Annotated in this window: 53 protein-coding genes, 1 tRNA gene and 1 pseudogene (2 of these 55 running past the window's edge); 24 read left to right on the forward strand and 31 right to left on the reverse strand. The window is 35.5% G+C overall.

Translation table 11 applies throughout. The features are described from left to right. The 7 genes from M2373_RS02410 to M2373_RS02440 all read left to right on the forward strand — a co-directional run. A protein-coding gene (locus tag M2373_RS02410; protein ID WP_259107058.1) for a 3-hydroxyacyl-CoA dehydrogenase/enoyl-CoA hydratase family protein crosses the window boundary here: on the forward strand, positions 1-270 show its 3' end. The gene continues 2,124 nt to the left of window position 1, outside the view; 270 of the gene's 2,394 nt are visible here — the last part of the coding sequence; its start codon lies beyond the left edge, outside the window; its stop codon occupies positions 268-270. 83 nt (positions 271-353) lie between these two features. Beyond that, on the forward strand, positions 354-818 hold the full coding sequence (gene tnpA / locus M2373_RS02415) for an IS200/IS605 family transposase (protein ID WP_259107060.1): 465 nt from the start codon (positions 354-356) through the stop codon (positions 816-818). Between the two features lie 107 nt (positions 819-925). Then, positions 926-2,104 carry an acetyl-CoA C-acyltransferase gene (locus tag M2373_RS02420; RefSeq protein WP_259107063.1) on the forward strand — a complete coding sequence of 393 codons (1,179 nt, stop codon included), beginning with the start codon at positions 926-928 and terminating at the stop codon, positions 2,102-2,104. Positions 2,105-2,159: 55 nt separating this feature from the next. After that, the gene (locus M2373_RS02425) at positions 2,160-2,504 is read left to right on the forward strand and encodes a four helix bundle protein (RefSeq protein ID WP_310467906.1); all 345 of its coding nucleotides are present in this window, start codon (positions 2,160-2,162) and stop codon (positions 2,502-2,504) included. A gap of 58 nt (positions 2,505-2,562) precedes the next feature. Then, complete coding sequence (locus M2373_RS02430; protein ID WP_259107064.1) at positions 2,563-4,353, forward strand: acyl-CoA dehydrogenase family protein; 1,791 nt, start codon at positions 2,563-2,565, stop codon at positions 4,351-4,353. A gap of 112 nt (positions 4,354-4,465) precedes the next feature. Then, positions 4,466-4,801, forward strand: coding sequence for a YegP family protein (locus M2373_RS02435; RefSeq protein WP_259107066.1), 336 nt, complete (start codon positions 4,466-4,468; stop codon positions 4,799-4,801). Between the two features lie 77 nt (positions 4,802-4,878). Next, on the forward strand, positions 4,879-5,325 hold the full coding sequence (locus M2373_RS02440) for a phosphohydrolase (protein ID WP_259107596.1): 447 nt from the start codon (positions 4,879-4,881) through the stop codon (positions 5,323-5,325). 76 nt (positions 5,326-5,401) lie between these two features. On the opposite strand, the gene M2373_RS02445 is transcribed toward M2373_RS02440, so the two are convergent. From M2373_RS02445 to M2373_RS02480, 7 genes and pseudogenes are all read right to left on the reverse strand, one after another. Then, on the reverse strand, positions 5,402-6,433 hold the full coding sequence (locus tag M2373_RS02445) for a terpene synthase family protein (RefSeq protein WP_259107070.1): 1,032 nt from the start codon (positions 6,431-6,433) through the stop codon (positions 5,402-5,404). Positions 6,434-6,529: 96 nt separating this feature from the next. Continuing rightward, positions 6,530-7,529 (reverse strand): annotated as a pseudogene (locus M2373_RS22570) (terpene synthase family protein). A gap of 224 nt (positions 7,530-7,753) precedes the next feature. Then, entirely contained in the window at positions 7,754-8,635 is an 882-nt protein-coding gene (locus M2373_RS02460) for a polyprenyl synthetase family protein (RefSeq protein ID WP_409013174.1), read from the reverse strand. 841 nt (positions 8,636-9,476) lie between these two features. Then, positions 9,477-10,196, reverse strand: a complete 720-nt coding sequence (locus tag M2373_RS02465; protein ID WP_259107078.1) for a DUF2490 domain-containing protein — start codon at positions 10,194-10,196, stop codon at positions 9,477-9,479. 73 nt (positions 10,197-10,269) lie between these two features. Further along, a complete protein-coding gene (locus M2373_RS02470) occupies positions 10,270-12,081 on the reverse strand; it encodes a TonB-dependent siderophore receptor (protein WP_259107079.1) in 1,812 nt (603 codons plus the stop codon). Between the two features lie 430 nt (positions 12,082-12,511). Further along, entirely contained in the window at positions 12,512-12,733 is a 222-nt protein-coding gene (locus M2373_RS02475) for a hypothetical protein (protein ID WP_259107081.1), read from the reverse strand. A 225-nt stretch (positions 12,734-12,958) separates the two neighbouring features. Next, entirely contained in the window at positions 12,959-13,930 is a 972-nt protein-coding gene (locus M2373_RS02480) for an IS1595 family transposase (protein ID WP_259107082.1), read from the reverse strand. A gap of 253 nt (positions 13,931-14,183) precedes the next feature. Between M2373_RS02480 and M2373_RS02485 the strand changes: the two genes are divergently transcribed. Further along, positions 14,184-15,266 carry a hypothetical protein gene (locus tag M2373_RS02485; RefSeq protein WP_259107084.1) on the forward strand — a complete coding sequence of 361 codons (1,083 nt, stop codon included), beginning with the start codon at positions 14,184-14,186 and terminating at the stop codon, positions 15,264-15,266. A gap of 7 nt (positions 15,267-15,273) precedes the next feature. Beyond that, positions 15,274-18,066, forward strand: a complete 2,793-nt coding sequence (uvrA, locus tag M2373_RS02490) for an excinuclease ABC subunit UvrA (protein ID WP_259107086.1) — start codon at positions 15,274-15,276, stop codon at positions 18,064-18,066. 76 nt (positions 18,067-18,142) lie between these two features. Here the strand turns inward: uvrA and M2373_RS02495 are convergent, their stop codons facing one another. Continuing rightward, positions 18,143-18,778: an NAD(P)-dependent oxidoreductase gene (locus tag M2373_RS02495; protein WP_259107087.1), complete on the reverse strand. Its 636-nt coding sequence runs from the start codon at positions 18,776-18,778 to the stop codon at positions 18,143-18,145. A 309-nt stretch (positions 18,779-19,087) separates the two neighbouring features. Here M2373_RS02495 and M2373_RS02500 point away from each other — a divergent pair, with 309 nt between their 5' ends. After that, complete coding sequence (locus M2373_RS02500; protein ID WP_259107089.1) at positions 19,088-19,855, forward strand: alpha/beta fold hydrolase; 768 nt, start codon at positions 19,088-19,090, stop codon at positions 19,853-19,855. A gap of 275 nt (positions 19,856-20,130) precedes the next feature. Here the strand turns inward: M2373_RS02500 and M2373_RS02505 are convergent, their stop codons facing one another. Next, positions 20,131-21,045 carry an AraC family transcriptional regulator gene (locus tag M2373_RS02505; protein ID WP_259107091.1) on the reverse strand — a complete coding sequence of 305 codons (915 nt, stop codon included), beginning with the start codon at positions 21,043-21,045 and terminating at the stop codon, positions 20,131-20,133. A gap of 85 nt (positions 21,046-21,130) precedes the next feature. After that, positions 21,131-21,928: an SDR family oxidoreductase gene (locus M2373_RS02510; protein WP_259107092.1), complete on the reverse strand. Its 798-nt coding sequence runs from the start codon at positions 21,926-21,928 to the stop codon at positions 21,131-21,133. Between the two features lie 138 nt (positions 21,929-22,066). On the opposite strand from M2373_RS02510, the gene M2373_RS02515 reads away from it, so the two are divergent. The 5 genes from M2373_RS02515 to M2373_RS02535 all read left to right on the forward strand — a co-directional run bounded on the left by M2373_RS02515 (position 22,067) and on the right by M2373_RS02535 (position 25,785). Continuing rightward, a tRNA-Arg gene (locus M2373_RS02515) sits at positions 22,067-22,138 on the forward strand. 261 nt (positions 22,139-22,399) lie between these two features. Further along, positions 22,400-23,746, forward strand: coding sequence for a hypothetical protein (locus M2373_RS02520; protein ID WP_259107094.1), 1,347 nt, complete (start codon positions 22,400-22,402; stop codon positions 23,744-23,746). A 17-nt stretch (positions 23,747-23,763) separates the two neighbouring features. Next, positions 23,764-24,333 (forward strand): DUF6705 family protein, encoded by a 570-nt coding sequence (locus M2373_RS02525; protein ID WP_259107096.1) that lies wholly within the window; start codon positions 23,764-23,766, stop codon positions 24,331-24,333. Positions 24,334-24,369: 36 nt separating this feature from the next. Further along, a complete protein-coding gene (locus M2373_RS02530; RefSeq protein WP_259107098.1) occupies positions 24,370-25,290 on the forward strand; it encodes a hypothetical protein in 921 nt (306 codons plus the stop codon). A 96-nt stretch (positions 25,291-25,386) separates the two neighbouring features. Next, the gene (locus M2373_RS02535) at positions 25,387-25,785 is read left to right on the forward strand and encodes a VOC family protein (RefSeq protein ID WP_259107099.1); all 399 of its coding nucleotides are present in this window, start codon (positions 25,387-25,389) and stop codon (positions 25,783-25,785) included. 199 nt (positions 25,786-25,984) lie between these two features. Here M2373_RS02535 and M2373_RS02540 read toward each other — a convergent pair whose 3' ends face one another. The 10 genes from M2373_RS02540 to M2373_RS02585 form a co-directional block, all read right to left on the reverse strand. Beyond that, positions 25,985-26,776 (reverse strand): T9SS type A sorting domain-containing protein, encoded by a 792-nt coding sequence (locus tag M2373_RS02540; RefSeq protein ID WP_259107100.1) that lies wholly within the window; start codon positions 26,774-26,776, stop codon positions 25,985-25,987. Between the two features lie 172 nt (positions 26,777-26,948). Further along, positions 26,949-28,217, reverse strand: coding sequence for a threonine ammonia-lyase IlvA (ilvA, locus tag M2373_RS02545; protein WP_259107101.1), 1,269 nt, complete (start codon positions 28,215-28,217; stop codon positions 26,949-26,951). Continuing rightward, on the reverse strand, positions 28,201-29,262 hold the full coding sequence (gene ilvC, locus M2373_RS02550) for a ketol-acid reductoisomerase (protein WP_259107102.1): 1,062 nt from the start codon (positions 29,260-29,262) through the stop codon (positions 28,201-28,203). Before ilvC ends, ilvA begins: the two co-directional genes overlap by 17 nt. 73 nt (positions 29,263-29,335) lie before the next feature. Then, positions 29,336-29,875, reverse strand: coding sequence for an acetolactate synthase small subunit (gene ilvN, locus M2373_RS02555; RefSeq protein WP_259107104.1), 540 nt, complete (start codon positions 29,873-29,875; stop codon positions 29,336-29,338). 12 nt (positions 29,876-29,887) lie between these two features. Beyond that, positions 29,888-31,627 carry a biosynthetic-type acetolactate synthase large subunit gene (gene ilvB / locus M2373_RS02560; protein ID WP_259107105.1) on the reverse strand — a complete coding sequence of 580 codons (1,740 nt, stop codon included), beginning with the start codon at positions 31,625-31,627 and terminating at the stop codon, positions 29,888-29,890. Positions 31,628-31,638: 11 nt separating this feature from the next. Next, a complete protein-coding gene (ilvD, locus tag M2373_RS02565; RefSeq protein ID WP_259107106.1) occupies positions 31,639-33,318 on the reverse strand; it encodes a dihydroxy-acid dehydratase in 1,680 nt (559 codons plus the stop codon). Beyond that, positions 33,306-34,211 (reverse strand): branched-chain-amino-acid transaminase, encoded by a 906-nt coding sequence (gene ilvE / locus M2373_RS02570; RefSeq protein WP_259107110.1) that lies wholly within the window; start codon positions 34,209-34,211, stop codon positions 33,306-33,308. The genes ilvD and ilvE overlap by 13 nt, the downstream gene beginning before the upstream one ends. A 372-nt stretch (positions 34,212-34,583) precedes the next feature. After that, the gene (locus M2373_RS02575; RefSeq protein WP_259107112.1) at positions 34,584-34,949 is read right to left on the reverse strand and encodes a glyoxalase; all 366 of its coding nucleotides are present in this window, start codon (positions 34,947-34,949) and stop codon (positions 34,584-34,586) included. Next, positions 34,946-35,398 (reverse strand): GNAT family N-acetyltransferase, encoded by a 453-nt coding sequence (locus M2373_RS02580; protein WP_259107114.1) that lies wholly within the window; start codon positions 35,396-35,398, stop codon positions 34,946-34,948. The genes M2373_RS02575 and M2373_RS02580 overlap by 4 nt, the downstream gene beginning before the upstream one ends. A 51-nt stretch (positions 35,399-35,449) precedes the next feature. Further along, positions 35,450-36,502: a M28 family metallopeptidase gene (locus M2373_RS02585; protein ID WP_259107116.1), complete on the reverse strand. Its 1,053-nt coding sequence runs from the start codon at positions 36,500-36,502 to the stop codon at positions 35,450-35,452. An 87-nt stretch (positions 36,503-36,589) separates the two neighbouring features. Here M2373_RS02585 and M2373_RS02590 point away from each other — a divergent pair, with 87 nt between their 5' ends. Together M2373_RS02590 and M2373_RS02595 are read left to right on the forward strand one after the other, a co-directional pair. Continuing rightward, entirely contained in the window at positions 36,590-37,729 is a 1,140-nt protein-coding gene (locus M2373_RS02590; protein WP_259107117.1) for an aminotransferase class I/II-fold pyridoxal phosphate-dependent enzyme, read from the forward strand. Between the two features lie 104 nt (positions 37,730-37,833). Then, the gene (locus tag M2373_RS02595; RefSeq protein ID WP_259107121.1) at positions 37,834-38,625 is read left to right on the forward strand and encodes a GH25 family lysozyme; all 792 of its coding nucleotides are present in this window, start codon (positions 37,834-37,836) and stop codon (positions 38,623-38,625) included. A gap of 43 nt (positions 38,626-38,668) precedes the next feature. Here M2373_RS02595 and M2373_RS02600 read toward each other — a convergent pair whose 3' ends face one another. The 3 genes from M2373_RS02600 to M2373_RS02610 all read right to left on the reverse strand — a co-directional run bounded on the left by M2373_RS02600 (position 38,669) and on the right by M2373_RS02610 (position 42,734). Then, the gene (locus M2373_RS02600; RefSeq protein WP_259107123.1) at positions 38,669-41,395 is read right to left on the reverse strand and encodes a sodium-translocating pyrophosphatase; all 2,727 of its coding nucleotides are present in this window, start codon (positions 41,393-41,395) and stop codon (positions 38,669-38,671) included. Between the two features lie 191 nt (positions 41,396-41,586). After that, positions 41,587-42,198: an inorganic pyrophosphatase gene (locus M2373_RS02605; protein WP_259107126.1), complete on the reverse strand. Its 612-nt coding sequence runs from the start codon at positions 42,196-42,198 to the stop codon at positions 41,587-41,589. 23 nt (positions 42,199-42,221) lie between these two features. Then, the gene (locus tag M2373_RS02610) at positions 42,222-42,734 is read right to left on the reverse strand and encodes a hypothetical protein (RefSeq protein ID WP_259107129.1); all 513 of its coding nucleotides are present in this window, start codon (positions 42,732-42,734) and stop codon (positions 42,222-42,224) included. A 185-nt stretch (positions 42,735-42,919) separates the two neighbouring features. On the opposite strand from M2373_RS02610, the gene M2373_RS02615 reads away from it, so the two are divergent. Further along, positions 42,920-43,702 carry an FkbM family methyltransferase gene (locus M2373_RS02615; RefSeq protein ID WP_259107131.1) on the forward strand — a complete coding sequence of 261 codons (783 nt, stop codon included), beginning with the start codon at positions 42,920-42,922 and terminating at the stop codon, positions 43,700-43,702. A gap of 1 nt (position 43,703) precedes the next feature. Here the strand turns inward: M2373_RS02615 and M2373_RS02620 are convergent, their stop codons facing one another. The 6 genes from M2373_RS02620 to pdhA all read right to left on the reverse strand — a co-directional run bounded on the left by M2373_RS02620 (position 43,704) and on the right by pdhA (position 49,570). After that, a complete protein-coding gene (locus tag M2373_RS02620) occupies positions 43,704-44,597 on the reverse strand; it encodes a hypothetical protein (protein WP_259107134.1) in 894 nt (297 codons plus the stop codon). Further along, positions 44,594-45,271, reverse strand: coding sequence for a RadC family protein (gene radC, locus M2373_RS02625; RefSeq protein WP_259107135.1), 678 nt, complete (start codon positions 45,269-45,271; stop codon positions 44,594-44,596). Before radC ends, M2373_RS02620 begins: the two co-directional genes overlap by 4 nt. Before the next feature lie 36 nt (positions 45,272-45,307). Beyond that, complete coding sequence (locus M2373_RS02630; protein ID WP_259107137.1) at positions 45,308-45,889, reverse strand: murein L,D-transpeptidase catalytic domain family protein; 582 nt, start codon at positions 45,887-45,889, stop codon at positions 45,308-45,310. 11 nt (positions 45,890-45,900) lie between these two features. Further along, positions 45,901-46,569 (reverse strand): ABC transporter ATP-binding protein, encoded by a 669-nt coding sequence (locus M2373_RS02635; protein ID WP_259107139.1) that lies wholly within the window; start codon positions 46,567-46,569, stop codon positions 45,901-45,903. Between the two features lie 287 nt (positions 46,570-46,856). After that, complete coding sequence (locus M2373_RS02640; protein ID WP_259107140.1) at positions 46,857-48,473, reverse strand: pyruvate dehydrogenase complex dihydrolipoamide acetyltransferase; 1,617 nt, start codon at positions 48,471-48,473, stop codon at positions 46,857-46,859. 95 nt (positions 48,474-48,568) lie between these two features. Then, on the reverse strand, positions 48,569-49,570 hold the full coding sequence (gene pdhA / locus M2373_RS02645) for a pyruvate dehydrogenase (acetyl-transferring) E1 component subunit alpha (RefSeq protein WP_259107141.1): 1,002 nt from the start codon (positions 49,568-49,570) through the stop codon (positions 48,569-48,571). Between the two features lie 126 nt (positions 49,571-49,696). On the opposite strand from pdhA, the gene M2373_RS02650 reads away from it, so the two are divergent. Both M2373_RS02650 and M2373_RS02655 read left to right on the forward strand, forming a co-directional pair. Next, positions 49,697-50,299: a phosphatase PAP2 family protein gene (locus tag M2373_RS02650; protein ID WP_259107142.1), complete on the forward strand. Its 603-nt coding sequence runs from the start codon at positions 49,697-49,699 to the stop codon at positions 50,297-50,299. Between the two features lie 9 nt (positions 50,300-50,308). Next, positions 50,309-50,782, forward strand: a complete 474-nt coding sequence (locus M2373_RS02655) for a BlaI/MecI/CopY family transcriptional regulator (protein WP_259107143.1) — start codon at positions 50,309-50,311, stop codon at positions 50,780-50,782. A 54-nt stretch (positions 50,783-50,836) separates the two neighbouring features. On the opposite strand, the gene M2373_RS02660 is transcribed toward M2373_RS02655, so the two are convergent. Then, positions 50,837-52,393: a T9SS-dependent choice-of-anchor J family protein gene (locus M2373_RS02660; protein WP_259107144.1), complete on the reverse strand. Its 1,557-nt coding sequence runs from the start codon at positions 52,391-52,393 to the stop codon at positions 50,837-50,839. 172 nt (positions 52,394-52,565) lie between these two features. Then, entirely contained in the window at positions 52,566-52,958 is a 393-nt protein-coding gene (locus tag M2373_RS02665) for an RNA-binding protein (protein ID WP_259107145.1), read from the reverse strand. Between the two features lie 307 nt (positions 52,959-53,265). Between M2373_RS02665 and M2373_RS02670 the strand changes: the two genes are divergently transcribed. From M2373_RS02670 to M2373_RS02685, 4 genes are all read left to right on the forward strand, one after another. Then, on the forward strand, positions 53,266-53,661 hold the full coding sequence (locus tag M2373_RS02670; protein WP_259107147.1) for an acyl-CoA thioesterase: 396 nt from the start codon (positions 53,266-53,268) through the stop codon (positions 53,659-53,661). Beyond that, positions 53,658-54,218 carry an AraC family transcriptional regulator gene (locus M2373_RS02675; RefSeq protein WP_259107149.1) on the forward strand — a complete coding sequence of 187 codons (561 nt, stop codon included), beginning with the start codon at positions 53,658-53,660 and terminating at the stop codon, positions 54,216-54,218. Before M2373_RS02670 ends, M2373_RS02675 begins: the two co-directional genes overlap by 4 nt. 213 nt (positions 54,219-54,431) lie before the next feature. After that, positions 54,432-57,272: a heavy metal translocating P-type ATPase gene (locus M2373_RS02680; protein ID WP_259107151.1), complete on the forward strand. Its 2,841-nt coding sequence runs from the start codon at positions 54,432-54,434 to the stop codon at positions 57,270-57,272. 88 nt (positions 57,273-57,360) lie between these two features. Then, positions 57,361-57,671, forward strand: the 5' portion of a protein-coding gene (locus M2373_RS02685; RefSeq protein ID WP_259107153.1) for a GLPGLI family protein. Its footprint extends 568 nt past the window's final position; 311 of the gene's 879 nt are visible here — the first part of the coding sequence; the start codon lies at positions 57,361-57,363; the stop codon falls past the right edge of the window.

Raw genomic sequence — 57,671 nt, forward strand, 5'->3', positions numbered from 1 at the left:
GTTAAAGTTTTAGGTAAAGATGCTTTGGGAATGTTCTATGTTGGAACTGACCAAATGTTAACCGGAAACTTTATCTCTGCACACGACAAGAAAATTGCAGATAAATTAGCCAACGTAATGGTCGGAGGAAATCTTTCTGAACCAACAGTCGTAACTGAACAATATTTATTGAATCTTGAAAGAGAAACCTTCTTACAGCTTTGTGGTGAGAGAAAAACGTTGGAGAGAATTCAATATATGTTACAAAACGGAAAACCTTTGAGAAATTAATGGGGAGCTCCGTAGGAGCGAACTGTTAATAGCAGAATAATTTTAGAAGATATTGAGCCTCGTAGAGGCGACCTATTAGTTTTATGGCAAACACATACACACAAATTTATATCCAAATTGTTTTCGCCGTCAAAGGAAGGCAAAGCCTGATTTCAAAAGAAAACAGAGAGGAATTACATAAATTTATAACAGGTATTGTTTCCCATAGAAATCAAAAATTATTCGCAGTTTTTGCAATGCCTGATCATGTTCATATTCTTTTGAGTATAAGCCCAACCATATCGATTTCAGATTTAGTAAGAGATATTAAAGCGGGTTCGTCAAAATTTATTAATGAAAAAGGATGGATCAATGGAAAATTCAATTGGCAGGAAGGATACGGAGCTTTCTCTTATTCTAGAAGCAGTGTAGATTCTGTTGTTAAATACATTTCAAACCAAGAAGAACATCATAAAAAGAAAACATTTAAAGAAGAATATTTAGATTTTATGTCAAAATTTGAAATTGAATATGATCCGAAATATTTATTTGAATGGATTGAGGATTAACAGGTCGCTCCTACGGAGCTCTGTGATTGACAAAAAACAAAAGCTATTAACATTTTACCTCTACGAGGCAAAAATTCTCAAAAAATTAATATTAGTCAATAAAAAATATGAAAACAGCATATATAGTAAAGGGTTTCAGAACTGCCGTTGGAAAAGCTCCAAAAGGAAGTTTAAGATTCACGAGACCCGATGTAATGGCGGCAACCGTAATTGAAAAATTAATGGCTGAACTTCCGCAATTAGACAAAAACAGAATAGATGACCTTATCGTAGGAAATGCAATGCCGGAAGCTGAACAAGGCTTGAACGTGGCTCGTTTGATCTCCTTGATGGGTTTAAATACAGATAAAGTTCCCGGAGTTACGGTAAACAGATATTGCGCATCAGGAAGTGAGGCTATTGCTATTGCTTCTGCAAAAATTCAGGCAGGAATGGCGGATTGCATCATTGCAGGAGGTACAGAATCAATGTCTTACATTCCAATGGGAGGCTATAAACCGGTTCCTGAAACGGATATTGCCAAAACAAACCCTGATTATTATTGGGGAATGGGTTATACAGCGGAAGAAGTTGCAAAGCAATACAATATTACAAGAGAAGAACAGGATCAGTTTGCTTTTGAATCTCATATGAAGGCTTTAAAAGCGAATCAGGAAGGTAAATTTATCAATCAGATTGTATCAATTCCTGTTGAATATAATTTCCTGGATGAAAACCAGAAAATGCAGACTAAAAAGTTTGATTTTTCAGTGGATGAAGGTCCGAGAGCAGATACTTCTTTGGCTGGTTTGTCTAAATTAAGACCTGTTTTCGCGAACGGAGGAAGTGTAACTGCCGGAAACTCTTCTCAAATGAGTGACGGAGCAGCTTTCGTAATGGTGATGAGCGAAGAAATGGTCAAAGAATTAGGATTACAGCCTGAAGCAAGATTAGTGGCCTATGCGGCGGCAGGTCTTGAGCCGAGAATTATGGGCATGGGACCGATTTATGCCATTCCAAAAGCTTTGAAACAAGCAGGTTTAGAATTAAAAGATATCGAGCTAATCGAATTAAACGAAGCATTCGCATCTCAATCTGTTGCCATCAAAAAAGAATTAGGTTTAAATCCTGATATCCTGAATGTAAACGGAGGAGCCATTGCATTGGGTCACCCACTTGGATGCACAGGAACAAAATTAACCGTTCAGCTTCTTGACGAGATGAGAAAACGCGGAAACAAATACGGGATGGTTTCTATGTGCGTGGGAACAGGACAGGGAGCAGCGAGTATATTTGAGCTTCTATAAAATAATTTTGAATTATGAATTTTAAATTTTGGATTGAATACAAAAGGAAAATTTAATTAAAGAAAAGACATTCAATTTTGCATTATCAATTATTGAGTTATATAAAATATGTAAATCTCAAAATGAATTTATTCTTTCAAAACAATTATTAAGAAGTGGGACTTCTATTGGTGCAAATGTTCAGGAAGCTTTAGCTGGATTTTCAGAAAAAGACTTTCTTCATAAAATGTCCATAGCTAGTAAAGAAGCAAGAGAAACACAATATTGGATTGATTTATTATCACAGTCTCAATTAGTAAAATTTGATGAATCAAAATATAAAACAGATATACAAAGTATTGTAAATATTTTAACATCAATTGTTAAAACACTTCAAATAAAATTAAGACCGAACGAATAATTCAAAATCCATAATTTAAAATTCAAAATTAAATAACTAAATTTTAAAATAACAAATCATGAGTGATACACTTAATAAAACATTAAAAGGTGGCGAGTTCCTTATCAGAGAAATTCCTGCAAACGAAATTTTCAGTCTTGAAGAACTGAGTGAAGAACAAAAAATGCTTCGTGATTCTGCGAAAGAATTTATAGATAGAGAAGTGATCCCTGAGCATGATCGTTTCGAGAAAAAAGATTACGCATTGACGGAAGAAACAATGCGTAAACTAGGAGAAATGGGATTGCTGGGAATAACTGTTCCTGAAGAATACGGAGGTCTTGGAATGGGATTCGTGAGTACAATGTTGGCTTGCGATTACGTTTCAGGAGGAAACGGATCACTGGCAACAGCTTACGGAGCTCACACCGGAATCGGTACTTTGCCTACTCTACTTTACGGAAGTGAAGAATTGAAAAAGAAATATCTTCCGGATTTAGCAACAGGAACAAAATTCGGAGCGTATTGTTTGACAGAGCCGGATGCAGGTTCTGATGCCAATTCTGGTAAAACAAGAGCAAGATTATCTGAAGATGGGAAGCATTACATTATCAACGGACAAAAAATGTGGATTTCCAATGCAGGTTTTGCAGATACTTTCACTTTGTTTGCTAAGATTGATGATGATAAAAACATCACCGGTTTCGTAATCAACCGTTCTGAATTGGAGAACCCAGAAAGCTTGACTTTCGGTGAAGAAGAGCATAAATTAGGTATTCGTTCGTCTTCTACGCGCCAGGTTTTCTTCAATGATATGAAGGTTCCTGTTGAGAACATGCTAGGTGAAAGAAACAACGGTTTTAAAATCGCTTTGAATGCATTAAATGTGGGTAGAATTAAGTTAGCTGCTGCCAATCTTGACGGACAGAGAAGAATTTTGAACCACTCTATTCAGTATTCAAACGAAAGAAAACAGTTTGGGGTTTCAATTTCAACTTTTGGAGCGATCAGAAAGAAAATTGCTGAAATGTCAACAGGAGTTTTCGTAAGTGAAGCAGGTTCTTACCGTTTAGCAAAAAATGTTGAAGATAAAATTGCTGAACTGGTTGCAGGAGGCATGGATCATCAGCAAGCTGAATTAAAAGGTGTTGAGGAATTTGCTGTTGAAGCTTCTATCCTTAAAGTTTTTGTATCAGATCTTACTCAAAATACAGCTGATGAAGGAATCCAGATTTATGGTGGAATGGGATTCTCAGAAGATACGCCAATGGAATCTGCATGGAGAGATGCAAGAATTGGTAGAATTTATGAAGGAACGAACGAAATCAACAGACTTCTTGCCGTTGGAATGTTGATTAAGAGAGCGATGAAAGGAGAATTAGACTTGTTATCTCCTGCAATGGCAATCAGCAAAGAATTGATGGGAATTCCATCATTCGAAGTTCCTGATTATTCTGAATTCATGAGTGAAGAAAAAGCAATTATTGCAAATCTTAAGAAAGTTTTCTTAATGGTTTCAGGTGCTGCGCTTCAAAAATATATGATGGATATTGAGAAACAGCAACATTTACTATTAAATGCGTCAGAAATTCTTAACCAGATCTACATGGCAGAATCTGCAGTTTTAAGAGCTGAAAAACACTTCTCCGCTGACTCTGTAGAAGCTGCAATGGCTCAGTTAAACCTTTATAAAGCAGTTGAAAAAATCATTACTTCAGCAAAAGAAGGAATTGTTTCTTTCGCAGAAGGGGACGAACAGAGAATGATGCTTTCAGGTTTAAGAAGATTTACAAAATATACCAACCATCCGAATGTAGTGGCATTAACTGAAAAAGTGGCTGCTCATTACATCGAAAAAGGAGCTTATTAGTCTTTTATATATAAAATTGATTTCCGGCGTCTCATTTTTTGAGACGCTTTTTTATTCTGAAAAAAATCATTAATTTTAATAAAAACTAAACCAAAACTCAAAATTTTAAGCCATGGGAAAATTTATTATCTCTAAACGGATCAATGATGACTATCAATTCAATTTAAAGGCTGCCAACGGACAGGTTATTTTAACAAGTCAGGGCTACAGCTCAAAATCATCCTGTGAAAAAGGGATAGACTCAGTAAGGGTTCATAGCAAGGACCGTTCAAAATTTGAAATCAACACGGCAAAAGACGGGCGGTTTTATTTTAATTTAAAAGCCGGAAACGGACAGGTGATAGGAACAAGCCAAATGTATGAATCTGAAAACGGGCTGGAAAACGGAATCGAATCTGTTAAAACCAATGCTCCGATTGCTTTGGTGGCAGATGAATCCAACCATTAATATTATGTAAAATAAATTAATAGAAAATGTCTCAAAATCATGGGGCATTTTTTATTTTTGTAATCTATTTCTTAGAAATGACAAAAGACGAACTACTGCACAGAGCAATAAAGATAGCTGATAAAGCACATAAAGGTCAAACAGACAAATACCACGCACCCTACATTGCTCACGTTATGCGGGTCATGGAGTATGGAAAAACAATGGATGAAAAAATCGTTGGGGTTTTACATGATGTTGTGGAAGATCATCCGGTCGAATTCAGTCTGGATTATCTGAGAGATCAGGGCTTTCCCGAGTACATCATTTTTGCGATCAGCTGCCTTACAAAATTTGATCCTGATGAAGAATACGATGACTTTGTAAAAAGAACAGAACGTTCTCCCCTGGCTGTTGCCGTAAAACTGAATGATCTTCGTGATAATATGGATCTGAGAAGGGTCAACCGTGAGCTTACGCCAAAGGATCTTAAACGGTTTAATAAATATTTAAAAGCCTATCATTATCTGATAGAAAAATATTAAATATAAAATATTTCGGAATAAATAAAAGGCAAGATCATATGACCTTGCCTCTGCTTCCAGCAATTTAAAAACTTGTCTATTGATACCTGTCTGAATTTTCGTGCCATTCTTTCTGACCCTGCAAAAGCAATTTAGCATGTTCGATATATCTTAAGACATCTTCCTGGTATTCACCAAAATCCGGAACATTTTCCGTCAGTCTTACGAAATCATCAATGCCGTCATTGTGCATTTTAGCAGCTTCTTCATAAGCTTTGTCTAATTTGTAGCTTTCACTTTCACCTTCATACTTATTTTCTTTTTCATTTTCGCTTTTGAGAACTAAAACCAAGTTCATCACTTCATTTTTTTCAAGCTCTCTCGCCGCACCGTAAATATCATTACTCCACATGATGGAATAAGTAATATGATGACGGAGTTTCTGAATATAATCTGATTTATATATTTCTTCAGGCATCTTAAATCCTGCTGCAATTTCTACAAAATCTGATAAGATTGTGCATCCCGAAATCTTAAATCTAATAGAAAGATAATTTTCATAAGTTGGATAAATGACAGGTTTCTTATCATAAGAAGTGGTCTCTTCTTTTAAGCTCTTAATCCACTCTTGATGATGTTTCTCATAATAAGCGGCCTCCTCTTCCATGCCTTGAATCCATATCTCTTGATGTTTAACAAACCTTTTAACCCAAAAATCACTTGCAACTTCTTTGAACATATCTCTTACATTGGCAAATTCGTTTACAAATACTTCATCATCCGGACTTTTAGGATCCGGAGCAACCGGCAGTCCGTTTAATGAGTCAATTGTTTTTTTACGTATTTTACTAAATACATCTTCTGGTTTATCATCATAATAATCATCGAAAGCAAAACCCAACAATAGCCAACGGGCTATGGCAAGCATCCCTTTCTCCCCTGCACCGGGATAGATAATTCCGGCTAAAGTTACAATTTTTGATGTTTTATAGGCCACCTTCATTTTCTCCGGCATCCAGAGATAATATTCAATCCACTCTTTTTGTTGCTCCTCAATTAATTTTAATTTTGAGGGAGCGGGTTGTTTTGAAATAAAGGGATACTTTAAATTAAAATCTAGTGTTTTCATAGTAGTTATTAGATAAAGTTTATTAATAAATTTAAATGGTTATCATACATTTTATTTTTATTATAAAATGTGTTTTTCAATAGTTACTTTGTGTTTTTACCCCTTCCTAACAAAAGCAAATTCGGCTAAACCATGATTACTGTCATAGCGAAGCGTATCTTTCAGATACCAGGTATTCAGGCCTGAAATCATTAATGTCATATATTCTGTCCATTTTTCAACCTTTTCATTCCATTCTTTTCCAAGTCCAAAATCCGGAAGATTGTTTTGTAATGCTTCCAACTCAGCAACTTCAAGATCATGAAATGCTAAAGCCTTTGCAATGGCATCTTCCAAAGGAATTTTCTGTGTATGCATTATGTTAAGAACAAGGTTCATTACTTCGCCCTTTTTCTTGATTTCTTTTTTGATGGAGTATAAGTCATTTTGCCATCCGATTATTCTCGCGGTTAAAGCCCGGATACGAAGTATCACAGGATGCTCTTCAATAACTTTGGGTAATACATATCCCAGCCCATGGCTCGTATGCATACATGCCTATACAATATTCGCGAATGAGTTTGTAATGTTCCAGATTAGGGAATGTTTGGGTCGTCCTGAAAGGTGATTCTGCTTTTAATCCGTATTCAATATACCTGTTGAATAAGTACGTAAATAATTCAACCAGACCTTCTGGACCAGCAGCGTGATATTCGTCTCTTAATTTTGCCAATACATGATCCAGATCATGTGCATCTTGTGCAGGGTCATTACCTTCCAGGACACTGACAAAATTCTTACGTAGCTCTTCCACTTCGTCTGCTGTACACATACCTACATAATCATCAACAATAGAAACCCAGATCATAAACCGACTGCAAGCGCTTATTTGTGCATATTCAAGAGCATAAGGAACCATACGGGCAGTAGCAATATGGTAATTTCCCTGTTTATATTTCTCCCTAATTTCAGGAGACAGGAATGGATATTCTGTATCTATCCATCCGTCCAGTTCCGGACCTAATGCTTCTACATGAGGATTTATCAAATCTCCCGGCCATGGATAAGTTAAGGTCAGAAGATAAAACTCGTCAAAGTATTCAACTGAATCATTCATAATAAATATTTTTAAAAGTTATCAAGTTTTTTAAGATTTGGAATTAATTAAAATTCCTGTATAGTGTAGTATTGTATTGAATGTTTGTCGTAATATCTGATACTAATGCCTGTTTTTAATTTTACATTGAGTCAACTTAACTAGAGATTCACACATAATAGTATTAATCCCTAGTTAATAATTCAAAAGGCAGAATTCTCATTTATTCCTCCTTTATAACAAAATCAACTTTCCCTTTTTAAAAGGTATTTTGCAAGCTCTATAAATGGTATTTTTTTATCTTCCGGAATTTCTGTTTTCTGAAGAAAACTTTGTGCAATGTCAGTATGCTCTTTAATCAGGCGTAATGCTTTTTCATCCACTTTATTTTTTTTGAAAATTTTCTCTACCTCATACACCTTATCAATATTATCTGTTTTTTTCTGATACCAGTGTTCGAGTTCTTTTACTTCATTTTCTGAAGCGTGCTCTTTGGCGAGAAAATAAAGCAGTGTTTTTTTATTTTCATAAATATCCCCTGCATGCTTTTTACCCAGCTGAGCCTGATCTCCAAAAACATCCAGATAATCATCCATCATCTGAAAAGCAATTCCGAGATGCTTTCCAAAATTTGAAATAGCCTCAGAATTTTTCATTGAAGTTTTGGATATTAGAGCGCCTATTTCCAATGCAGAAGAAATTAAAGCAGCAGTTTTAGCATCGATCATTTTTATGTAATCATCGAAGGTTACATTTTGTTGAGTCTCAAAATTGATATCGTATTGCTGTCCTTCACAAACCAAAATTGTAGATTTGGTAAATACTTTCAGACATTTTTTAAAAACCTGATCTTCAAGATCTTCAAAGAATTTATAGGATTTAAATATTAGGCCGTCTCCTGAAAGAATTCCTGCATTAATTCCGTATACAATATGAACGGTGGGTTTATTTCGTCTCAAGGGAGCTCTATCCATAATATCATCATGCATCAGTGAATAGTTGTGAAAAAATTCAAGACCCAATGCAGGTTTTATGGCATCATTTAACTCTCCTCCGAACATATCACATGCCATCAGTACCATAACAGGACGGATGCGTTTCCCGCCAAGCGACATAATATAGTTCATTGGTTCATAAAATTCTTTAGGCTGGCTTTTTAAATGTATATTTATTAACAGCTTCCTCAACAATTTTTTAGTATTGATTCAAAATTTCCATGGTGTAGTTTACAATAATAGTTTTAATATTTCTGAGATGTTTGGGTCACAAATAATAATAAGTATGACAGCTAAACTAGAATTGAGTTTTTAATTTTTTTAGAATCCAATTCCCTAGCTAATCTTAATTCTCATTATAATTTTAAGGAATAGTTTGAAGGTTCATTGAAATTAAAGGGAATTGTAACACAGGAATATTTAATTTATTTTTCATAAATCGTGATATTTGGTATTAGTTTTTAGTTTATTGGAAAATTTCCACAATAATAATTATCGAAAAGACAAATGTATTTGACTGTAAAAATAACTCAATAAATACAGAAATAATTGTGATATAAAAAATAATCTTTTACTTTTTTTTCAATTAAAGAACATAAACATAATTATGCCCTCGTTTTCAGCAAAACAAAAATGCATTAAAAACAATAATATCTAAAAAAAATAAAACAATATTTACAAAAAAATAAATGATTTATTAAAGAATAATTAATATGAAAAATAGTACTGATTGTAATTATAATCGGAAATTAACGACAAAGATCCGGATTTGAATTTAAAATATTGACGATTTAATTTATCGCAATTCAGAATGGTTGTTTAAAATAATTAAGCATTTTTTCCTCGCTCAATAAATAATTGACGGAATAAATCGTTTGTCTTTAAAATATAGATGTTTCATATAGTATTATAAAAACACTACATTCATTTGAAATAAAAAAGCTACAGAATATTAAGTCCAGATAATCGTTTTTTAATCCGCCCCGGGGAAATGATATGTTTTTGAAGGAGCGTCATCAGTACCATCGATATTGATATTTAATGCAAGATAAACAAAGTGAAAGTTTTTATTTCCTTTTGCTTCAAATTCTCTCTGCCAGAGATAACCGCCCAGAATACCGAAGTTTTCATCAATCTGATATCCAAAACCGCCATATACTCGATTTCTTGCAAAAGCAGGCTTCATAGGAGTTACCACAAAGATTTCGTCATATACGTTTGCGAATACTGTGCCCGGCGCAATTTTTTTGGCGTTCAGAGGCACAGAAACATTCAGACGGTAGCGATAACGCATTCTTTCAGAATCTTTATCTGTCTGAGGTTCATAAAACCATGATTTTTCAACACGGAGTCTGTTTTCAAATTTTACAACTCCTTTTTTGAAATCTATAACGTCCTGCAGCCATACACGAAATTCTTCCTTGTTGATCGCATGGTCCTTATAAGTTGCATATCTTCCCAAACCGATAAATGGCTTATGATTTTTGGTCAGGTTATAGCCTAGCCCTCCTTTTATTTCGTAATAATCCGGGTAACTGTATTCTTCGATCCCTCGCATCTGCCCTTCAGCATAGAGGAAAAATTTTGGATGAAACTTATAAGTAATGGTCAGTGCATTGAAGCTGGAAATATGTTCCTGTGCCTTAAAAAAACTAAGCGTCAAAAGTAAACTCAAGCTTAATAAAAGTTTCATTCAAAAAATTTTTGCAAATGTAATTTAATTAACAATTTCGTAATATTAACTTTAATTCATTCTTACGTAACATTTACTTAATATTGATATTATAGGTAAAACCTACATGAAACCATCGATTCGGCATTTTTACCCCAAAAGTTTCTGTATAAATTGTATTTGTGACATTATTGATTAAAATATATACCGAAAAGTCTTTTTTAACAAAACTTAATTTTTCATCTAAAAGATTATAGCTTCCCAGATTTAACCTGTCATTATATCTGTATACTACTTCATTGGTGAAATGCTGTAAAAATTTCGTTTCCAGTTTAGCCACGAACTGATGCTTTAGATTATCCAAAACATATCTTGACACAAACTCATTGGATGATTTAAATGTATTATCCAGATAGGTGTAGCCTACAGAATATTTTAACCAGTTCAGAACTCTGTGATTCACTTCTGCTTCAATTCCTTTTACACTGGTATCTCCGACATTTTGAGCATACCACACAGCGTCATTTAAAGAAGTTTTAGTCCAGTCTATAGAATTGTTGGCACTCCTTAAGAAGCCACTGACTTTTGCCAATACATTTTTATTCTGAAACTGATATCCCACTTCCGCATATACCGCATTTTCAGGGGTCAGATTCGGGTTTCCCTGCTCTGTTTTACTTACATAATAGAGATCTGTAAATGTCGGAACCCTGTGAACCTTAGCAACATTCCCGTAAATTTTATTATTCGGGTTAAAGTTGTAGCCAACATCTATTCCGGGATAGAAAAAGTTTCCTTCGTTGGAATAATTGGCCCATGAAATTCCAGGTGTAATATTTAATTTTTTATCTAATAATGAGAAATGATGTTCAAAAAATACCTGAGAAACAAAACGTTCTCTGCTTCCTAAATTGTTACTCGCCAGAAATTCCTTTCTCAATTCAACACCCAATCCGGTAGTTCCCAATGAAGACTGATAGCTCGCATTCACCTCACCGCCAACATTATTTCCAATGTGCATATTTCGGTAGATTTCCGGTTTTTCGCGGTTGTACAGGTACATATCCTGACCTCTTCTCCAGTAAACATTAGAATTGAGTTTGAACTTGCCAAAGGTCTGCTGATGAGCCAGACTCATTACCGAAGCCTGAACTTCCTCATACTGCTCTGTAGCCAATGGTGAAGAGTAAAAGCCGTTTGCCCCGAATTTTTTCTCTGAAAAACCAGCCTGCAATCTAAGATCACCGTTTTTAATATTTAATCTCCCCTGATAGAAAATATTTCGAATTTCATAGTCGGTATTATGCATATACCCTTCTGACGAAGCAGAATTTGCCTGTAGCGAATTTGAAAATTTTTCATTACCAAGATTAGCATTAAATCCCAAACCGTATGTTTCATAATCCCCACCTTCTGCACTGATCTTAACTCTTTTACCGGGATTTGTTTTTGTGATAATATTAATGACTCCTGCATATGCATTCTGTCCGAATCGTCTTGCTGCAGGACCTTTTATCACTTCTATTCTTTCCACATCATCCAGATCAACAGGAACATTCATGGTGTTATGTCCCGTTTGCGAATCATTCATCCTGATCCCGTTCAAAAGCAACAAAACCTGTTCGGAAGAACTCCCTCTGAAACCAATATCACTCTGTACTCCATTCGCTCCTCTCCTTCTGATATCCATCCCCGGAATCTGCTGAAGAATTTCATCAATACTTTTTGCAGGAGAATTGGCAATCTCTTCCTTTGTAATAACACTGATATTCTGATTGGCACTTTTATAAGGTGTAGAAATAAATTTACCCTGAATCTCAACAGTTTCAATGTCAGAATTATTTTCTTGGGCTTGCACAAGAAATAAAGTTCCCAGAAAAAAAACAGGAAGTAACTTTTTAGTCATATGATCAAATTCTCAGTTAGTATTTTTGAAGGTCCAAATGTAGCAGACTTATATAAGACTAAAAAATGATTATTGTCATAAAAAAAGATGCAGTGTGTCTGCATCTTCGTGGGAGTAACGTAATTTCTTTATCTTTTTCTCATTAAATGTGTAACTAGATCTCTGAACAATTTTCTCATTTCTATATTACATATTTATGAATACAATTTTAAATAATTTTAAAATATAAAACAATAGGTAAATGTTAAAAAATAAAAAAATATATAAAATTTAACATTCAGATCCTATGGTTTTCAGACTGTTATTTAATTTAACTCTACTTTGTTTAACTTTTATTTCATTGAAATATCAATAAAATAGGATTTTTTGCATAAAAAACAAATTTTATGTTTAATAAGGTAACTATATACAATTCTACACTCGGGGATATTTATTTATTTCGTTTAAAAATATCCCTCATTGTTTTATCGAAGTCCGTTAATGATGTAACATGCTCAGCTTTAATCAATTTAGTACCTTCAATTGTAATCATTTCCCGGACATCTATTTTCAGATCCTGATGATTTTTTTTGATATCCAACACGTCAAAGTATTCAATATTATTGATAATAATACTCTTCACATTTTTTTGTTTTAATAGATTCGGTGACATTTTTCGTTGTTAAAATAGTTATTTTTATAGTATCTTAAAAAATAAATTATTCTTTTATACAGATCTCGCATAATTCAAATAACATCGGCAAAAATGAGAAAATTTCAATTAGGGCATTCATGAGTGAAGTCTCATTATAGCAATTTAATTTTCTTATTAAAACAATCGTTGAGATTTCTGGTCTATTTTCAGCATTTTTCATCACCAAGGTCGACTTCAGTTTTTTTAAGTACAAGACTTGGGAATAATCTGTAATTTATTACAATTTTCGATAAAAATCAAATCTTTATACCTGGTTCTCACATCACTGTTAAGAATCAGATATTTGAATTTATCACTATCTGAAATTTCTCTTAAGTTAAATTTATACAGAAATTCGTCAACATATTTCTGGAGGTGTTTCCGGGAAACATGGTTATACATTCCGGATACGGAGCTTTTGAGAATTTTCCAGCAACCTTCTATATTATTGGTATGCACAGTACCGTCCTGGAGGCTTACATATTCTTTTCTGGAGTGATCAATAACGAGATGATTATAATTTTTGTCTAAGCCATCATAGCCCCACCATTCATCACTGATCAGCTGAGTTGCCTCCTGGCTCACATATTTATAAATCAAGGGCTGAATACTGTTCTTCCGGGTATCGGTGATTACAAAAGCATTCATTTTCCCTCCTCTCTGGAGCATTCCCATGACCGGAACTTTATCCGTATAGTTCCTGCCCTGGGCTTTTTTTGCTTTTTTATCCTTATGTCGGTTTTTATTTTTTCCGCCGATAAAAGTTTCATCGCATTCTACAATACCTTCAAGCTCATTGCTGTTTTCAATACCAAAACAGCTGCGGATCCTCTGGAGCAAAAACCAGGCTGTTTTTTGGGTAACATCAATGTCCTTGGCCAGCTGAATGGAAGTAATTCCTTTTTTATACGAAGTGACCAGCCAAATAGCCAAAAACCATTTTTGAAGGCCTACTTTCGTATTTTCAAACATGGTTCCGGTTTTGGCATTGAAATATTTACCGGTATTTTTACATTTATATCGATTCTTACTGCATTTATAGACTTTTGATTCAGAATCGAAAGGGCTCTCAATAATTCCGCCCCATCTCATTTGCTCTAGGTAATCAATGCATACCTGCTCTGTCGAGAAAGTCTGTAATAATTCTAAGACAGACTTAAAATTTGTGTTAATCATGGTGTTGCAATATTACTAATTATTTGAGCCAAAATATTTTAACATATTTATTAATTTTTAGTTAAAATTTACGTCATATAGTGAAAAAAGCAGTATAATTAAGCTTAAAATAACCTTAAATACTACAAATATTATAATTTGAACTTTTCTATTTTTCATCCAATTTTACAAGGTGTAGAATTGTATATAGTTGCCAATATTTATAATGAAATTTTGTTTAAAAATTCGTATTTTTGTGGGTCATAATTTTGCGATGAAAATACTCTTGCTGTCTGCACTTTTGGGAACCATTTCGGTGAATGCACAATTCACCTATCCGGATGTAAAAGTCCCGGATCCTGTGCAGGAATTGGAGACCAAAGATGATTATATCAATATGATTATCGGGACCAAAAAGGTCAGACAAATCGATAAAGTTTATCGGTCTTCTCCCGAAACCACGACAGATCTTACAAAATTTGACCTGGAGGGAAATATTATTTTCAACAGTAAGATCGTAAAACTCGACAAAGATTATAAGGCGCCTTTAGGTCCTGGGTTAAGCTATATTCCGGAAGCCAGGGAGATTATTTATAAAACGGGTCCCGAGATCAGCAAACCTGCTTATTTTGGGTATGAATCTCCGGGAAAACCCTTTCAGAAAAATCAAATTGCCTATGATCATCAAAATAATATCTCGAAAATCATAGAAAAAGATAAAGTGTCGGAATATTTCTATAAAAACGGGAAATTAGATAAAATTACTTCTACCGGAGATCTTTGGAATGGCGGTAAATATACCGGAGAGTATATCTTCGCTTATGATACGTTGGGAAAAGTTACTTGCTGTGTTTCAAAAAATACACTTCCCAATGGAATTACCAATGAAAATATAAAAACGTTAACCTACGATACATCCGGTAATATTATTTTGAATAGACATAAAACCAGAGATGGGGTTTTAGAAAAAAAATATACTTATACCCATAATCTTTTGACTCATTATCTATATACCGGAAGCTTTAAATTTGAAGAAAGGTCCTATGAATATGATGCGGATAAAAAAATAAAAAAAGCCGTAAAAACAGAATATGAAGAAGGGAAAATTAAAAATAAGATGACCGTAAGTTATTTCTATAAAAACAATCTTTTATCTGAAAAAATTTCGGAATACAGTCAGGATGCATATCAATCTAAAGATGATAAAGTATATACTTATGATCATCTGAACAGGCTGATAAAAATACAAACCAGAACACCAGCTTCAATGTATACCGAGTTTGATATTGCTTACGATAAAAACACCATTACGCTTAAACGTGACTCTCTGGAATCAGTTTACACACTTTATGAATAAATAAAATATGGCAAAAACAATAGACATAGATATAAAAAAACAGGTATTCGTTAAAAACGCACACCTTAACAATCTGAAACACATCGATGTTCTGATCCCCAAAAATAAACTGATCGTCATCACGGGAGTTTCCGGAAGCGGAAAATCTTCCCTTGCCTTTGACACGATTTATGCAGAAGGACAGCGAAGATATGTGGAGAGTCTGAGCTCGTATGCCCGTCAGTTTTTGGGAAAACTTGAAAAACCGAAAGTTGATGATATCAAAGGATTGGCGCCTTCTATTGCGATTCAGCAAAAAGTTATTTCTTCGAATCCACGTTCTACAGTAGGAACATCCACGGAGATTTACGATTATATGAAGCTTCTTTTCGCAAGAATCGGAAAGACATTTTCTCCGGTATCCGGTGAGGAAGTAAAAAAAGATTCGGTAACGGATGTTGTGGATTTCATTAAAAGTTCAAAAAAAGATACTTCATTTTTATTAACTGCACCTTTAGAATATGATATTGCTAATTTTGGTGAAAATCTGAACGTTTTAAAACTGGCAGGTTTCACACGACTGGAAATCAATGGAAATGTTGCAGGAATTGAAGATCTCGAAAGTTTTGGATTCACTCCCGAAAAAGGAATGACCATCAATCTGGTGATCGACCGTTTTTCTTATGAAGAAGATGAAAGTTTCCTTCAGAGGCTTGCAGATTCTATCCAGATGGCTTTTTATGAAGGCCGCGGATATTGTGCGTTAAAAAATGCTGATACAGGAAAAGTAAAAGAATTTTCCAATAAATTTGAACTCGACGGGATAGAATTTCTGGAGCCTAATGTTCATTTTTTTAGCTTTAACAACCCTTACGGAGCTTGTCCGACCTGCGAAGGATACGGAAAGGTAATAGGAATAGATGAAGACTTGGTCATTCCGAACAAAACCCTTTCTATTTTTGAAGATGCCGTTGCCTCGTGGAGAGGTGAAACGATGAGCGAATGGAAAAAAGACTTTATTAAAAAAGCCAAAGATTTCCCTATTCACAAGCCTTACCATCAATTAACCAAAGAACAGAAAAAATACCTTTGGAAAGGTGACGGGAAAAGCACATTCCCATCAATAGACAACTTCTTCAAAATGCTTGAAGAAAATCTATATAAAATTCAGTACCGTGTCATGCTTTCCCGTTATCGCGGAAAAACGCTCTGCCCAACCTGTGAAGGGTTAAGGCTGCGGGAAGAAACTACATGGGTGAAAGTAGGTGGGCACAACATTCAATCGATGATTGAGCTTCCTTTGGATGAGCTTTCTCCTTTGATCAACAGCTTAAAATTATCCGAACACGATAAAGAAGTTGCTAAAAGATTATTGTATGAAATTACTACCCGCCTTGAATTTTTATTAAAGGTAGGCTTAGGATATTTAACATTAAACAGAACTTCCAACACCCTTTCAGGAGGAGAAAGTCAGAGAATAAACCTGGCTACAAGTTTGGGAAGCTCTCTGGTGGGTTCGATATATATTTTGGACGAACCGTCAATCGGTTTGCACTCAAGAGATACAGAAAACTTAATTGAAGTTTTAAAAAATCTGCGCGACCTTGGAAATACGGTTATTGTAGTTGAACACGATGAAGATGTTATGAGAGCTGCCGACTATATTATCGATATTGGTCCTGAGGCAGGTTATCTTGGTGGGGAGCTTGTTTTTGCAGGAGATTACAAGGAATTGAAAAATGCAGACACGCTGACTTCCAAATACCTGACAGGAAGAATGGAAATTGAAGTTCCGGCGAAGCGCAGAAAAGCTAAAGAATGGATCAATATAAAAGGAGCCCGTCAAAATAATCTTAAAAATATTGACGTAGATGTTCCTTTGGAAAGTCTTGTTGTTATTTCAGGAGTTTCAGGAAGTGGAAAATCTACTCTGATGAAAGAAATCCTAACCAATGACATCCAGATTCAATTGGGAATGGGCGGAAAAAAAGGAGACTACGATTCTGTAGAATTCCCTAAAAAACTGATCAAAAATATCGAATTAATTGATCAGAATCCTATCGGAAAATCTTCACGTTCGAATCCGGTGACCTATCTTAAAGCCTACGATGATATCAGAGACCTGTTTGCAAAGCAAAAGGTGGCAAAAATGATGGGTTACAAGCCTAAGCATTTCTCTTTCAATGTTGATGGCGGAAGATGTGACGAATGCAAAGGAGAAGGTGTTATCAATGTGTCGATGCAGTTTATGGCTGACATTGAACTGGAATGTGAAGTGTGTAAAGGAACCCGTTTTAAAAATGAAATTCTGGAAGTGAAATTCGATGAGAAAAACATTTCCGATATCCTTCACATGACCGTGGATGAAGCTCTTGAGTTTTTCAAAGATAACCATGAAGAAAAAATCGTTACCAAACTACGCCCTTTACAGGAAGTCGGCTTGGGTTATCTCCAGCTGGGACAGAGCTCTTCTACTCTTTCCGGAGGTGAAGCACAACGTGTAAAACTAGCTTCATTCCTAGTAAAAGGAGTAACAACAGATAAGACCTTATTTATTTTTGACGAACCGTCTACAGGTCTTCATTTCCATGATATTCAGAAGCTATTGAAGTCATTACAGGCTCTGATTGATCTCGGACATTCGGTGATCGTTATTGAACATCAACCCGACATTATCAAATGTGCCGACTACATTATTGACATCGGCCCTGAAGCTGGAAAATATGGCGGAGAAGTTGTTTTCGCAGGACCCCCTGAAGATTTAACTAAAAATAAAAAATCTCATACAGCCAAGTATATCAAAGAAAAGCTGGAGAATTAATATAAATGAACAGAGAGTAATTTTTTACTCTCTGTTTTTATTTAGCGTTATTAAGCTTCATTAAAGTCCTAATGGTTTACCTATTATATAAAAAAGGACTTTTTTTAATAAATGTCTCATCATGAATCTGAGAAATTAAAAATTCTGCTAAATCTGCGGCACTGATATTTTCTCCTTTACAATCTTCCAAACTGCTTTCTGCAGTGAAATGTTCTGAGGTCAGATTAATTAACGGAAGTCTCACCAGCGTCCAGTCGAGATCACTTTCTGTAAGAAGTTCAAATTCTTTTTGTTTATCCTGAGTCGTTTCCGGATAATTTTGATACATCCAGTCTGTTGCCATCCGTACTTTTTCATTTTTATGATCAAGAGGGGTATTTACACTCAAACCAGTTGTTACAATATATCTTTTTAACCCATACCAATCCATGGCTTTGATGACATTTTTTGCAGCATCACTAAATATCGATTTTTCCCCTTTGGGCTGTCCCAATGTACTTATCACAAGATCAGAGTTTTCAACCAACTTTTTTACAGATTGATCATCTCTCGCATCTCCTTTCACAATTTCTATTAAAGGATTTTGCAAAGTAAGATTCTCAGGATTTCTGGCTAATAATTTAATTGAAAAATGCTTATCTGATAAATGCTGAACAAGATATTTTCCTGATTTCCCTGTTCCGCCGATTACGGCAACGGTATATGTTTTCATAATGATTTCTCTTTATAATTCATAAGGTAAGTAAGCAGCCTGCTCATTACCATTTTATATTTTAGTATTGAATAAAAAAGTATTGGGTTCAGAATTTTTTGAACCTTAAGGTTTCAGGATGCAAAAGCACACCTGAATATTGGATACTATTTATAAAGAGATTTTGATGAATTAAAATTAATCATTTTTTATTCAATATGAGTAATTTTTTATGATAGAGACACAAAATTGTATCATCCATGAAATTTGTGTTTAAATCCAGCTTTTCTTACATTTAGACCTAAAACTATTTAACCTTAAATAAAAATAATGACTTATAAACTGCTTCCCTATTTTACAATTATTTTATTCTTAATGAGCTGTTCTGTAAAAAAAGAGCCTCAATCAAATAGTCATGATATTAAGCCTGATACCATTACTCTATTTGATAAAGCCCGAAACAGAAAAGTTCCCGTTGCCTATTTTAATCAAAAAGCAAGAAATAAAATTTCAAAACAGCGGGTAGTAATATTTAGTCATGGCTACGGAGCGAATAAAGGCGGAGATTATCTGATCTATTCTTATCTCACAAAAAATCTGGCCACAAAAGGATATTTTGTAGCGAGTATACAGCATGAATTGCCTACCGATGAAATGATTCCCAGTGACGGCAAGCCACAAATTGTAAGGATGCCCTTCTGGAAACGGGGTGCAGAAAATATTTTATTTGTTTTAAATGAACTGAAAAAATCACATCCTGAACTCGATTATGAGCACATCACATTAATAGGACATTCTAATGGCGGAGATATGACCGCATTGTTTGCAACTCAACACCCTGATCTTGTTTATAAAATCATTACAATGGACAACAGAAGAATGTATCTCCCGAAAACCTCATCACCAAAAGTTTATACCTTGCGTTCCAATGATTATCCTGCAGATGAAGGCGTTTTACCATCGGACGAAGAACAGAGAAAATTCAGAATTGTAGTCCAACCAACCCATATCAATCATGGAAATATGGACGATAAAGCAAATGACCAGGAAAAGAAAACGCTGAACTCCTATATTGAAGGATATCTAAGTGAAAAATAAGTTCCCCGAGGTTATCCATAAAAAAAATGAAGATAACTTATGAATTTTAACATTTAATTCATATTTCGTATTAAATTAATTCCTAAATTTACTATGTAATACAACTGAAGTGGAAACATATCTTGCTTTTTTCAGCTTTGAAATTGCAATTAAATTTATAAAAATTTAAGCATAGCATTGTCGGCTATGCTTTTTTATTGTTGTCTAATTAAAAAAATGAGATGTATTTATCTACTGAATCCGCTTCTAAAGAGCGGATTCTTTCATTATCACCTTTAATTAAACGACTGTTTATAGCTTAAAGGCGTTGTATTCATTTTCTTTTTGAATAATTTATTAAAAGACTGCGAATGCTCAAAACCCAGCTGATAGGCAATTTCAGATACCGAAAGACGGGTTGTGGTAAGATATTCTTTGGCTTTTTCAATTATTTTTTCATGAATATGCTGCTGTGCATTCTGTCCTGTAAGATTTCTAAGCATATCACTTAGATAATGAGCCGAAAGATTAAGCTCAGAAGCCAGAAACTCAACGGTGGGAAGTCCTTTTACCAAGGGTTGCTGTTGGGTAAAGTAAGTGTCCAGTACATACTCCATTTTTGCAAGAAGGTCATTATTCACTGTTTTTCTGGTAATAAACTGTCGTTTATAAAACCTGTTGCTGTAATTCAATAATACTTCAATATAGGAAATAATAATATCCTGACTGGCTTCATCAATAGTTGTATTAAGCTCTCCTTCAATTGTACTCAGCAACCCGACAATAGTTACTTTTTCTTTCTCGGAAAGATGTAAAGCCTCATTGGTATCATAAGAAAAGAAGCCATACTTTTTAATATTTTGTGCTAAAGGATAATTTCGGATAAAATCCGGATGAATAAATAAGGTAAATCCAAAATACTGAGCATCTTCATCCGTTGAAAGAATCTGGTTCGGAGCCGTAAACATCATTCCGCCTTCATTAAAATCGTAATAGCCCTGCCCATAACCCATTTTTCCATTCTCTGAAAACTTATACGATATTTTATAAAAGCCTAAATGGAAACTTTTATAAAGAAATTCTTTATTAATAGCCATTTTGGTATTATCAACAAGACTTATCAGCGGATGCAGCGGTTTGGGAAGCTGCAGAATATCATGTAATTCCGATATGGACGAAATTTTTAAGGGAGAATAATCTTTCTTTTCCATAATTTAAAGGTATGAATTTTTATAAACAGATATAAGTTTCGGGATACTGACTTATATTTTTCCCGAATCCCGAAACTCAATCTGATTAAATAAACTGTTTTCCGAATGCTTCTCTGAACGCTTCCGCTCCTACTTCAAGGCGCTGTGCATACAAAGCTTTTGCATCTTCTCCCGCTACATACCTCAACTGTTTTTTACCATCTGTTGCTGCTTCATACACCACCTCAGCGATAACTTCAGGCTCTGAAGCCCCTTCCATCATAGCCTCTGTGTTGGAGAACATTTTATTGATCATCGGTTCATATTCCGGTTGAGTCGCCATATCTAATGAACGGCTGATAAAATCGGTTTTAATACCACCGGGAGAAACTGTTTTCACATCAATACCAAAAGTATTCAGCTCAAAAGCAAGACTTTCACTCCAACCTTCCAGAGCCCATTTTGTGGCATGATATGTTGACCCCAACGGAAATGCAATCAATCCGCCAATAGATGTTGTTGAAATAAACATTCCCTGTCCTTTTTCTCTGAAATAAGGAATAAATGCCTTCGTAACACGGATCACACCAACTAAATTGGTATCAATCTGTCGCAAAATCTGATCATCATTTAATGCTTCCAAAGGCCCTATCAGACCATATCCTGCATTATTGAATACCACATCGATATCACTTATTTCCAAAGCTTTTTTCACCGTTTCGTGAATCTGTTCAAGATTCGTAACATCCAAAGGTAAAAGCGTTACATTCTCCAGTTGTGAAAGCTCTGTAGCAGTTTCCGGATTTCTCATGGTAGCAATAACGTTCCATCCTCTGCTCTGAAATAATTTTGCGGCTGTTTTTCCTAATCCTGTAGACGCACCTGTTATGAAAATTGTTTTCATTATTTTATTGTTTAAAATTTACAGGACAAAGTTCAGTTTTCGGAGCATCATTAAAGTTGCCAAACCGGATCATGATGTAGCCAAAATGAAATTTACATTATTGTCACATTAACGAATAATTAATAACTTTGAATAGATGGCCTCATAGTTCAATGGATAGAATAGAAGTTTCCTAAACTTTAGATCCAAGTTCGATTCTTGGTGAGGTCACAATAAATACAGAATAAAATAACAGAAAAACATCTCAAAAAAAAGCTTTTCTATATAATCTTTTTGCATGTCTCAGCTTACTAAGTTTATTTCTTACAGATATATTAGTAACTTTTTTGGTTAGTTTATTCTTTTTTGAAATTTCCCCTAAGACTTTTGTTTTTAGACAACTCAGGTTCCGAGTTAACTTCACAAAACAATAATCACTCTATTGTGATTATTAAATAATTTTATATATTTGTGATTCTAAACACAACAAAAATGATGACGAGAAAAATTATTCTCAGGCTACTTCTATTCCTAGCCTTCAGCGTAACGCTGTATTCCTGCGTACATGATGAGATCAACTCATCCGCCAACCCTTCCAATTCCGAATATACTTCCAAAAGTCTCTGGAAAGAGGATGAAGTCTACATCAAAAATGTGATGAAAGTGTATCAGGAACACGAAACGGAAATCAAGAAAGTAAGCGGAACACCTTTTTGGGACTACGCGACTACCATGGATAAGTTTGATGAAAGCTTTCTGATGGTGCCTATAGTAGAAAGCGGAAAAGTAGTGTCGGTACTACAGGTTCCAAGACATGCTGACAAAGTATATTTTATCTATACTAAGTCGGATGAAGATCTTTTGTTTTTCACCAATCTGCTTTCCACAAAAGTAAAGAAAACAATGAAAACGGAGATGAGTAGTGAGTTGAGTAAGCTTGTTTGCACAACACGAGCTTTTTCAGTATGGCATCCCGATAGTGAAGCAAACCCCTATCCTGAAAACGGATCCGGACATTGGCAAACCTACCACGTTACTACTTGTAAATTCGCACAGATTGAACAGTGTATAGGTGTTGTAGGTCCTGATGGAGAGTGTTCAGGTGGCGGAGGCGGCGATGGCGGTTTTCCTTACCCTGGCGGCGGCGGTGGAAATAACCCTGAACCACCGGAACTGGATCCTTGCCAGAAAACAAAAACAACGATGCAAAATCCTCAGGTAAAAACGAAGCTTCAGCAATTACAGGCACAATCTGCGCTGGGTGGGGAAAAGGCTTTTATGATAAAAGCAGATGGTACTACAAGCCCAATGATACAGGGAGAAGAGCACAGCACCCAGCTCGGTAATGTAAACGGATACCAGGGATATTATCATAACCATACTCCTGACGGAATCAAAATGCTTTCTGTTCGTGATATCTATAAGCTGTTTGAATTTATTAAATTTCAACCTCCCGGCGCACCTATAGGAGAAGTTTTTGCAGGGATGGTAGGTACTATGCCTCTTCCGGGTGGAGGTGTTGAATATTTCAATTATATTGTACAGTTCAACGGAGATGCTGATGAAGCAGATAATATATATTCAACAGGTTATAATTTTGACGTTTTAAGGAATAATTATCAAGATTTTGAAAGAGAACTAAGAAATAAACCTGGATACTCCGCACCAAATGGAAATTTTCTTAGCTTTAAAGGATTAGAAGAAGTCTTCTTTGATTCTCTTGCTAATATGGGAATTGATAAAGATAAAATGATTTTACAAAGAATAGATAAGAATGGAAATGTAATGAATATAACCATGGGGACCGATGGAAAACCTACAAGCACCCCATGCCCATAACTATAATACCAACAATTATGAAAAAAATACTATTAATATTTACTGTATTGATAAGTTTGGTGAATTGTAAAGCACAGCAAACTTATCCGTTAAATACATTTTACAAAGATGCTCCTAATTATTCTTATATGAAGGATCTTAATAATGATCTGCCTCCGTATATGGGTACATATAAAGCAACTTACCAGGGAAATGAAATTACCTTATACATTACTAAAGAAGATCATTTACTTCATGATCGAATTAACAGAAAATTTTACAAAGATGTTTTGCGTGTAAAATATACCGTTAAGAAAATATCAACAGGAGTCATACTTCAAAGTACTCAAAATACTACAAGTTCAATAAATGAAATTATAAGCATGGGAACCAATGCAATGGATAATAATAGTATTGACTTAGCTTACTCCGGAACCAACTGTGAAGTTGGCTGGGGAAGAATAACGCTAAAAAAAATCAATGCAACACAGATCAGTTGGTCGTACTATGCCAACTCAACATTACTAAGTGATGGTGACTGTCCAGGTAATCCAGATATAAAAGTATACCTTCCTGATACAAAGAATCTTGTATTTACCAAGCAATAACACTATAAAGCCTCATAATGAGGCTTTAAATATCCTATGAAAAAAATATCATTTTTAATTTTGCTGAATTTCTCCTTTTCTTTTTTGCATGGACAACACGTAAAAATTGAAGGATTTATTAAACAAAGTGCTATAGAACAAAGATATGCGTCCATTGCTGTAAACGACACATTAAATAAGATTAAAAATTTAACTAAAAAAGACTTCAAGAAAATAAGTAAAATAACCAACGACTCTACTTTAGTAACATTTACTAATGATAAGAAAGGCTATTTCAGTATATCAGCAAAACCAACCGACACTCTATTTTTTCAATTCGGGAGACTGTACTATCCTGAAAAACATTTGGTATCTGATTTAATGAAATATGATACGATAATAATTGATCCTATTCGTAGACCTTGCCTATCTGAAAATGAATGTAATCAGAAAGTGCCATCCAAAACATATATATTTATTGGAAAAAAAATTGAAGTCCTTCCTGTAGATACTTCCGAATATTGCAATAATTTGTTGGATTCTAAATCTAGAGCGATATATAAAATTGAAAAAGAATTTTCAGAACATCATTCTAATTCAATCATCACTTTCACTGCTTATGACCATAATAGCAGCTACGATGGAATATTTAATAATTATGATCATGTATTAATTAATGTAGGAGACTATTGTGGTGAACTACTCTATCTAAAATATCAGTTTTTTCCTGTTTATAAAACTAAAAATGGAAGATGGGCGAGTCCTGTGCAATATAAATTTGAATCTTTGTACGATTTTAAAGAACTTCAACCTGCAGCCATCGAATTTGATCATTCTGTGTCGTTTGATATATCTCCTTCATTATCCCCTGAACAAATTGAGCATAAATTTTCTAAAAAATATTATAAAATTAAAAATAGTAAAGCATATCCGATAATGGGAAGATACGCGGAAGATCTGGTAAAATTAATAAAATAGTTTTTAACATATCACTGGTAAGATCAATATCATTTTAAAATGTTAAAAGTTGGGATTTTTTAATTTCTTATCTTTAATTTGCCAAAATGCACTATTATGAAAACCAAACAAATCTGGGCAAATCTTGCTGTACAGGATCTTGAACGAACAACTCAATTCTATACCGCTTTAGGATTTAAATGCAATAATAATATGAATTCAACGGAACTCACCAGTTTTTCCTTTGGCGAAAATAATTTTATCATCAATTTTTTCCTGAAAGATGTTATTGAGAAAAATACCAAAGTGAGCTTTAGTGATTTAAAAAATGAAAATGAAATTATTTTCAGCCTGTCTGCAGATAGCAAAGAAGAACTCGATCAATGGGTGGAAGCAGTAAAAAATGCCGGAGGAGAAGTTTTCGCTGAGCCTTATGCTATCGGTAAAGGATATACTTTCGGCTTTTCAGACCCTGATGGTCATAAATTCAATATTCTCTACTGGCCTGGAATGTAACTGCAGAGCTCTTCCAGATTTTCATCTTAATCCCCAAGAATGAAAACTTATAAAATTGGGATGTAAAACGTTAAGCATTTATGAATATTACCTAAAAACTTTTAAATCATCCATCATATTAAATAAAAAAACCGGCGGATATGAAGCGCCGGTTAGAAAAAAACAAAAATTGATATGGATATGATTAGATATTTATATTTTAAAGTTTGAGAATTTTCTCAGTAAGTATTTTTTGATCCTTAGTCGTAATTTTAATTATATAAGAACCCGGAGCGAAATCATTTGTGTTAATAGAATCGGTATTTCCTTCTGTTATTTTTTGACCGGATGTTGTGAATACTTCGTATTTCTCAATTTTATCTAAAGTTTTAATATATACTATATCTTTTGCAGGATTAGGATGAATTTTCAGGTTTTCCTTATAAACTTCTCTTGTAGAAAGGCTCGAAGGCTGTACGTTCACGGTATAATCCTCCGTCTGCCCGGCTCTTAACCCTGTGTCGCAGGCTGTAATAATAGAATTTGGAGCATTCGGATCAGAAAAAGCAGCGGTATTATTATTTTTAAGCACTCTCATTCTTGTTGGTCCTGCTGTTGCACCGGCAGGAACTGAAATTGTACCTGTAACTGTGAATGCATTAACTGGATTAGCTGCTGTCAGACGACCAATGTAAAAGCTTTCTCCGGCATCATTAAAATTTCCGTTTTGATTAAAATCAATAAAAACAACGATATCACTCGGGAATGTTCCTGAAGGTCCTTTCACCGACACTGGATAATCTGTCCCAGCCTGAATATTGGTAGACATGGAAAGAAAATTTTCATAAACAGGAGTTGTTCCCGACTGAAAAGGTGAGGTATTATTGATACTTCCAAACGTAACATTAGTAATCATATTACTGTCTGCGGTGTACTGGAAGACTGGCGTACAGTATTGTGCTCCCATAGAAACGCCAACTGCAAGACCAAAAAGAATAGATATCTTCTTCATTAATTATTAATTTTGTTGAAGCAAATTTATTCTTATTTAGACTTAATAAAAATAATATATTAATGATATTTGTCACTTATTTGCATTTTATTTAATAACAGTCAACAAACAATCACATTTTCAAAGCCTTATAAAACAGTAAAACCACCGATAAAAGTGGTTTTACGTATTATTAAACTAAAAGATTCATAATATTCGGTGAATTATTGAGATAAGACTCAAAGTATCCGAGTCCTTTCATTCTTTGCAATAATCCTTCAAAATCCGAAGATGAAACCAATTCGATTCCTACAATGGCAGAAGCCGTTTCACGGGAGTTCTTCTTGGTATATTCAAAAAAAGTAATATCATCTTTTTCTCCCAGAACGTGTAAAACAAAATCCTTGAGCGAACCGGGACGCTGTGGAAATTTAACAATGAAATAGTGCTTCATACCACGATATAACATGGCTCTTTCCTTGATTTCCTCGGTACGTGTAATGTCATTATTACTTCCGCTAATGATGCACACTACATTTTTCCCTTTAATTTCCTCGGCGTACTGATCGAGAGCTGCAATCGTTAAAGCTCCTGCCGGTTCAAGCACCATTGCATCTTTATTATACATTTCCAACAAGGTTTCACATACTTTTCCTTCATGAACAGATAAGCACCCGTTTACATGATCTTTACAAATCTCAAAAGTAAGATCTCCCACCTTTTGAACAGCCGCTCCGTCAACAAATTTATCTATCTCTTCTAATGTCACATTCTTCCCTGATTTCAGCGAAACACCCATCGACGCTGCACCGGAAGGCTCCACCAATATAATATGGGTATGAGGAGACAGCTCAGAAAATACAGTGACCATTCCCGCAGCCAGCCCACCGCCACCTACCGGAACGAAAAGATAATCTATTTCATTCTTTGTCTGTTCAAGAATCTCCAGAGCCAGCGTTGCCTGCCCTTCAATAATCTGAGGATCATCAAAAGGATGAATAAAAGCAGCTCCAGATTCTTTACCGAATTCTATGGCAGCATTTTTACAGTCATCAAAAGTGTCACCATATAATTTGATCTGTATAAAACCTTCTCCAAACATTTCTACCTGTTCAAGCTTTTGCTTAGGAGTTGTTTCAGGCATAAAAATCACGCCGTCAATCTTAAGTTTATTACAGGCAAAAGCCACCCCTTGGGCATGATTCCCGGCACTTGCACAGACAATACCTTTGCTCACTTTATTCTCTTTGAAAAGCTGATATATTTTATTGTAGGCTCCCCGTATTTTATAAGAACGGACAGGCTGCATATCTTCTCTTTTCAGAAAAATTTCTGCAGAAAATTTCTTTGAAAGCCTGAAACTCTTCTGAAAAGGCGTCACATGAACTATATTTTCCAATGTTTTTCGGGCTTCTCTTACATTTTCCAATGTCGGAATATAGAGACTACTTTTCGTATTCATAAGCTTTATCCGGGCGCAGTGATCTTACGACTTTTCCTGCCTGCCATAATTCACTGTCTCTTAGTTCTGCCAATTCTTTATTTAAACCTTCTCTGTAATCTTCTTTGCTGTTGCTTGAAATTGATTTTTGTGATTCCTGACCGGTAGCAACACTTTCGTAAAGTTCTTCAAAAACAGGCTTTGTTGCTTCATAGAACTTTTTCCACCAGTCTAATGCCCCTCTTTGAGCAGTCGTAGAGCAGTTGGCATACATCCAATCCATTCCGTTTTCTGCAACTAAAGGCATTAAAGACTGTGTCAGTTCTTCCACTGTTTCGTTGAATGCTTCCGAAGGACTGTGTCCCTGTGCTCTCAAAACTTCAAACTGAGCGGCAAAAAGTCCCTGAATGGCTCCCATTAAAGTCCCTCTCTCTCCTACCAGGTCACTGTATACTTCTTTTTTGAAATTGGTTTCGAAAAGATATCCGCTTCCTACAGCAATTCCCAAAGCAACCACTTTATCTTTAGCATTTCCTGTAGCATCCTGATGAATGGCATAGCTGCTGTTTAGGCCTTTCCCTTCTACAAAAAGTCTTCTCAATGATGTCCCCGAACCTTTTGGAGCCACTAAAACCACATCAACATCTTTTGGCGGTACAATGCTCGTCTGATGATTATAGGTGATTCCAAAACCATGTGAGAAATATAGTGTTTTGCCTGGAGTCAGTTGTTTTTCTAAAGTAGGCCAGAATTCAATCTGCGCGGCATCACTTAGCAAATAACAAAGAATCGTTCCTTTCTGAGCAGCTTCTTCCAGTTCAAATAAAGTTTCCCCGGGAACAAAACCGTCTGCAACAGCCTTATCCCAACTTTTAGAATTTTTTCTCTGACCCACGATAACATTGATTCCGTTATCTTTTAAATTTAAAGCCTGTCCCGGTCCCTGGATTCCATAGCCTAAAACCGCCACCACTTCATTTTTTAAAACGTCCTGTGCCTTTTCAATTGGAAATTCTTCTCTTGTTACTACATTTTCTTCTACTCCTGCAAACTTAATTAATGCCATAATTGTAATTTTTTAATTATTAAATTGTGATTCCGACTTCTTTTTAAAGTCTTTTTATAATGATTGATATTTTTTAATTTGAAGAAGTCATTTCTTCAAATGAGTTGAGTTTTTTATTAAATCCTTCGCTGGATTTTATGATCGCGACTCTTCCACTTCTGATAAATTCTATAATTCCGAAAGGTTCTAATGCTTTTAGAAAACTGTCGGTTTCTTCGTGCTGACCTACAATTGAAAATACAGTATAATCATTTCTTAGACAGACAATTGTTGCTCCGTACTGTCTCAGAATCCTTTCGACATATACTTTTTCAGAAACCACTTTTGTTTCTATTTTAAAGAGAGCCAGTTCCTGCCAGATAATATCTTCATCGGTGTTGTAATAGACCTTAATTACATCTACCAGTTTCTGAATCTGCCTTGAAATTTTTCTCACCATCTCTTCCGTTTCATTAATTACAATGGTAAACCTTGAAATACTTACCACTTCCGTAGGAGAAGTATTCAGGCTGATTACATTGATATTTCTTCTGGAAAAAACCGTCGAAATTCTGGTTAATAAACCCACTTGGTTTTCTGTGAAAACGCTGATGGTATATTCTTGTTTATTCATGTCTGTCGGTATTTATTTTAAACGGATTTCACTGATGCTGCAACCTTGAGGAACCATAGGAAATACATTGTTTTCCTTACTTACTTTAACCTCCAGCAGGTAGGCGCCCTCTGAATTGATCATTTCTTCCAGAGCAGATTTGAGTTCTTTTCTCTCACTCACCTGCTTTCCTTTAATTCCGTAAGCTTTTCCGACAGCCGGAAAGTCGGGACTCGTAATATCTACAAATGAATATCTTTTATCATGGAAAAGCTCCTGCCACTGGCGAACCATTCCCAGGAAAGAATTATTCAGAACAATAATTTTAACACCAATATTAAACTGGGCAATGGTTCCCAGCTCCTGAATATTCATCTGAAAACCGCCATCACCCGCAATACAGAAAACATGCTGATCAGGATTCGCTACTTTTGCACCCATTGCGGATGGAAGCCCGAATCCCATAGTACCCAAACCTCCGGAAGTTACATTTCTCTTAGAATTTTTGAATTGAGCATATCTGCATGCAATCATCTGATGCTGACCCACATCGGTACAGATAATATGATCTCCCTGAGTGATTTCATTCAGGTACTTTAAAACTTCTCCCATAGTCAGTTCATCAGAATCCGGATTCAGTTCCTTTTCAATGACCTCTGTTTGTTCATCATGCTGCAATTTTATAAACTGACCAAGCCATTCCTGATGGTTATTTTCTTTAAGAAGATCAGTTAATAAGGGTAATGTTTCTTTACAATCTCCCAACACCGGAATGTCTGCTTTTACATTTTTATCGATTTCAGCAAGATCGATATCGAGATGAACAATCTTTGCCTGTTTTGCATACTGATCGAGTTTCCCTGTCACCCGATCATCGAAACGCATCCCTACTGCAATTAATACATCACATTCATTCGTTAATTTATTCGGGGCATAATGGCCGTGCATTCCCAACATTCCAACATATAAAGGATGGTCTGTGGAAACGGCCCCCAGCCCCAAAGCAGTAGCAGCACACGGAATACCGGCTTTTTCAATGAATTTTTTAAATTCTTCTTCCGCTTTTCCCAGAATGACACCCTGACCAAAAAGGACAAACGGTTTTTGGGCACTGTTAATCAATTCGGCTGCTTTTACAAGGTATTCAGGTCTTATTTTAGGTTTAGGCAGATAGGATCTTACAAATTCGCAGGGTTCATATCCTTCAAAATCTATTTCCTGTAACTGTGCATTTTTAGTAATATCAATCAAAACAGGTCCCGGACGTCCGGATTTAGCAACGTAAAATGCTTTTGCCAACACCTTTGGAAGATCTCTGGCATCGGTCACCTGGCAATTCCATTTGGTCACCGGCATGGTCATATTAAGAACATCAACTTCCTGAAAAGCATCGGTTCCTAAAAGAGACGCGTATACCTGGCCTGTAAGACAAACCAACGGGGTGCTGTCGATCATTGCATCGGCTAGTCCGGTCATCAGATTGGTCGCTCCCGGACCACTTGTTGCCAGTACAACTCCTGTATTTTGAGACGACCTTGAAAAGCCCTGTGCTGCATGGATTGCTCCCTGCTCATGCCTTACCAGAATATGCCGGATGCTGTCTTTATAATCATACAATGCATCATAAATCGGGATCACTGCCCCACCGGGATATCCGAATATGGTTGTTACATTTTCTTCTTTAAGGATTTCCAGAATTACTTCTGCTCCATTTAATTTCCGCCCTGTTGAGGGATCAGTTTTTTTCTGAGTATCTGTTAATGATGATTCCATTTCTTTTTCAATTAAAAATCTGTTATACAACCTTGTGAAGCATCTGAAACTAATTTTGCATATTTATATAAAACACCGCTTTTGACTTTAAAATCCGGCTGCTGAAAACTTTGTTTTCTCTCTTCCAGTTCTTCTTCGTCGATCATAAGATTGATGGTATTTTTTACAGCATCAATTTCAATGATGTCATTATTTTCAACCAAACCGATCAGACCTCCTTCAAAAGCTTCCGGAGTGATATGTCCCACTACAAATCCGTGGGTACCTCCGGAAAAACGTCCGTCCGTAATCAAGGCGACATTTTTCCCTAAACCGGAGCCCATTAATGCTGAGGTCGGCTTTAGCATTTCCGGCATTCCGGGTGCGCCTTTCGGTCCTTCATTTTTGATAACAATGACATCACCGTCACGAATGAGCTTGTCTTCAATTCCTTTGATAAATTCTTTCTCTCCATCGAAAACCCGTGCTCTCCCTTTGAAAAAATTACCCTCCTTTCCGGTTATTTTTGCTACACAGCCTCTCTCCGCAAGATTTCCGTACATAATTCTGATATGCCCCGTTTTCTTTATCGGATCATGGATATCGCGGATGATATTTTGATCCCGATCAATAATCGAAGTGACATTCTGAAGATTTTCGGCAATGGTTTTTCCTGTAACCGTAAGACAATCTCCATGGATCAATCCGATATCCAGCAAATATTTCATCACTGCCGGAACTCCCCCTACCTGATGTAAATCCTGCATCAGATATTTCCCACTAGGCTTTAAATCAGCCAATAAAGGAGTGGAATCACTCACTTTTTGAAAATCATCAAGGGTCAGTTCATAACCGATACTTTTTGCAATCGCAATAAAATGCAGAACAGCATTGGTGCTTCCGCCCAGAACCATAATAATCCTCAATGCATTTTCAAAAGCTTTAGGAGTCATGATATCCGAGGGTTTAATATCTTTTTCGAGCAACACTTTCATATAATGTCCCGCATAAAAACATTCTTCTTTTTTTTCTTTGCTTAAAGCCGGATAAGATGATGAATAAGGGAGGCTCATTCCTAAAGCTTCAATAGCAGAAGCCATTGTATTGGCAGTATACATTCCACCACAGGCTCCGGCACTCGGACAGGAATTTTTTATAATTCCGCTATAGTCCTCATCAGATAAATTTCCTGCAATTTTATTTCCCAATGCCTCAAAAGCAGATACGATATTAAGATCCTGTCCTTTGTAAGATCCTGCTTCAATGCTTCCTCCGTACACCATAATTGAAGGTCTGTTGAGTCTTGCCATTGCCATAACGGATCCCGGCATATTTTTGTCACAACCTGGCACTGTAATTAAACCATCATAGTACTGTCCTGCACAAACAGCTTCAATACTGTCTGCGATAATATCCCGGCTCACCAAAGAATATCTCATTCCATCTGTTCCGTTGGTCATCCCGTCACTGATTCCTATAGTATGGAACATCAGCCCTACAAGATTTTGTTCTTTCACTCCTTTTTTTACAATCTCAGACAAACCGTTAAGGTGCATATTACAGGTATTTCCATCGTAGCCCATACTGGCAATTCCGATCTGTGGTTTGGCAAAATCTTCTTCTGTAAAGCCAATTCCGTAAAACATAGCCTGCGTAGCCGGTTGTGTTGGATCCTGTGTAAGCGTTTTGGAATATTTATTTAATTTGCACATTGTAGCTGCGATTTTAAGTAGGTGTAATCTTCTTCTAACACGATATGTCTATAAGCTTTTTGTATCTGAGCAGAAAGGCTGCTTTCCCAACTCATTTGAAAAGAAACCTGGTCCAAAGACTCCAGAGCGACGATTTCAGCAGCTGTTCCGCAGAAAAATCCGGCATCTGCGCCTCTCATTTCTTCAGGTTTAAAGAGCTTTTCTTCGTAAGAGATTCCCAATAGGTCACAGATTTCGAAAACAGTAGCCCTGGTAATTCCGGGAAGTATGCTCCCTACTGGTGGTGTATATAATTTTGAATTTTTCTCAAAGAAAACATTAGCCCCGGAGCTTTCAGCAACATTTCCGTCAGCATCAAGAAGAAGCGCTTCATCAAAACCTTTGTCTTTTGCTTCCTGACATGCTAAAATTGAATTAACGTAGTGACCGCTTACTTTAGCTTCCACTCTGAAAGCCTTAGGATTGGGGCGTTCAAACGATGAGGTCATGATGCGCATATTATTGGCCAGATATCCGTTATTCCAATTCCAGACTTCAATAACCAATGAGCTTTTCTGGCTTTTTGAAAGCGACATATTCGGAGAGCATATTACTAAAGGACGTATATAAGCATCACTCAGTCCGTTAACTTCCAGCAGATTGTATGTAATTTCAATCATTTCTTCTGAAGTATAATCAAAGGGGATCATCATCAGCTCAGCTGATCTTTTCAGTCGGTCATAATGCTCCTTAGCTTTAAAAATTTTAGTTCCTTTTTCAGTTTTATAAGATTTAATGCCTTCAAAAACAGCATAGCCATAGTGCAGAGATTGTCCGTAGAGATCTGTTGTGGCTTTCGTTGCCTCCAGAAAATCTCCATCGTAATAAAGAATGCTTTTCTCGTTGTAGTACATATTTTGTGTATTTTAAATGATTAACAAATTGATTTAAGGCAAAAAAAAACCACCCTCAGATGAGGATGGTTATTAATTTTAAGTTTTATAAAATATCAACAATACCACCACTCATCACCGGAATCCGATAATGATAATAATAATGACAGTAATAATATTGTTGAATCTTGTATGCATGTCTGTTCTTTTGACTCAGCAAATGTATAATTTATTTTTAAATTAAAAAATATTTTAATATTTATTTTTAAAATTTATATTTCATTAACAATTCACTAACAAATGTTCGTTTTGTTTATTTTATTAACAATTTAAACTTTCTATATAATATGTATTGAATTTTTTCAATTAAGATGTTTATAACACATTTCAGTTTTACTTAACGAATTGTCCGAAATGCCATAAAATCCCGGATGGGTCATGCACAAAACACTCTCTTCCCCATTCTAAAGCTCTGACTGGCGTCAACCTTACGTTTTCGTATTTTTCAGTAAGATTTAAGGCTAACAGATCGTTCCAGAATTCTTCAACACTTTCCACTTCTACAAAAATCATAGTATTATCTATCCAGTCTTTCGCATAATAGTCCTGAAGATAAAAAGCGATTTCCTGTTTTTGGAAGAGAGAAAGTTTTGGTTCTAAAACCACTTCCTCAAAGCCAAGATCTTTATAAAAATTTCTGCTGAGGTCATAATTCTGAGCTCCGATAAATGGACGGATCGATTTCATGTTTAGTTTCATTTTATATATTTTTCCCAGTATTCAAAAGTCATTTCAAATTTAATTTCTTCTTTGCCATGAGTTCCTATTTCGTTCCAGCCCAGTCTTCTGTAGACAGTTTCGGCTCTCGTATTCGGTGAAGTCCCCAACCATATATTGTGCCGGGTCTGATTAAAATACCATTCAAGCATCACATGATGAAGGATTTTACCAATTCCCCGCCCTTCATAATCAGGATGCAGAAACAGAGCCCAGATATTATTTTCTTTCAGGTCAACAATGCCAAAACCAACGATAAGATGATCATTAATTTCGGCGACCCAGCCCTTTCCTCTTTTAAATAGAAATTCTTCACAGTCCTGATCCGTTACAAGATTGGGATCAGACAATTGATTTTCATGCACCGAATTTCTTATCAACTGAATTATTGGAATATCCTCCAGCTCAGCTTCACGAATAACCATACTCATTAATTAAAGCTTAAATAAAACTTTATAAAACAAAATAAATCAGTATTTAAATTATTTTTTATCAACTACAATTCGCTGCGGTCTGTTGGCAATTTCCCAAGCCGTTGCAAAGACAAGCTGAGTTCTTTTTTCAAGCAGAGGATAGTCTATTTTTTCTACATCATCAGTCGGTTTATGATAATCTTCATGAATGCCGTCAAAGAAAAAAGCAACAGGAACATTATTTTTTGCGAAGTTGTAATGATCTGATCTGTAGTATAATCTTTCTGTATCATTCGGATCATCGTATCTGTAATTCAACTCAAGATTATTCGTTCTTTTATTCGCAGCTTCGTTGATTACCTTCAATTCGGAGCTTAACATTTCGGAACCAATGACATAGACATATTGCTTTCCTCTGTTTTCCGGATCATCGCGCCCGATCATATCGATATTTAAATCCACAACGGTATTGGCCAGAGGGAAAACAGGATTATCAGTATAAAATTCAGAACCGAATAAGCCATGCTCTTCACCCGTTACATGAAGGAAAAGAACTGATCTTTTCGGACCTTTTCCTGCTTTTTTTGCACTTTGGAAAGCTTTTGCTATTTCCATCACAGCTACTGTACCGCTGCCATCATCATCTGCTCCGTTATAAACCACTCCGTTTCGGGTTCCGACATGGTCGTAGTGGGCAGAAACAACAACGATTTCTTCAGGTTTTTCAGAACCTTCGATAAAAGCTAAAATATTTTCAGAATCAGGCAGGTTTCCACCTCCTCTTTTTTTCATAAAATCTGCAGGAACTTTCTGGTAATAAGATCCGAGAGCTTTAGGAAAAGAAATTCCTAAACTTTTATAATAATTAATCATATACTCACCTGCTTTTTTCTGCCCCGGGCTTCCTGTATCTCTTCCTTCCATTTCATCTGAAGCGACAACATATAAATTCTTCTTTAGATCGTCGGCTTTAATCGTCTTATAGGCAGCAAGAAAAGCTTTATCACCTTTCACCTCTGATGAAGAAGATGCAGTAGTAGAATTTCCGTTATGAGATACTTTAGCTGTTTCGCAGCTCATTAAAACTGCTATTGAAAATAAAGGGATGAATAGTTTTTTCATTATAAAATAATTTCATTAAAAATAAGATTTTTTTTTAATCCCCGGGACATAGGTATTTTTATTATATTTGATAAAAACACAAAGTTTATGGATAATATTTATGGATTCAATCACTATTCATTTTTTACCAAAATGTCTGAACTGGCCTTGAAGCATCATAGTTTTGATCTGTCTCTCGGCTTACCCGATTTTGATATCGACTCTCGCTTAAAACAATTTTTAAAAGAGTCTGCAGATCTTAACCGACATAATTATGAGCCACTTGCAGGAAATCCTTTACTGATAGAAAATATTATCCGGTTTAACCATCAGCGTAAAAACAGCATTCACCTTACAAAAGAAGAAATTACGATTGTCCCATGTGCAACCTTTGCTTTATATACCTCCCTAAAATCAATTATCAGTCAAGGAGATGAAGTTATTGTAATCCAACCTTCCTATTATACTTACGGACCTTCTATCGTTATGAACGGAGGAATTCCGGTCTATTATGACCTTGACAATGATTTCGCCATAGACTGGGAAAAACTTAAAAATTGTATTTCGCAAAAAACAAAAGCTATTATTATCAATTCACCGCAAAATCCAACAGGAAAAATCTGGTCAAAATACGATTGGAATCAACTGTATGAACTGATTAAAAACCAGGAAATTTATCTGATATCTGAGGAAATCTATGACATGTATTGTTACGACGGAATTTCACATTACAGTTCGTTTATACACCCTGAATTGAGAAAAAGGACATTCTGTATTTTTTCTTTTGGAAAAATGTTTCATACAACAGGCTGGAAAGTGAGTTATTTATTGGCCCAGGAGGATTTAACCGCTAAATTTCAATGCCATCAACAGTATATTTCTTATAGTGCCAATGCTCCCTGCCAATATGCCATCACAAAATATTTAGAAGTTTTTGATCCTACCGAAACTCAGGACTTAATGCAGAAAAAAAGGGACCTTTTCAACGAATTGATTCATGAAACTCCATTTAAGGTTGAACAAAAATCTGAAGGAGCTGTTTTTCAAATTGTTAATTTCAGGAATATTTCGAAAACAATGACAGATGTTGAGTTTTCAAAATGGCTGACTATTGAGAAAAAAGTAGCCTGCCTACCGCTTTCGGCATTTTATAATTCCCGAAATAATTCAGATTTTGTACGATTTAGTTTTGCTAAAAATGACGACTTAATCATTAGTGCTTTGGAGCATCTGAGGAAAAATTTATAAAAAAACGCTACCCCCAACTTCCCTTACTTTTAAAATTCAGGTTTTTCTCTTACTGCTGATTTATTTTCATATAAGATATTTGTGGAATAAATCAACTAAAAACCATGAATACATTCTCAAAAACTATGTTGGGACTCATGATGATCAGCCTTGTCATCATTACCATTATCATGTATAATATTCTTGAAACAAGCCGTGAAAACAAGAAGTTATATAACAAATTAGATCTTCTTTTGTCATCGCCAGCACACCATATAGCTGCAGCAGTTTCACAAACAGTACCTGAAAAGAATATTCAGTCTGAAAGTACACTTCGAGGAATAGATGTATCCCATTGGAATGGTAATATCACAGAGGATTTGCCTAAAAAGGATCAACTGAATTTTGTTATCTGCAAATCTACACAGGGAGAACATGAGGTAGATCCTGATTTTAGAAAAAACTGGAAATTTCTAGAGGAAAAGAATATCAAAAAAGGAGCATATCACTTTTACGTATATTCTCAGAACCCCATACAGCAGGCGATCCATTTTTCAAATACTGTAGGTGAAATAAAACATTCAGATTTCCCTTTGATTATTGATATTGAAGAAGGCAGTCTTCCCAGAAAATATATCGATCAGCATCAACTGAAGGCAGATTTATTGAAATTCTTAGAATATATTGAGCGTAAAACCAACAGAACGCCGGTTATATATTCTGATTATGCTTTTATTAACAGGTATATCGATGACGACGCATTTTCGAAATATCCGTTATGGTTAGCTGAGTATTCTCATGCTTCAAAACCGGCAGTTCCGAAAGTATGGAAAAATAAAGGGTGTATGATCTGGCAAAAGACCGACAGATACGATATCAGTTCAACCGAAGTTGATTTTGATGTTTACTATAAATAAAAAAACACCGCATCTGCGGTGTTCTATCTATTCAAACTGATTTTTAAAGAGATAATACTCTTACATCAATTCTTCTGTTTTTAGCTTTGCATTCATCTGTATCATTCGCCTCACAGACAGGATGTTGAGAGCCATATCCTTCAGCTTCTACACGATCTGCTGCAATACCAAGCTCTAATAATTTAAGTTTTGCCGTTTGGGCTCTTAAGTTCGATAACTTCTGATTACTTTCTTCATTTCCTGTATTATCTGTATAGCCTCCTAATTTTATTTTAATATCTGGATATGCCGTTAAAATTTCAACAAGATTCAATAACTGTACTTCAGAATTGGCTTTTAAATCACTGGAGCCTGTTTCGAAATAAAGATTTTCAACGGTATACCATTTATTCGGATCCAGAACTGCTTTATCCTTATTTTTCACAGAATTATACAGTTGATACAACTGACTTCCTTCCCCGATTTTAATGGTTTTTCCATCTTTAAGTTTAATCTCCTGGATATTTCCTGTTTCATATACGAAATCTCCGTTTTCATTAAGGTGTCCTTTAATTTCCGCCGGCACTACTACAGCTGAAGTAGCTCCTGAAGCCATCTGAGCACCTTTTATTCCTGTTAAACTTTCAATCTTAGCCTGTCTGTTCGCTTCGATTTTATCTTTATGTAAAACCGCTAATGTCGGAGCGATGACCAATGAAACAATTGACATTAATTTAATCAAAATATTCATCGACGGTCCGGAAGTATCTTTAAAAGGATCACCCACCGTATCTCCTGTTACGGAAGCCTTGTGCGGTTCTGAACCTTTATAATATGTTTCACCATTAATATTAACTCCTTTTTCGAAAGATTTTTTAGCATTATCCCATGCTCCGCCGGCATTATTCTGGAACATTCCCATCAAGACACCACAGACTGTAGCTCCTGCCAGAAATCCGCCCAATACTTCAGGACCGAAAATAAATCCGATCAAAAGCGGCGAAACAATAGCAATTGCTCCCGGAAGCATCATTTTCTTAATGGAAGCATCTGTAGAAATAGCCACGCATTTTTCATATTCCGGTTGTGCCTTTCCTTCTAAAATTCCCGGAATTTCTCTGAACTGCCTGCGTACCTCTTCTACCATAGCCATAGCAGCCTGTCCAACCGCTGTGATCGCCAGCGACGAAAAAATAAACGGAATCATTCCTCCGACAAACAATCCGGCCAACACATCGGCTCTATAGATATCAATGCCGTCGATTCCTGCAATTCCTACAAATGCCGCGAATAAAGCCAAAGCTGTCAATGCTGCAGAAGCTATGGCAAAACCTTTTCCTGTTGCGGCTGTTGTATTACCTACAGCATCTAAAATATCTGTTTTTTCACGAACCTCCTTGGGTAGCTCACTCATTTCAGCAATTCCCCCTGCATTATCTGCAATTGGTCCGAAAGCATCGATAGCCAACTGCATTGCTGTAGTCGCCATCATACCCGCTGCTGCAATCGCAACGCCATATAACCCTGCACATAAATAAGATCCGTAAATCCCACCTGCTAAAACAATAATCGGCAATAAGGTAGACTCCATTCCTACAGAAAGACCACCGATAATATTGGTAGCATGTCCTGTAGAAGATTGCCTTACAATACTTGAGACTGGTCTCTTGCCCATCGCAGTATAATATTCTGTAATGATGCTCATTAATGTTCCAACCACTAAACCAACCATAATAGCCCCGAATACACCCATTTTTGTGAATTCAAGCCCTCTTAAAATCATTTTATCAGGCAAAATATAAGTTACCAAGAAATAAGAAGCGATCGCTGTAATCACGATACTTCCCCAATTCCCTAGATTTAAAGCATTCTGAACACTTGATGTGGATGAATCTTCATTGTCATTAATTCTTACAAATAAAGTTCCTATCATTGAAAATATAATCCCAGTCCCTGCAATTAACATCGGTAATAAAATAGGGGCAAAACCACCGAAAGAATCTACGGAAACCGTTTCCCTACCCAATACCATAGTCGCCAGAACCGTTGCTACATAAGACCCGAATAAGTCGGCTCCCATTCCCGCAACATCGCCTACATTATCACCTACATTATCAGCAATCGTTGCCGGATTTCTCGGATCATCTTCCGGAATTCCTGCTTCTACTTTCCCTACCAGATCAGCTCCTACATCTGCCGCTTTTGTGTAAATACCACCACCTACTCTTGCAAACAAAGCAATAGATTCTGCTCCCAGAGAAAATCCGGTAAGAATCTCAATTGTCCTCTCCATTTCATGAGAGTCTACTGGAGCATCGGGGGCAAAAATCTGTTTTATAATCAGAAACAAAGCGCCCAATCCTAAAACCGCCAGTCCGGCAACTCCCATTCCCATTACAGAGCCTCCTGTAAAAGAAACCTTCAATGCTTTTGAGAGAGAGGTTTTTGCAGCTTCAGCAGTTCTGACATTGGCTTTTGTTGCAATTTTCATTCCTATAAAACCTGCGAGTGCAGAAAACACGGCACCCACTACGAATGCAACGCCTATCGTCCAATGTGAATTGGCATTCGTCATTCCCATGACTGCTAATAAAATAGCGACGATAACAACAAAATAGGTTAAAACTTTGTACTCTGCCTTTAGAAAGGCCATGGCACCGTCAGCGATGTGACCGCTGATCAATTTCATTTTTTCATTTCCGGCATTTTGCTTGCTTACCCAATTACTTTGAATAAAAGTATAAATTAAAGCAATCACACCAAAAATTGGTACTAACACAAATAGATTCATAGTTTAATATTTTTTGGTAATAGATAACTAAATATACCAAATAATTCTCTTTAATGTGTTTAAAAACACCATAACTATCTATAAATAAGTGTTTAAACGCTTAAGCAAAGCTAAAATTCGGGTTCAGTAAAAATAAAAAAGGATAAGTGAAATTCACTTATCCTTTTTTATTTTATTAAATCAGAAGAAGATTATCCTCCGAATTTATCTGCGTAATCCTGCTGAGATGCTTTAATAACCACTCTTGCATGCTCTGCACCGTACACTTCCTGAATTCTGCATTTTGCAGGCTCATCCGGTAAGTTTTTATACGTTAAGAAATAGTGCATTAATCGTTTCACTTCTGCTTCAGGCAATTCTGCAATATCTCTGAAATGTCCGAAAGCGTGATCGTCAACCATTACAGCAACAATTTTATCATCAGCTTCTCCTCCGTCAATCATTTTGAAACCTCCGATTGGAATAGCCTGCATCAATAGTCCGCCAGAATGAATATTGTGAGAACTCAATACACAGATATCCAATGGATCATGATCTCCCATTGTAACGTCTGTAGCTCCTCTTTCAACAGCTAATTTCATTACCGCTTCGTTACAGTAAGTTCTTGGAACAAAACCATATAACGCAGGAATAATATTTGAGAACTTCTGAGGTCTGTCAACTTTTAAATATCCTGTTTCTTTATCTATTTCGTATTTGATAGTATCTGAAGGAACGATTTCAACGAAAACGTTTACAACATTTGGCGCATTTTCTCCTGCAGAAATCCCATGCCATGGATGCGCTTTAAAATTTGGAATCATTATTTTAAATTTTTATTTTTTAGTTATGCTATTATTAAAATTTCTCGTCTTAAATCTTCAATGGTTGCCCCAATATAGTCTTCATTTTCCATATAGTTGATGATGAAAATAGTCTTAAACTCATCAAGATTCGCATTTTCATTTAAACTTTCATATGTTTTATGAAGCAATTCTATCACTGCATTTTTTGAATCAACAATATTTTTCCAGGAATTTTTTGTTATATACAACTGTTGTGACGAATTATATTCGAACTCTTCATTGATCGTTTTCTCAGTAAGAAAAATAAATTCATGGGGCGCCAGGTTTTTATCAAACTTCTGAATAAGATTGGAAGGTTTCATTCTATCAAGAAAAAGCGTCATTCTTTCGTATGAATGCGTTTTGCTTTCAGAATTGGATTTTACGGAAAGTAACTTGATTTCCTGATTCTTAAGTGTAATATAGGTATGTACAAATTGTCTCAGCAAAACCAAAAAAGGAATTGCAATGATCAATGCAAATGCATACGGTAGATATCCTGAAAAATTTGTCATAATTTTAGGATGCAAAATTACTAATTATTTGTTTTCTGCACATCATTTTAACTGATTTTAATTTGTGAATTAAACATTATGCCGATGCTGTAGCACAAGTTTATCTATAATAAATTAATGATAAAGTAGATTTTATAAAATATGGTTCAATAATTACCTTAATTTTGCACTATAATACTTAAAGAATGTCTTTCAATAATTATATATCAAAGCTACTTTTTTGTGAGAATATCAGCTCTGGATTTAAAACATTTACGGCCCTCATTATCAACTCCAAGAGATACAGCTCAGGGTTAAAAAAAAATAATCTGGACCTGAAGAATAATGAAACCTTTGTATATCATATTAAAAAGAATAAGAAGAAATTTGATCTGTTTTTAAGGACTTTTAAAGGCGATATCGATATTTTTTATGAAATATTCTGGAATAAAACTTACGATGAACATCTTAAATTAACAAAAAAAGAACCTAAAATCATTGTAGATCTGGGTGCTCATATCGGAATGACCTCTATTTATTTTGCATTACAATATCCGAATGCCAAAATATATGCTGTGGAAGCTTCGTCCGAAAATTTTGAAATGTTAAAAGCCAACACTCAGTCTTTCAAAAACATCGTCCCAATCAATGCGGCAGCTCATTATGAAGACGGAACTGTCAATTTTGGAAACAATGAACTGTCATACAATCAAAAAGTTTCGGAAAGCGGATCTCCAACGCCCGCTCTTTCAATTAAAAAATTAATCGACAGCAACGAGTTAAACAGTATTGATCTCCTGAAAATTGATATTGAAGGAGGTGAAATTGATCTTTTAAGTAAAAATAATTCATGGCTGAATACTGTCGGAGATATCATCATAGAAATTCATCAGCCTTACAGCGCCGAAAGACTTACACAGGATCTGAAACCTTTTAATTTTAAAATAAAACTTGATAAAGGAGCTGTTTTAACAGCCGGTAAAGAATAAGCTATGATAACTTCATAGCTTTTTTTATCATCTCTTTTTTAGTATTGGAAATCACCGGATACATTTTCAGTTCAGGACGAAAACCTCTGAAAAACTCTTCAATCGCAGGAACTTCACTTCCTTCAAAATCAAATATCTTATCTTCAATATTTTGGGCAATAAGATAGTCTATGATCACCGATGAACCTGCAAGTTTAACAAAATTCCGATCGTTGAATGTTCCCAAAAGAGCCAAAGTCTTGTGATCAAAATAAACTGCGATTGCATTAATTGGAGTATTCTGATAAAAAAAAGCCACAATTTTCAGATGATTGGCATTTTCAAAATCGGTGAAAGTCTGTAGAAACTGCTGTTTATCGTGTTCGTCTTTTGCACCGATGGTATTTTCTGAAATAAATTCATGAATATCTTTAATTTTCACTTCCTTAATCTCAGATTGCTGCAAAACGTCCTCATCCAGTCTTAATTTTCGTTTTCTTTTTGGAGAATATTTCTGTCTTACTGTTTCATATTCTTCTGGGAAAATTAAAAAATTCTGCCTCTTTTTTAAAGACTTTGAAAACTGATTGGCATCATTAAAAGCATAATACCAGATATGGTATTTTTTTTCAAAAAATTGTAGGAACGAATTATTAATTTCAATAGAATCCTGTTTTGAAAATATTCCCAGCTGCTGACAAAGTTTCGGATTAATGGCTATCTTGATGCCCATTTTTCTAATGTACGGAACAGGCATCACTGCTTCATAATCATTAAAAACAAGAATTTCCCATTGCTTATTGGAAGTAATATCCAAAAATTCTTTTGTTGCAGAGTACTTTCTCTGTTCAGAATTTTCTAAACACTGTGTATATTTTTCAAAATCAATTTCGTGATATTTCAATCTTCTAATCATAATAATCCTTCGTCTGAGAAACTAAAATATGAATTTTGTGTAATAATTAAATGGTCTAAAAGCTGAATGCTTAAAAAACTTCCTGCCTCTTTAATTTTTTGAGTGATGGCAAGATCTTCCCTGCTTGGTTTTAAGCTGTCTGAAGGATGGTTATGGGCTATGATAATTCCGGTAGCATAATAATCTAAAGCCAGTCTGAACAAGATTCTTACATCTACAATAGACTGATTGATGCCTCCTTCTGTAAGTTTCGCGATATGTATTACTTTATTGCTCTGATTGAGATAAACAGCCCAAAATTCTTCGGTATGCAGATCGGATAATTGGTTTTTTAAAATCAAATATGCATCTTCACTATTGGAAATCACTGTCTTTTTTGAAATTTCCTGTCCGGCTCTTCTTTTTCCAATTTCAAGAGCGGTTACAATAGTAATTGCCTTAACTTCTCCTACCCCTTTGAATTTCATCAGATCTTTTACCGAAAGTAAACTCAGCTGATGCCAATTATGATCTACTGATGCTAATATTTTCTGAGCGAGTTCTACTGCTGTCTCATCTCTGCTTCCACTTCCCATAATAATGGCCAGTAATTCGGAATCCGAAAGAGAATTAATCCCTTTAAGCAAAAATTTTTCCCGGGGTCTATCGTCTTCAGCTAGGTATTTAATGGGCATTTTGGGGAGATTTGTGTTTTTATAAATGATGGTTGCTTAGTAAAAAGCGTATAAAATTATAGGTTGTTCAGATTGATCAATATATTTTGCAGAGTGGTTAAAAGCATTTTGTGAAAGCATCGGACAGCCAAAACTTAAACAGGCGGAATTTGTAGATTCCTTATCAGAAACACAGTAATAAGAATGAAGAACAATCGCTCTTGACATAGCATTACTGTTGGTTTCGTCTAAGCCATTCAAACGATAAGCTTTTCCGAATTTTCCGTTGTAGCTTTCTCTAATTTCATATTTCCCTAAAGATGACTGATGTGATCCGTCTGTATTGCTGAACTGCAAATTGTCAGAATTTTTCACTACTGATCCTTCTCCATGGGCAACAACCGCTTTCTGCAAAACTTTATCATTTTTCAGATCGTAAACAAAATACCTGTATTTTCCTGAATGAATTTTAAAATTGATAAAAACTGCCAAATCCTGATTATAATTTTTCCCTTTAAGATAGTTTTTAATTTCCAGAATTTTCGATTTCGGTAAATAATCAACAGCGTTATTTGCCTGAGATTCAAATTTTGAACAGGAAATGATAAAAAGAAAAAAGAAAAGGAAATGTTTCATCATTTATCGAATTTTTATTCGATGATCATTCCGTCCTTCATAACCAATTTTCTGTCGGTAATCTCAGCAAGGTTCGGATTGTGGGTTACAATCACGAAAGTCTGGTCGTATTTATCTCTTAAATCAAAGAATAACCGATGTAAATCATCTGCATTTTTGGAATCTAAATTTCCAGTAGGCTCATCAGCAAAAATAATTTTCGGTGAATTAATTAAAGCTCTTGCCACAGCGACTCTCTGGGCTTCCCCACCTGACAACTGATTAGGCTTATGATGCAGTCTCTGTTCGATTTTAAGATCTTCAAATAGAGCATATGCCTTGTCTAATGCTTCTTTTTCATTGGCTCCAGCAATTTTTGTAGGTAAAAGGACGTTTTCTAAAGCCGTAAATTCCGGAAGCAACTGGTGAAACTGAAATACAAAACCTATATTCTGGTTTCTGAATCTAGAAAGCTGTTTGTCATTCATATTGATAAACGACTCTCCGGCAATTTCAATTTCAGTATCAAAATTTTTGGAATTTGAAGGTAAATCCAATGTTCCTAAAATCTGTAAAAGTGTAGATTTTCCCGCTCCTGATTCTCCGACAATAGAAACAACCTCTCCTGTTTTGATATGAATATCAACGCCTTTTAACACTTCTAAATTCCCATATGATTTATGGATATTCCTTGCTTTAATCATGACTCAAAAATAGTGATTTGATTTGAAATATTGAATAATTTTAAATGGATTTGTGAGTGGTGAATTTGAATTTTTAATTTAGCATAAGTGTTTAAGATGCTTCGACAAGCCCAGCATGACCCTGCAAATACCAACTGTTCTTACATTATGTAATTATATATTATTGTTGAATAATCGGAGAGTATTAGAGATGTCAGGCTGAGGGGAGTCGAAGCATTTTTTAAGTATAATTTAAAACAAAAAACCTCCCAAAATTGAGAGGTTTTGTATTTTAAAAAATTTAGAAATTACAGTAACAAAGTTAAAGGACTTTCTAAATATGTTTTTAATGTCTGTAAGAATTGAGCACCTGTAGCACCATCTACCACTCTGTGGTCACAAGCTAATGAAAGCTTCATGATGTTTCCAACTACGATCTGACCATTTTTCACAATTGGTTTCTCGATAATTGCTCCCACTGAAAGGATTGCAGAGTTTGGCTGATTGATAATACTTGTAAATGTTTCAATTCCGAACATCCCCAGGTTTGAGATAGAGAATGTAGAACCTTCCATTTCGTTTGCCTTAAGACCTTTATTCTTAGCTCTTGCCGCCATATCTTTTACAGCAGCAGAAATCTGAGTATAGTTCATCTGGTCAGTATTCTTAAGAACAGGAACCACCAATCCGTCAGGAATTGCAACAGCCACTCCTACATTGATGTTTCCTCTGTGAATGATCTTATCACCTGCCCAGCTAGAATTTACCTGCGGGTGTTTTCTTAAAGCAACTGCAGTCGCTTTAATGATCATATCATTGAAAGAAATTTTTGTATCAGGTAAAGAATTGATTTCTTTTCTGGCCTCAATTGCTTTATCCATATTGATCTCCACCATTAAGTAATAGTGAGGAGCAGAGAATTTACTTTCAGCAAGACGTTTCGCGATGATATTTCTTACCTGTGAGTTTGGAGTTTCTGTATCTTCACCCTGTACGAAGCTTAATGCAACCTGAGCAGCAGCAGGACTTGCCGTTGATGCAGAAGCAGCAGATTTCGCAGATGGCTGATAGTTTTGAATATCCTTTTTAACGATTCTTCCGTTTTCACCAGAACCCTGAACACTATGAATATCAACACCTTTTTCCTGCGCTATTTTCTTCGCTAAAGGAGAAATTGCAACTCTTTCATTGTTGCTGGTTGCAGGTTTTTGGTTATCAGTTGTTTGTTTCGGAGCTTCAGCTTTTTGTTCAGCTGGCTTTTGTGTTGTTTCAGCAGCAGCTTTAGGAGCACCAACTCCTGAAACATCCGTTCCTTCAGGTCCGATGATCGCCAATACGGAATCAACCGGAGCAGCACCACCTTCTTCAACACCTTGCTTTAATAAAACCCCATTGAATTCGGATTCAAAATCCTGAACTGCCTTATCTGTTTCGATCTCAGCAAGAAGATCACCTTCTTTTACTGTATCACCAACATTTTTGTGCCACTTCGCTACTTTTCCTTCTGTCATTGTATCAGAAAGTCTTGGCATTGTGATCACTTCTACTCCTGCAGGCACTTCCGCAGAAGCCTGCTCTACGCTTGTAGAATTATTTTCTGTTTTAGATTCTTCTTCAGATTTTTTTTCTTCAGAACCACCCGCAGCCGGAGCAGCAGCTCCACCCGTCAATCCTGAAATATCTTCTCCTTCATTACCGATAATTGCCAAAACGGAATCTACAGCAGCAGCAGCACCTTCTTCTACACCTACGTATAAAAGAGTTCCCTCCATCTCAGATTCGAAATCCTGAACAGCTTTATCTGTTTCAATTTCAGCTAAAATATCTCCTTCTTTTACTTTATCGCCTACTTTTTTATGCCATTTTGCCACCTTACCTTCCGTCATTGTATCGGAAAGACGTGGCATTGTAATAACTTCTGCCATAATTTAATTTTTAATTTGTTAATGTGATGAAGTGATGATAATAAAAGTGAAAGTTAAAAAATAACACACCATATCATCCTATCAGCAAATTATTATTAGTTTTCTAATTTATCTAAGAATGGATAATTTTCCTGAGCATAAACGTACTCATATACTTTCTCTGGATCCGGATACGGAGAGTTTTCCATGAATTCGATACATTCTTCAACAAAGTCTCTTGATTTGTTATCCGTAGCTTCCAATTCCTCTTCAGTAGCCCAGTTGTTTGATAAAATTCTGTGTTTGATCAATTCAATAGGGTCATCGTTTTTGTGAAGAGCAACTTCTTCTTTAGATCTGTAAGGCTCAGCATCAGACATAGAGTGACCTCTGTAACGGTATGTTCTGGCCTCGATGAAAGTTGGTCCGTCTCCTCTTCTTGCTCTTTCGATAGCTTCGTAAGCAGCTTCAGCTACTTTTTCAGGATCCATCGCATCTACAGCAAGACAAGGCATTTCGTATCCTAATCCCAGTTTGTAGATATCTTCGTGATTAGCTGTTCTTTTAACAGAAGTACCCATTGCATACTGGTTGTTTTCAACAACAAAAATTACTGGTAACTTCCAGTTCATCGCCATGTTAAACGTTTCATGTAATGAACCCTGTCTAGCCGCTCCATCTCCGAAGAAGCAGATATTTACAGCTTTTCTGTCAAAGAACTTATCTGCGAAAGCGATACCGGCTCCTAAAGGAATTTGTCCTCCTACGATACCGTGACCTCCGTAAAATCTATGTTCTTTGCTGAAAATGTGCATAGATCCACCCATACCTCCTGACGTTCCTGTAGCTTTACCACAAAGTTCCGCCATGATTCTCTTAGGATCTACTCCCATCGCCATTGGATGGATGTGGCATCTGTAAGCAGTGATCATACTATCTTTAGTTAAATCCATTGCATGCGTGAAACCAGCAGGGATCGCCTCCTGACCATTGTACAAATGTAAAAAACCTCTGATTTTTTGTTTTAAATAAAGAGAACGGCACTTGTCTTCAAACCTTCTCCACATTGTCATATCTTCATACCACTTCAGGTATACCTCTTTAGAAAATTCTTTCATGTGTTAGCCTTTGCTTATTTATTATGAAATAGTTGAGCAAAATTATAAAAAAAACTTTGTTTTTATTGTATATAGACCAATTGTTTTTTTAGTTATAATATTATATTTACATGATCAAACTTAATTATGGAAGAAAAACAGCCTTCATTATTACATAAAATTTCAAAAATAATATCCGATTTTTTCAATCCTTTGGTTTCTTTGTTTATATTTTTCGTTTATATGAGCTCAAGAAATTATTCCTTACATGACTCAATTACCTACTTTCTTCCCGTTCTATTAATGATTATAATTCCTGTGGTTGCGTGGCTGGTATGGAATGTAAAAACAGGAAGATATACCAATATGGATGTTTCCAATCGGGTACAGAGAAAGACTTTATATGTTTTTATTGCAGTTTGTGTCATCGCTTATATTGTGTATAATTATTTTAAAAACGGATATATTGATTTTGTCATGCTTTTTATTTTGATCCTGCTTTTTGCCATGCAGATCAGTAATTATTTTATCAAAAGCTCGATGCATACTTCGTTCAATATATTTGTAGCGGCCTTATTTTTTGCTCTTAATATAAAAATAGGAATCATCTGGCTGGGAATTGCCATACTGGTAGGAATCACCCGGATAATTTTGAAAAGACATACTGTAAAGGAAGTCCTGATGGGCGCCGGAATTGCTTTTATGGTATCTTTTCTTTACCTTTATTGCAACATACAATTTCAACATTAAGAACATTCTATGAAAATAAATCATCTTACCTCTGCCGAAGAAAATTTAATGAAGCTATTATGGAAGCTGGAATCGTTTTATTTAAAGGACATTATGGAGCATCATCCGGAACCTAAACCTCACCAGAATACAGTCTCCACGTACTTGAAAATATTAGTTGAAAAAGGATATTTATCAACCGCAAAGGAAGGAAGAATTTTTAAATACAATGTTACCGTTCCTCATGAAGAGTACAGAAAATTTTTATTAAAAGAACTTTCTCTTAATTTTTTCAATAATTCCGGAAAAGAAATATTAGAGTTATTACTGAATGAAAAATTAATTTCCCAAGAAGATTTAAAAGGATATTTTGATTTGAAAATTGAAATAAAACCGACCAGAATAAAAGAGCCTAAACTTGAGTTAGCTAATGAAATTTTAAATCCTAAAAAGGATAAAAAGGGGAAAGAAAAAAAGAAAAAGAAGAAAAAAGATATAAAGTAATCATAAAAAAAGCGGCTTTTAAGCCGCTTTTCTATTTGTATATGAACAGAAATATTATTCTTTAACAATTTTGAATGACTGATCTGATCCTTCAGATTTTACTCTTAAAAGATAAACACCGTTTTTCAGTTCAGAAACATTAATCTGTTTTGAATCTTTGTTTACTGTTTTTATCAGCTGTCCTGTTAATGAGAATATTTCAATACTATTCACTTTTTTATCGGTAGTAATATTTACAATATCTCTTGCAGGGTTTGGATATACTTTTACATCATTATTATTTTTCACAAGATCATTTACACCCAATACCACAGACGCATCCACTACAGATACATTGTCTACATCAATACCTCTTGCCCAGTTGGATGTACCTTCAAAAGCAATCATATAGTTAGCAGATTTATTAGGTAAAGGAATGCTTACATCAAGCCAGGCTGCATTTTCTGTCGTATAAGAACTTCCTATCTGTGTCCATGCATCACCAGGATTGGCTTTGTAGAAAATTCTCAATTCATCAATATCACCAAACCAGTTTACGTTTGCCAAGCTAAATCTCAACTCAGGCGTAGCAAGTCCGGAAATATTTAATGGCGGCATTAGTAATTTAGCTTTATTCCCAGCTGTTGCGGTTCTGAATTCTGCCATTCTAGGAGCAGATTTAGGAGTAATACTACTGTTTCCGTTCGCTGTAACATATGCCCAGATAGCTGTTCCGCCTCCTGCTACAGCTTCATTTGCCCAACAAGAAGGTATTGTAGCGTTATCAAAGTTTTGAGTGTACGGGAAGGTAGCTATTGCAGCACAAGTTGTTGAGAAAGACTGAACTGTCGACCACGCACTGAAGCCATTTGCAGCACAGTTGGATCTTACATAAAACTGATAGGCTGTAGAAGCACTAAGAGGCGAAATCGTTGCGGAAGGAGTATTAGAATTAATAATGATTCCGGTGCCCTGAGTGAAGCCTGTTGCTCCATACTCAATCTGATAAGTAGCGCCTGCAGTAGATGAAGCAGTCCAGCTTACATTAGCAGAATTGGAATTTACATTATTTACAACGATAGAAGACGGAACATCACAAGAAGGTGCAGCTCCATTAAAAACATCATCTATGTCAAAAAAGAACATATCCGTTGTAGAAGAATAAAAACCAATGTAGATTGTTTGTCCTACATATGCTGACAGATCATAAGTGTATCTGTAGAAGCTGGCTCCACTCGCCGGAGCAACAGAAGCAGCTAACGTATTTGTGAATGCAGCAGCAGTAGGTGTAGTCGTTGATACTTTCACACTGATTGTTTCCGGATAAAGAGGATCCCTGCTTCGTGCGTAGAAAGAAAGGAAGTCGCTCACTCCCGCCGTCACCGTAATAGCCGGCGTCACCAGATAATCATCATGGGCAGTAGAGCCATATCCTATGGAAGCTGTATTTGTTCCACTGTAAGCACTGATTGTTCCGCCGGTGTAATCTACAATTGCCCAGGTATTGGTATCGCCTCCGTTAAGGGCAGTCCAACCCGCAGGAAGTGTTGTTGAGGCATCAAAATTCTGGAAAAACTGCGCATTCGCAATGATTGGAATTGCAAATAATGCTAAAAGTAATTTTTTTCTCATAATATTAGTTCTTAAATTTTACGTTAACTTACGAATTTTCTGCAAGTTAACCAAAAAAAAAGCGCTAATATTGGCAGGAAAGATATTATGTTAAGCTCTATATATAATTATAATTGAACTATATAATAAGGTATATCCATAAAAAAAGCGGCTCAAAAGCCGCTTATATTTTTTAATAACGATTTCCACCGCCACGGTTGTTTCCACCACCGTAACCGCCACCGCCGCTACGATTTCCACCACCGTAGCCACCGCCACCGTTTCCACCTCTGTTGTTTCCATAACCACCACCTCTGTTGTTATCGAAACTTCTTCTTGGCTTCTCTTCTCTTGGCTTAGCTTCAGATACGTTAAGAGTTTTTCCGTTGAATTCTTTCTGATTAAGCGCTTCGATAGCTTGTGCACCTTCTTCGTCACCCATTTCTACGAAACCAAAACCTCTTGAACGGCCAGTTTCTCTGTCCGTAACAATTTTAGCAGATGTTACATCGCCAAATTCAGCAAATAAATCGTGCAACTCATATTCTTTAGTTGCGTAATTGATGTTTGAAACAAAAATGTTCATTTTAAATAAAATTAAAAAATTAATAAAAATTTGGTATATAAAAGAAAAACAACATAAATTAATGAACAAATATTGATTCCAAATATAAACTATCGCAAGATACAATTAAAATTTTCAAATCAAAACATTTTTTTTAATATTTTATTGCATAAAATTCAATCCGGAAAAATGGCATAATAAGATCGTTTTAGTCAATGGTATCCGAAGATGATTGAGAAAATAAATAATCCTTTTAAGATAAGTAAATCCCCTAGGTTTGATAAAGCCAGTTTTAAACGCTAAATTTGTCATGCAAAAAAATAAACACATGAATTATCACACTAGAAAATGGGTAAAACCGGAAGATCTTAACCCCAATCATTCACTTTTTGGAGGAAGATTACTGCAATGGATTGATGAAGAAGCTGCGCTTTATGCCATTATTCAATTGGAAAATACAAAGGTTGTTACAAAATTTATTTCAGAAATCAATTTCGTAAGTTCGGCAAAACAGGGTGATATTGTGGAAATAGGTATTGAGGTGATAAAATTCGGATCTACATCCATTACATTGGCTTGTGAAGTCAGAAATAAAATGACTCACCAGACCATTATTACGGTTGACAGAATCGTTATGGTAAATCTTGGTGAAGATGGAAATCCTGCGGCGCACGGTAAAACTCAGGTTGAATTTGTCAAAGACCGGCTAAACAGTCAGCTATGAAAATTTTCATAAAGAATATGGTTTGTGGCAGATGTATTTCTGCTGTTTCTGCTATTTTCGGTGAAAATAACATTCAGGTTAAATCCATTAATTTAGGCGAAGTAGAAACGGAAACGGATATTTCCGAAGAAGACCTTGATTCTATTGAAGAAATTCTGATAAAAACAGGATTTGAAAGAATAAAAGATTCTTCACATCAACTTATAGAGAAAATTAAAAATTTAATTATTGTAAAAATCAGCGAACTGGATATTGCTGAAAATTTTCTTTTATCCGAATTTTTAAGTTCGGCATTTCATAAAGACTACAGCTCGCTTTCCAAAACGTTTTCACAAAACGAAAATATTACACTGGAACAGTTCTTTATTCTTCAAAAAATAGAAAAGGTAAAAGAACTGCTTTTATATAATGAATTTACCCTGACGGAAATTGCAGGAAAATTGGGCTATAAAAGCGTGCAGCATTTATCATCACAATTTCGAAACAGCACAGGCTTCACTCCTACCGAATTCAAAAAACTGAAAGTTCACAACCGTAAACCTTTAGATTCTTTTTAAAATAAAACTCCTGCAGATTTTACAGCTTCTTGAATGTTTATTTCTCATGATAATCTGTAAAATCTGTGCGAGAAAAGTTTCCACTCTCTCAGTCTCTAAATCCCTACGGATTCCCACTCTTAAGGTCAAACAGAATTCTATAAACATTATCCTTAAATTTATAACAGCCTTCAAATTGAAATTTGGAAATTTGTAGTATAAATTAAAAGGATCATGAAAAAACAATATAAAGTTCTCGGAATGACCTGTTCAGGCTGCCAGAAAAAAATTTCTGAAAAGCTTAACAGCCTTGAAGGTATTACGGCTGATGTAGATCTTGAAAACAGCAAAGTAACTATCACTTCCGATAAAGAATTTGAATTAAATACTTTAAATAAAGCACTCAAAGAAATCGGAAACTACCAGCTGGAAGATCCGAATAATCCAGACACAACTTTTGTAAAACCACAAGACCGGGTATCACCATCTTCTGTTTATTATTGTCCGATGGAATGCGAAGGTGATAAAGTCTATTTCCAACAAGGAAAAAGATGTCCTGTCTGCAATATGTATCTGATTCCTATTGAAGAAAAACACGCTAAAGATCCTAATTTTAAACCTACTTATTCTTCAACACACCTTCCTGAAAACTTCAAAGATCATATTGGGAAATATTATTGTCCGATGTTCTGTGAAAGTGATACAATCTATGATGAAAAGGGAGATTGTCCCGTTTGTCATATGCATTTAGAAGAAATAACTGAAGATTTGGTTAAAAATTCGTCATTCCCCTCCCACGAACATCATTCTCACAATCATCATCACCATGAAGCTCCGAAGGTAACCGAAGAAATGGCAGGAAAGTACTTTTGCCCGATGTACTGCGAAGGCGACAAAGTATATGATACTAATGTAGGCTGTCCTATCTGCGGAATGGACCTGGTGAAATATCCTGAGAAGAAGACCGCAAAGTACACTTGCCCCATGCATCCTGAAATTATCAGAGACGAACCTGGAGACTGCCCTATTTGCGGAATGGATTTGGTAAGAATGCCCGATAAAGACGAGGAAGAAGATGAAACGTATACCATTCTAAAAAGAAAATTTATTATTTCCTTAGCCTTCACCGTTCCTGTATTTATCCTGTCAATGGGCGGAATGTTTATCGATTTCCCTTTTAATCATCAGATTCAGGGGATTTTTGAATTGATTTTGACACTTCCTGTTTTATTCTATTCAGGATGGTTTTTGATGAAAAGAGGCTGGGTTTCTTTCAAAACCTGGAATCTGAACATGTTTAGTTTAATTGTACTTGGAGTTGCAGCAGCCTTCATTTTCAGTTTGGTAGCTTTAGCTTTTCCAGACATCATTCCTCATGAAATCCGAGGCCACAACCACGAAATACCGTTGTATTTTGAGGCAGTCTGTGTTATTTTAACCCTTGTTATTCTGGGGCAGTTAATGGAAGCGGCAGCTCACAAAAAGACAGGAAATGCCATCCGTGAACTGATGAATTTATCTCCGGATGAAGCTAATTTAATCATCAATGGAGAGGATAAAAAAGTTTTATTGTCACAAGTTAAAATCGGAGACTTGTTAAGGGTAAAACCAGGTGAAAAAATACCTGTCGACGGAAAAATTACAGAGGGCAATTCGATTGTTGATGAAAGCATGATCACCGGAGAACCAATCCCTGTTGAAAAGAATATTGATGACAAAGTAACCTCAGGAACCATCAACGGGAATCAGACCTTTATCATGAAAGCCGAAAAAGTAGGCGATGAAACTCTGCTTTCCCAGATCATAAAAATGGTGAATGAAGCGAGCCGCAGCAAAGCCCCGATTCAGAAACTGACCGACAAAGTAGCCAAAGTTTTTGTACCTGCTGTCATCATTATTGCAATTGCAACCTTTATTTTATGGCAGATATTCGGTCCGGAAGGTCAAAAAACGCTGTTTGCTTTTGTAAATGCAGTTGCTGTTCTTATCGTTGCCTGCCCATGCGCTCTCGGTCTTGCCACCCCAATGTCTCTGATGGTTGGAATCGGAAAAGGAGCAAAAAACGGTATTTTAATTAAAAATGCAGACGCACTTGAGCAGATGAATAAAGTAAATGTTTTAATTACCGATAAAACAGGAACTTTAACAGAAGGAAAGCCATCCGTTGAGCATATTGAAACGGGGAATAATGATCAAAATTTAATTTTAAAACTGGCTTATTCTTTAAATCAAAATTCGGAACACCCTTTGTCAAATGCTGTTATTAAAAAAGCAAAAAGCGAAAATATATCTCCTGAAAAAGTGGAGAAATTTGAAAACATTTCCGGAAAAGGTGTAATAGGTAATATTGATGGTAAAACAGTTTATTTAGGAAACGAAAGTCTTTTAATTTCACATCAGATTTCAATTCCTGAAGATATTAAGCAAAAAGCTACAGAGATTCAGTCAAAGGCCCACACGATCTCCTATATTGCGCAGAATAAGGATGTCTTAGGGTTTATAAGCTTTACGGATAAAATCAAAGAAAGTTCCAGACAGGCTGTTCAGCAGTTACTAAGTGAAGGCATTGATATTATTATGATGACAGGTGACAATGAGCATACTGCTAAAGCTGTAGCTGAAGAGCTTGGAATCAAACATTTTAAGGCTAACTGCCTTCCCGAAGATAAATTAAATGAGGTTAAAAAACTCCAGCAACAAGGAAAAGTAGTCGCTATGACCGGTGACGGAATCAATGACTCCCCTGCTCTGGCTCAGGCTAATATCGGTATTGCAATGGGTACCGGAACCGATGCTGCTATTGAAAGCGCAGAAATTACGTTGTTGAAAGGTGATATTTTAGGAGTAACCAAAGCTAAATTGCTAAGTGAGAAATTATTAAAAAACATTAAAGAAAACCTGTTTTTTGCATTTATTTATAATGTTTTGGGAGTTCCGGTTGCGGCAGGATTATTGTATCCATTTTTTGGAATTCTGTTATCTCCGATGATTGCAGCAGCAGCGATGAGCTTCAGTTCTTTATCTGTGATTTTAAATTCATTACGACTGAACTCTGTAAATTTAGATATCAAATAGAAATAATGTGAAAAATTTATAATTAACAATAAGAAAAAAGTTATTTTTAAAAAATTAAAACTGATAGCTTAATAACTTAAAATTAATTATGAAAAAATACACATTTCTTTTTGTATTGTTTTGTGCATTGTATACAGCACAGGTTCAACGTTTTGCCTATGAATATCAATTTATTAAAGATTCTACAAATAAAGCAAATATTACGAAAGAGCTCATGTTTCTGGATGTTGACAGCAAAGGATCCAAATATTACAGCTATGATATTTTTGTAACGGATTCTATTATAAATGCTGAATTTGAAAAACAAACAGACACTAAGAATCTGATGGCATTTGCAAAGCCCAACAGTAATTACAAAGGGGTAGTTCGAAGCAAAGTAACTAAAGAATACCCTAATTA

Source organism: Chryseobacterium sp. JUb7, from assembly GCF_024806495.1.
Taxonomy (GTDB): domain Bacteria; phylum Bacteroidota; class Bacteroidia; order Flavobacteriales; family Weeksellaceae; genus Chryseobacterium.

Bases quoted from the DNA above. Each gene is read 5' to 3' on its own strand.
- tnpA (WP_259107060.1), top strand. From the start codon at position 354: ATGGCAAACACATACACACAAATTTATATCCAAATTGTTTTCGCCGTC.
- M2373_RS02420 (WP_259107063.1), top strand. From the start codon at position 926: ATGAAAACAGCATATATAGTAAAGGGTTTCAGAACTGCCGTTGGAAAA.
- M2373_RS02430 (WP_259107064.1), top strand. From the start codon at position 2,563: ATGAGTGATACACTTAATAAAACATTAAAAGGTGGCGAGTTCCTTATC.
- M2373_RS02435 (WP_259107066.1), top strand. From the start codon at position 4,466: ATGGGAAAATTTATTATCTCTAAACGGATCAATGATGACTATCAATTC.
- M2373_RS02440 (WP_259107596.1), top strand. From the start codon at position 4,879: ATGACAAAAGACGAACTACTGCACAGAGCAATAAAGATAGCTGATAAA.
- M2373_RS02445 (WP_259107070.1), bottom strand. From the start codon at position 6,433: ATGAAAACACTAGATTTTAATTTAAAGTATCCCTTTATTTCAAAACAA.
- M2373_RS02460 (WP_409013174.1), bottom strand. From the start codon at position 8,635: ATGAACTATATTATGTCGCTTGGCGGGAAACGCATCCGTCCTGTTATG.
- M2373_RS02465 (WP_259107078.1), bottom strand. From the start codon at position 10,196: ATGAAACTTTTATTAAGCTTGAGTTTACTTTTGACGCTTAGTTTTTTT.
- M2373_RS02470 (WP_259107079.1), bottom strand. From the start codon at position 12,081: ATGACTAAAAAGTTACTTCCTGTTTTTTTTCTGGGAACTTTATTTCTT.
- M2373_RS02475 (WP_259107081.1), bottom strand. From the start codon at position 12,733: ATGTCACCGAATCTATTAAAACAAAAAAATGTGAAGAGTATTATTATC.
- M2373_RS02480 (WP_259107082.1), bottom strand. From the start codon at position 13,930: ATGATTAACACAAATTTTAAGTCTGTCTTAGAATTATTACAGACTTTC.
- M2373_RS02485 (WP_259107084.1), top strand. From the start codon at position 14,184: ATGAAAATACTCTTGCTGTCTGCACTTTTGGGAACCATTTCGGTGAAT.
- uvrA (WP_259107086.1), top strand. From the start codon at position 15,274: ATGGCAAAAACAATAGACATAGATATAAAAAAACAGGTATTCGTTAAA.
- M2373_RS02495 (WP_259107087.1), bottom strand. From the start codon at position 18,778: ATGAAAACATATACCGTTGCCGTAATCGGCGGAACAGGGAAATCAGGA.
- M2373_RS02500 (WP_259107089.1), top strand. From the start codon at position 19,088: ATGACTTATAAACTGCTTCCCTATTTTACAATTATTTTATTCTTAATG.
- M2373_RS02505 (WP_259107091.1), bottom strand. From the start codon at position 21,045: ATGGAAAAGAAAGATTATTCTCCCTTAAAAATTTCGTCCATATCGGAA.
- M2373_RS02510 (WP_259107092.1), bottom strand. From the start codon at position 21,928: ATGAAAACAATTTTCATAACAGGTGCGTCTACAGGATTAGGAAAAACA.
- M2373_RS02520 (WP_259107094.1), top strand. From the start codon at position 22,400: ATGATGACGAGAAAAATTATTCTCAGGCTACTTCTATTCCTAGCCTTC.
- M2373_RS02525 (WP_259107096.1), top strand. From the start codon at position 23,764: ATGAAAAAAATACTATTAATATTTACTGTATTGATAAGTTTGGTGAAT.
- M2373_RS02530 (WP_259107098.1), top strand. From the start codon at position 24,370: ATGAAAAAAATATCATTTTTAATTTTGCTGAATTTCTCCTTTTCTTTT.
- M2373_RS02535 (WP_259107099.1), top strand. From the start codon at position 25,387: ATGAAAACCAAACAAATCTGGGCAAATCTTGCTGTACAGGATCTTGAA.
- M2373_RS02540 (WP_259107100.1), bottom strand. From the start codon at position 26,776: ATGAAGAAGATATCTATTCTTTTTGGTCTTGCAGTTGGCGTTTCTATG.
- ilvA (WP_259107101.1), bottom strand. From the start codon at position 28,217: ATGAATACGAAAAGTAGTCTCTATATTCCGACATTGGAAAATGTAAGA.
- ilvC (WP_259107102.1), bottom strand. From the start codon at position 29,262: ATGGCATTAATTAAGTTTGCAGGAGTAGAAGAAAATGTAGTAACAAGA.
- ilvN (WP_259107104.1), bottom strand. From the start codon at position 29,875: ATGAATAAACAAGAATATACCATCAGCGTTTTCACAGAAAACCAAGTG.
- ilvB (WP_259107105.1), bottom strand. From the start codon at position 31,627: ATGGAATCATCATTAACAGATACTCAGAAAAAAACTGATCCCTCAACA.
- ilvD (WP_259107106.1), bottom strand. From the start codon at position 33,318: ATGTGCAAATTAAATAAATATTCCAAAACGCTTACACAGGATCCAACA.
- ilvE (WP_259107110.1), bottom strand. From the start codon at position 34,211: ATGTACTACAACGAGAAAAGCATTCTTTATTACGATGGAGATTTTCTG.
- M2373_RS02575 (WP_259107112.1), bottom strand. From the start codon at position 34,949: ATGAAACTAAACATGAAATCGATCCGTCCATTTATCGGAGCTCAGAAT.
- M2373_RS02580 (WP_259107114.1), bottom strand. From the start codon at position 35,398: ATGAGTATGGTTATTCGTGAAGCTGAGCTGGAGGATATTCCAATAATT.
- M2373_RS02585 (WP_259107116.1), bottom strand. From the start codon at position 36,502: ATGAAAAAACTATTCATCCCTTTATTTTCAATAGCAGTTTTAATGAGC.
- M2373_RS02590 (WP_259107117.1), top strand. From the start codon at position 36,590: ATGGATAATATTTATGGATTCAATCACTATTCATTTTTTACCAAAATG.
- M2373_RS02595 (WP_259107121.1), top strand. From the start codon at position 37,834: ATGAATACATTCTCAAAAACTATGTTGGGACTCATGATGATCAGCCTT.
- M2373_RS02600 (WP_259107123.1), bottom strand. From the start codon at position 41,395: ATGAATCTATTTGTGTTAGTACCAATTTTTGGTGTGATTGCTTTAATT.
- M2373_RS02605 (WP_259107126.1), bottom strand. From the start codon at position 42,198: ATGATTCCAAATTTTAAAGCGCATCCATGGCATGGGATTTCTGCAGGA.
- M2373_RS02610 (WP_259107129.1), bottom strand. From the start codon at position 42,734: ATGACAAATTTTTCAGGATATCTACCGTATGCATTTGCATTGATCATT.
- M2373_RS02615 (WP_259107131.1), top strand. From the start codon at position 42,920: ATGTCTTTCAATAATTATATATCAAAGCTACTTTTTTGTGAGAATATC.
- M2373_RS02620 (WP_259107134.1), bottom strand. From the start codon at position 44,597: ATGATTAGAAGATTGAAATATCACGAAATTGATTTTGAAAAATATACA.
- radC (WP_259107135.1), bottom strand. From the start codon at position 45,271: ATGCCCATTAAATACCTAGCTGAAGACGATAGACCCCGGGAAAAATTT.
- M2373_RS02630 (WP_259107137.1), bottom strand. From the start codon at position 45,889: ATGATGAAACATTTCCTTTTCTTTTTTCTTTTTATCATTTCCTGTTCA.
- M2373_RS02635 (WP_259107139.1), bottom strand. From the start codon at position 46,569: ATGATTAAAGCAAGGAATATCCATAAATCATATGGGAATTTAGAAGTG.
- M2373_RS02640 (WP_259107140.1), bottom strand. From the start codon at position 48,473: ATGGCAGAAGTTATTACAATGCCACGTCTTTCCGATACAATGACGGAA.
- pdhA (WP_259107141.1), bottom strand. From the start codon at position 49,570: ATGAAAGAATTTTCTAAAGAGGTATACCTGAAGTGGTATGAAGATATG.
- M2373_RS02650 (WP_259107142.1), top strand. From the start codon at position 49,697: ATGGAAGAAAAACAGCCTTCATTATTACATAAAATTTCAAAAATAATA.
- M2373_RS02655 (WP_259107143.1), top strand. From the start codon at position 50,309: ATGAAAATAAATCATCTTACCTCTGCCGAAGAAAATTTAATGAAGCTA.
- M2373_RS02660 (WP_259107144.1), bottom strand. From the start codon at position 52,393: ATGAGAAAAAAATTACTTTTAGCATTATTTGCAATTCCAATCATTGCG.
- M2373_RS02665 (WP_259107145.1), bottom strand. From the start codon at position 52,958: ATGAACATTTTTGTTTCAAACATCAATTACGCAACTAAAGAATATGAG.
- M2373_RS02670 (WP_259107147.1), top strand. From the start codon at position 53,266: ATGAATTATCACACTAGAAAATGGGTAAAACCGGAAGATCTTAACCCC.
- M2373_RS02675 (WP_259107149.1), top strand. From the start codon at position 53,658: ATGAAAATTTTCATAAAGAATATGGTTTGTGGCAGATGTATTTCTGCT.
- M2373_RS02680 (WP_259107151.1), top strand. From the start codon at position 54,432: ATGAAAAAACAATATAAAGTTCTCGGAATGACCTGTTCAGGCTGCCAG.